This is a genomic window from Acinetobacter sp. YH12134 (genome assembly GCF_013418555.1).
In the GTDB taxonomy this organism is placed as follows: Bacteria; Pseudomonadota; Gammaproteobacteria; order Pseudomonadales; family Moraxellaceae; genus Acinetobacter; species Acinetobacter indicus.
The window spans coordinates 1-57,671 of record NZ_VPBT01000016.1 but is presented as its reverse complement, the minus strand read 5'-3'; the positions used below and the strand labels follow the sequence as shown (position 1 = coordinate 57,671).

The following is a 57,671-nucleotide window of genomic DNA, read 5'->3' as shown; positions in this document are numbered from 1 at the left end:
TAAGGTTTTTAAATCTTCCAGTACCTGCTCGGCATGTCCTGCAGCCTTGACTTTACGGTATTCCTTGACCAGCTGGCCATTATGGAAAATAAAGGTAGAGCGCTCAATCCCCATGACTTTTTTGCCATACATATTTTTTTCTTTAATCACATCAAAATGCTGGCACAGCACTTCCTCCTTATCACTGATCAGATCAATCGTCAGGTTCTGTTTGGCAGTAAAGTTCTGATGCGCTTTCACCGAATCACGCGACACGCCAAGAATGGTCGCACCCAATGCCTCAAACTGATCTTTCAGGCCAGAAAAATCTACCGCCTGCGTGGTACAGCCTGGAGTGGAATCCTTTGGATAAAAATACACAATTAACCATTCCGCCTGTAGTTCAGCCAGATTGATTTCCGCCGTGGTGGTCGGAAAGGTCTGATTTGGTAAGTTCAAGTCGCTCATGACATCGTCCTTTTACATTGTGTCAGTTTTTAAATTGCCTCTATCATACCGAATTTCCTGCGTTTTCTCACAAATTACCGGTAGAGAAAAGTGAACGCAGCAAACTGGGCAAAAAAAAGCCTGCAATGGATGCAGGCCTCTGGAGGAACTATATGATTATTTCTTTTGCTGCGCTTGCGCGGCTTTCATGGCTTCTTCAGTTAAGGTTTTTAATTTACCGGTTAACTGAGGACCAAAACATGCCTGTAAGTCTTTGTTTTGTTTTTGGACAAAAGCAAGGGTACTTGGGCTTTTCTTCTGGTTAATGGTACTTTGGATTTCCCATTTTTGTGCATTGGTCAGCTTGCCATCGGCTTCAACCGCACAGGTACAGTATTTGCTGACTTCAGCAGCGCTTAACTTTTTACCTTTTGCAGTTTCTTCTTTACAAACATTAATCAGCGCCGATTTTACATTGGTGCTTTTATATGCCTGTTGCAATTTGTCTGTGTTGGCCTGAGCAGATGTTGCGAATACGGCTACAGTAGACACAATCGCAGAAAGGATAATGTTTGATTTTAAATTCTTCATAGATTCTACCTTGTCATTACGGTATATAACGTGTCGGATCAGCCACACCTGCGTCTAGGAAACCCTGTTTACGTAAACGACAGCTATCGCATTTTCCACAAGCACGTCCTTGGTCATCTGCCTGGTAGCAAGACACCGTTTGACTATAGTCTACGCCATGATCAAGACCTAAGCGAATGATATTTGCTTTGGATAAATGTAACAAAGGTGTTTCAAATTTGAGTGGTTTTCCTTCTACGCCCACTTTGGTCGCCAAACGCGCCATATTGGCAAAAGCCTCAATAAACTCAGGACGACAGTCCGGATAGCCGGAATAATCCACCGCGTTAATACCAATAACAATGGCTTCTGCATCAAATACTTCCGCTGCTGCCAGCGCATAAGACAGGAAGATGGTGTTACGTGCTGGCACATAAGTCACCGGAATACCATCCTGTTCCTGCTCGGGTACCTCAATATTATGATCGGTCAGGGCAGAGCCACCTAAGTTACCTAAATCAATATTAATGACACGATGTTCTACACCTGCACGCTGGGTTAAGGCTTTGGCAGCGTCCAGTTCAGTGGTTGAACGCTGGCCATAACGAAAACTGAGGGCGATACATTCATAACGCGCTTGCGCCCACGCTAAACAGGTTGTTGAGTCTAAACCACCAGATAACAATACAATGGCACGAGGGCGCATCAGAATCTCCAAAATAATAAAAAGCAATTTGAGCTGTGTATAAAGCTTTGCGTTTCGCAGCTTAATTTTGCAAACAGAGCAATTATACAGCAGCCTGATTAACGACCAGTTTCATCATTCCACAGCAGTTTGTGTAACTGTAGCTGAAAACGAACAGGGAGATGGTCTTCTAAAATCCATTGGGCCAAATCACGGGCCAGTTGCGGCATGCGTGCGGCACCATTTTCAACTTCAAAGGCAGGGGAAAACCAGACGGTGCTGACTTTTTTATGCAGTTGATACAACTCCAGCTGCTGCTTCGACCATTCATAATCTTCACGGTTACAAATTACGAACTTGATTTGATCATGCGCAGTTAAATAGTCCAGATTTGAAAGCAAATTCCGTGCAACTTCCCCCGAGGTTGGGGTTTTTAAATCTAAAACTTTGGAAACACGCGGGTCTACCTTAGATACATCTAAAGCACCGCTGGTTTCCAGAGACACTTCACAGCCTAAATCTGCTAATCGCTGCATTAGAGGCAGGGCATTCGGCTGTGCCAGCGGTTCACCGCCCGTCACGCAGACATACGGTGTGTTAAAGTCCAGCGTGGTCTGAATAATTGCTTCAAGCGACTGACGCTCGCCACCTTCAAAAGAATAGGTAGTATCGCAATAAGTACAGCGCAGCGGACAACCGGTTAAACGGATAAATACAGTTGGCAGCCCTGAGGTATTGGCTTCGCCTTGTAATGAATAGAAGATCTCCGTAATGCGTAAACCCGCAGACGGATCAGAAACAGGAATAGCGGAAGATCGAAGCGTACTCATAACAAATTAACCACCAGGTAGAAAAACAAAAATCTCTACGATCATTGCTAACCGTAGAGATGAGGAGCGATAGCTCCGCTTAAACTAAAGAAAAATTAGTCTTCGCGTAATAAATCGTTCAGGCTGGTTTTCGCACGTGTTTGCGCGTCAACTTTTTTCACGATAATGGCAGCATATAAGCTGTATGTGCCGCATTTAGATGGCAGGCTGCCAGAAACAACTACAGAACCGGCAGGAACACGGCCGTAGTGGATTTCGTCAGTTTCACGGTCATAAATCTTGGTAGATTGACCAATGTAAACGCCCATTGAAATCACAGAACCTTCTTCAACAATCACGCCTTCCACGATTTCAGAACGTGCGCCGATGAAGCAGTTATCTTCAATAATAGTTGGATTGGCTTGTAGCGGCTCAAGTACACCACCAATACCGACACCACCAGACAAGTGTACATTTTTACCAATTTGTGCACATGAACCGACAGTGGCCCAAGTGTCTACCATAGTGCCTTCATCTACATATGCACCAATGTTGACATAAGATGGCATCAGCACCACATTTTTTGCCTGGAACGAACCTTTACGTGCAACTGCAGGAGGTACTACGCGTACGCCAGCCGCTTTAAACTGTTCTTCAGTCCAGCCTTTGAATTTGGTGTCGACTTTGTCATAGAAACGAAGATCACATGACTCAATTGGTTTGTTGTCGTTCAGTTTAAAAGATAACAAAACGGCTTTTTTCAACCATTGGTGTACAACCCATTCACCGTCAATTTTTTCCGCTACACGCAGTGTACCGTTATCTAAGCCAGCAATAGCTTCCTCTACTGCCTGACGGATTTCAGCCGGGCAGTCTGCCGCGGTGAAATTAGCACGATCTTCAAACGCTTGTTCAATAATCGTTGAAAGCTGAGACATGATCTTCCTTCCAAAAAAATTTTCAAGATTTTACACTAAATTGAACATGGGTTAGATGAAAATTGGCACTAAGATCGAAATTAATAATAAAGAAAAATGTTTTCGCTCAATAGAAGAAACATCTGCTTAAACTTTCGCCTCAAAAAAGAGTTATCTTTCAAAAAGAAACATAGATTTGTATCAAAAAATAACAAAAAATGAGCAAAATGTGCATAAAAACTGTGCGGGAACTTCTTTATATTGTGCTTATCAACAATAGTATTAAACATGAAAAATAAGTTTTTATTTTGAGGAGCACATTACATGAAATCTTTACATAAAATTTTAGCCATTTCCGTGCTTGCAACAGCAGCAGGTTCAGCAATGGCGGCAGATCAGACAGTCGTGACAGATGAAGGTGTTTCAACTTTCTCTTTCTTTAAACCCGCTGCAGTTCGTGCTGAAGTTGGTACAACAGGTTATGGTGGTGCGATTTCTTGGAGTGCAAACCCATACGTAGGTGTAACTTTAGGTTATAACGGCGGCGATATTTCCTGGTCAGATGACTTATCTATCAATGGCTCCAAATATGATCTAGATATGGATAATAACCTGACATATTTAAATGCTGAAATTCGTCCATGGGCGAACTGGTTCTATATGGCAGCTGGTGTAGCTTATATTGATAATGACTATGAAGTTGATCGCCGTATCCGTGATGGTGAAACTTTTAGAGTCAATGATGTAGAATTCCGTGCAGAAGGCGATGCTCGTATTAACGGTAAAATGTCTTACAAAAATAATATTGCCCCTTATGTAGGGATTGGTTTCTCTCCAGCAATTACTAACCGTTGGGGTGTATTTGGTGAGATCGGTGCCTACTATAATGGTAACCCAACAGTTGAATTAACTCCTTCAGGTACTGCTGTAAGTACGGATGGCGTTATTGCAGATTTTGGTGATCAAGTTGAGCGTGAAGAGCGAAATATTCGTAATGACAATGAATACGAGTGGTTACCAGTGGCGAAACTGGGTGTAAGCTTCCGCTTCTAAGCCATTTCTATAAAAAAACGAGCTTCGGCTCGTTTTTTTTATGCCCTTAGAAATGATGGCCAAATCTTAGTCCATATACCCAGGCATAATTGTCCCGATTGACCGAGGCTAGACTGGAAATTTGAGTACCAGCAAAATTACTGGGTTGAATATGTGGTTGTTTAAACTTTAAATAATAGGCTCCTGCAGCAATAAAACTGTCAGGTCGAAAATAAAAGAGCTGGCCTAAGCCGAGGCTATAGTGCCCATCTGCCGGATTTAGGGTCGAGGCCGGATTACCAATCCCGGAGTCCCAGCCCAGTTCTAACTGACTGATCCAGCGTGCATTCCAGCGATGTAAGCCGCCCAGTTTGGCCGACCATTGATCTTTCTGATAATGAATTAATTTAAAGTCTTTAATTTCAGGAATGAATTTTGCGTAAGCATCAATCACGGCGCCAAATTGAGTCGGTTGTATATAAAAATCTTTCCAGTTAACCCAGCGTATACCTGCATAGAGCAGGTTATTGGCACTGATGCCGGTGTGCAAATCCAGATTCAGCGATTCGGGTGTGCGAACCGCGGTACTCTGGTCCGCCACAATCTGCAATTGGCCTTGTGGGGACTGTTCCTGTACCGCTAGCTGATGATGAATGGCCGAACGATAAGTGAACGCCGCACTCATGGCATATTCAGGAATCTGGTAGCGTACCCCGGCCAGCCAACCCCAGGCATCATCTTCAGGGAAATAGGCCTGATAGCCATGAAAAAAATAATAGTTTTGTCCCCAAAGCTCTAGGTTTCCCTGAAAAGACTGATGACTGAGTCCTGCATAAAAAGTCCAGTGCGTATCCGGATGATACCCGATAAGTGCGCTAATATTTTCTGTTTTAAAGCGAATGTCGGCAGCTTCGACGTCTAATGGTTGACCATAAAAATCCGGGTTGTAGTTATAGTTGACCTTAACACCAAAGGGCTGATCATAAAGCAGGGCAAAGGAAAACTCTGGATTCAGCTGCAGTTTAAAACCACCAAGCACAAAACGCTGCTCGGGTGCCAGGTTGCCGGTGGAATAATCATGAATCCCTAACTCGGCCAGTGCAGCCTGATTTTCGACTTGTCCTGCGACATCGGCCTCTAAATGCACCAGGGAGATTTCGGCATAATGATCGGGCTGGAAAAAAATATGCATGGATTGTCCGGACTGCTCCAGCGCTGCTGCAGAAACAGCTTGAACCGGTAAAAGCAGGCTCATCGACACCCAGAAAAAATAGACCTTCATTGGCCGTCCTTTAATTTTTGGTTAAATTATAAATTTATAAAGTATTGATATTAAAAAATTATCTAGCTATTAAAACTGAATTTGATGAAAAAATAAACAGGTTTAAGTGATCTTTATCCCATTTTTTAGGGGTGCTGTAATGTAGTGCAAAATGAGCGTTAGCATAAAATTTAAGAAGTGCGGATTGGGTTCATCTGCTTAGTAGATCAACTGGAGTGATATAAAAAAGAGGATGCTGATGCCATCCTCTCCATTTCCATTTTTTGTGGGTGTTTAATCTTCTGGATACGCGACTTTTTTCAGGGCTTTAATGTCGGCTTCAGGTGAGCACAGGGAAATAAACTCATAGCCATAACCACGTAGTAAATGTCCTTTACGCACCGCCAGCCAGGTGGTATTCAGGCCAAAAATATCGGTTTCTATCTGCTTTAAACGATAATCACGTTCCTGGTCATAGGCTACATTGTTGACTACACCCACGCCCATGCCTAATTCGACATAGGTTTTAATGACGTCGGCGTCCAGGGCAGACATCACGATATCAACATCAATGCCGGCATCTTCAAAGGCTTTGTCAATTTTAGAACGGCCGGTAAAACCGCCGTGGTAGGTAATAATCGGATATTCCGCCAAATCCTGAATGCTGATCTCGGCTTTATGGGCCAGCGGATGGTTTTGCGGGGTAATAATACTGTGCTGCCAAGTATAGTAAGGCACACTGGCCAGATTGCTTTCTGTGGTTAAGGATTCTGTTGCAATACCAATATCGGCTTCGCCTTGTAGCAGCATCTCGGTAATTTCAACCGGACTGGCCTGTTGCAGAATCAGATGGACCTTGGGAAATTCTTTTTTAAACTGGTTCACAATCGGCGGGAGTACATAACGTGCCTGAGTGTGGGTGGTGGCAATGGTTAGGGTGCCTTCATCCACTTTATTAAAATCATCGGCCAGACGTTTAATATTATCGGCATCTACCAACATGCGCTCAACAATACCGAGTAGGGCCTGACCAGGTTCAGTCAAACCGAGCAGGCGTTTGCCTTTACGGATAAACAGTTGCACACCCAGTTCATCTTCCAGGTCTTTAATATGCTTGCTCACTCCGGACTGGGAGGTGTACAGCGCCGCAGAGGCTTCGGTTAAATTGAAGTTCTGGCGCACAGTTTCTCGAATAATTCTGAGCTGTTGGAAGTTCATGTCCTTTTTTCCCTCAAAAAAGGATGGGGCTTGAAATGCCCCATCGGTGCGCGGTTAAGCGACTTGATTTTCAAATAAATGTAATTGACTTGCTGTCAGCCAGACGGTCTGGTTTGGACGGAACTGATGCAAGCGTGCTTCTTCTGGGGTGAGGGAAATTTCAATTAAGTTCCCTTGACGGTCGTTCAGTTCTGCCAGTACTTTTCCGGCAATCCAGACTTCACGTAAGAAGGTGGCTTGAATGGCATTGTCCTGTGGCTGGGCATGAATGGTCAGCTCATCCGGGCGGGCAAAGGCAATGATCTCGCCCTGAGGCCCCTGTTGTGCGCTGGCCAGCTGAATACGGTCTTCACCCAGCTGAATCAGGCCATTGCTGTTCTGGCCTTCAAAGCGGTTGGCCTGACCCAGAAAGTCAAACACAAACGGCGTTGCCGGTTTTTCATAAACTTCACGAGGTGAGCCAATCTGCTCGATGTTACCTTTGTTCATCACCACGATCTGGTCCGCCACTTCTAAAGCTTCTTCCTGATCATGTGTCACAAAAATTGAAGTGATATGCAATTCATCATGCAGGGTACGTAACCAGCGGCGTAGTTCTTTACGCACTTTGGCATCCAGCGCACCAAACGGTTCATCCAGCAGCAGGACACGTGGTTCAACGGCTAAGGCACGCGCCAGGGCAATACGCTGACGCTGACCGCCAGACAATTGTGCTGGATAACGGTCGGCCAGAAAGCCGAGTTGCACCAGATCAAGCAGGCGGGTCACGCGTTTTTTAATTTCAGCTTCCGATGGACGAGTGGCACGCGGACGTACACGTAAACCAAAGGCAATGTTGTCAAAAACGGTCATGTGACGGAACAGCGCATAATGCTGGAAGACGAAACCGACCTGACGCTCACGCACGTGGACATCGGTGGCATCCTGACCTTCCAGAATCACCTGACCGCCATCGGCAGATTCCAAACCGGCAATAATCCGCAGCAGGGTGGTTTTACCACAGCCCGATGGACCTAGGAGAGCCACCAGCTGGCCATCTGGAAAATCGAGGGAGATATTGTTCAGTGCATGGAATGCACCAAAGTGTTTTTCAATATTTTTAACTTGAATACTCATGAGGTCATTCCTTAAGAAACTGTTGAATCTTCATTACGTTTGTCCTGCTTTTCCTGACGGATTTCGACCCAGGTTTTCAGGATCAAGGTCACAATCGCCAGCAGGGCCAGCAGGGATGACACCGCAAACGCAGCACTGAAGGTATATTCGTTATAGAGAATCTCAACGTGTAAGGGCAAAGTATTGGTTTCACCGCGAATGTGTCCAGACACGACTGATACCGCACCAAACTCACCCATCGCCCGGGCATTACACAGAATGACACCGTAAATCAGGCCCCATTTAATATTCGGCAAGGTAACTTTCCAGAAGGTTTGCCAGCCAGAGGCACCCAGTACAATGGCCGCTTCTTCTTCTTCGGTGCCTTGTGCTTCCATAAGTGGAATCAGTTCACGTGCCACAAACGGTACGGTAATAAAGATGGTGGCAATGACAATCGCTGGCACGGCATACAAAATCTTGATGTCGTTGTCCATTAACCAGTTGCCCATCCAGCCCTGGGTACCAAAAATCAGTACCAGCATCATCCCGGCAATGACCGGAGAGACCGAGAACGGCAAATCAATGATGGTGGTCAGAATTGATTTACCCGGGAAGTTAAACTTGGCCACCGACCAGGCTGCGGCTACACCAAACACCACGTTGAGTGGAACGGCAATGGCCGCGGTGAGTAAAGTCAGTTTGACCGCAGATAAGGTATCTGGATGTACCAGCGCCTGGGTATACACGCCCACGCCTTGTTTAAAGGCTTCAACGAACACCAGAATTAACGGCAGAATCAGGCAGCTCAGGAAGAAAATCAGGGCAATGGCCAGTAAGGTGTAGCGAACCCAGGTCGGTTCACGGGTGGCATCACGCGATTGCAGCTTGTCGGCCAAAGCATTGCTGTTGGTATTTAAACTCATCGGGCTGTTCTCCCTGTACGACGGCTGGCCCATGCTTGTAACAAGTTAATTAGGAACAGCATCACAAATGAAATCAGCAGCATTACCACCGCAATAGTGGTTGCACCGGCATAATCATATTCTTCTAAACGGGAGATAATCATCAGCGGGGCAATTTCAGTTTCAAAAGGCTGGTTCCCGGCAATGAAGATTACCGAACCATATTCACCCACGCCACGGGCAAAGGCCAGGGCAAAACCAGTAATTAACGCCGGCAGTAAAATCGGGAAAATCACTTTGGTAACAATCTGCAGACGGTTTGCGCCCAAGGCAGATGCAGCTTCTTCCAGCTCGGTTTCCAAATCGCTGAGTACCGGCTGTACGGTACGCACCACAAATGGAATACCAATGAAGATCAGGGCCAGGGTAATCCCGATAGGGGTATAGGCCACCTGAATGCCTAAAGGCTCCAGATACTGACCAATCCAGCCGGTAGGTGCATATAAAGAGGTCAGGGCAATACCGGCCACGGCGGTCGGTAAGGCAAAAGGTAAATCGACCAGCGCATCAATCAGGCGTTTGCCCGGAAAGCGGTAACGCACCAGACACCAGGCCAGCAATAAACCAAAAACGACGTTCACCAGCGCTGCGATCAGCGCAGCACTAAAACTTAACTGCAAAGATTTTAAGATACGTTCAGAACTTAAAATTTCCCATAAACCTTCCCAGCCAATGTCCAGCGATTTTAAAAATACGGCAGACAAAGGAATCAGAACGATTAATGATAAATACGCTAGGGTAAAGCCTAGAGAAAGACCAAATCCTGGCAGCACTCGGGACCGCTGCGACATGATTACTCCTCAAAGAGAGAATGCGGGCTGAAATCAGCCAGCGAAAAATAAATAAATTTCGGCACAAGCATAATTTGCGAGGGTTAAATTGCAAATTTAAATAAATACTTGCTGTCATCAGTAATACTGATATGCTGCATAGCCTTTTCTGAAATCAGGTAGTTCCAGAGTTCAGGAAAAGGACCAAAACCAGAGGCGACATTAATATGCCCGACATGGCCCAAGCTTACCGGTTCTAATTGCCAGGACTGCGCCAGTTCCAGTGCATGTTCGGCATTTAACCAGGGATCATTTTCACTGATTAGCATGCTGGCCGGAACCTGAACTTGCAGCTGATGAAAATAGTCCTGATAGTCATGCTGGCTGTCACGGGCAAAACCGGCTTCACCAAAACGGCCCGGGTTGGCCGGCGCCACCAGTACCAGATTCTTGACCTTGCGTTGCAGCGCCGGGTATTGCGCCAGAGCGGCTACGGTAGTCAGGCAGCCAAAGCTATGCGCCACAATTTGCAGCGGTGCATCAATAGCCGCCACGGTGCTTCGGAACTGTTCTACCCAAGTTTTGAGTACCGGGGCATTCCAGTCCTGCTGCTCGACGCGGGAGCAGGACATGAGCTGTCGTTGTAACCAGGATTGCCAGTGGCCATATTCACTGCCACCCACGCCCGGAACAATTACGGTATGAATCATGTCGATGCTCCTTTGCTTACCCTACAGTTGCTGATGCTACAGCTGAATTATTTCGCGCTATTGGCTTTTACAATTTGGTCGAAAATGCCGCCATTTTCAAAATGTGCAGACTGGACTTTGGCCCAGCCCCCAAATTCCTGATCTACCGTGACCAGCTTTAAGGGCCTGAACACCTGGCTGTATTTCTTTAATGCTGCTTCGCTACGAGGACGATAATAATGTTTGCCGGCTAAATCCTGTCCGAGTGGGGAATACAGGAAGTTTAAATAGCCTTGGGCCAAATATTTGTTGCCATGTTTTTCCGCATTTTTATCAACAATGGCCACCGGTGGTTCTGCCAGTACCGACAGGCTTGGGGTAATAATTTCAAATTTACCCGGCTGCTCACGAATGGCGAGATGCGCTTCATTTTCCCAGGCCAGCAGCACATCACCAATGCCACGCTCGGCAAAGGTGGTGGTTGAACCGCGGGCGCCTGAATCCAGAACTTTGGTGTTTTTATAAATTTTACGTACAAATTCCTGTGCAGTTTGATCATTGCCACCCGGCTGATGTTTAGCCCAAGCCCAGGCGGCCAGATAGTTCCAGCGTGCACCGCCTGAGGTTTTCGGGTTCGGGGTAATAATGCCCACACCCGGCTTGACCAGATCGCCCCAGTCCTGAATGCCTTTCGGGTTGCCTTTACGCACTAAAAATACAATGGTCGAGGTATAAGGTGTCGAGTTATGTGGTAATTTCTTTTGCCAGTCTGCCGGAAACAGTTTGGCTTTTTCCGCAATTACATCAATATCGGCGGCCAAAGCCAGTGTCACCACATCGGCACTCAGGCCATCAATTACGGCACGGGCCTGCTTGCCTGAACCGCCATGCGACTGTTTAAAATTAATTTTTTGTCCGGTCCGGCTTTCCCAGTATTTGCCGAACTGTTTATTCACATCATCATATAATTCACGGGTCGGGTCATACGACACGTTCAGAAAATCTTTTGCAGCAACACCAAAGGAGGATGCCGAAATTAATGCGGCCAGTACCCCAATTTTTAATTTTGTAAAACTCATGACTAACCTCAAATTTTTCGCTGCTTTGTAACATGAGGCAAGAATAGCGCTGGTCTTATTCCTAAAAAAATAATAAAAAATGAATTTTATATGAATAAAAAAGAAATATAAATAGATCTTCCATTCTTACACTAAAGCCAGCTCAAATGGATACTTGTTGTATGCAATGTTTTAAGAATGCTGAGGAAATATCGGCCGTTTCAGTGCTGGACCGTGCCTTTCATTATGGCGATGGCTGCTTTAGTACCGCGCGCATCCGCAATGGCCAGATTGAACTGGAGGCCTTACATCTGCTCCGGTTACAACGCGGCTGTGAGCGTTTGTATTTAAATGCCAATCTGGCGTTTATCCAGCAGTCGATTCAACAGCTGCAGCAGCATTATCCGCAGGTTAATGGCACCTTAAAAATCATCATCAGTCGGGGAGATGGACAGCGCGGTTATAGCCTGCCCGCACAAGATGCTGATGTCTGGGTCTTTTTTTATCCTAAAGCAGTGGATGATTTCCACTATGAAAAAATCGCCAGTGGTGTGTTGAAACAAGCGATGGGACTGAGTATGCCGCAGCTGGTCGGTATTAAAAGCCTGAACCGTTTAGAACAGGTGATACTGAAAAAAGAAGCCGATGCGCAGGGCTGGCCAGAAGCCTTGGTGACTGATGTGCAAGGCTCGGTTGTTGAAGGGGTGAGCAGTAATTGTTTCATTCTTATAAACAATGAATGGATTACGCCGGAACTTCGCTATAATGGCGTCCACGGCGTGATGCGGGCTGAAATTCTGGCCCGTATGCAGCAGCACGGCATTTCCTGTCGCCAGCGTTATGTCGATATGGAAGAAATTGCGCAGTTCCAGAGTCTGTTTTTCTGTAATGCGCTCAGTCCGATGAAAATCGTGACCCAGCTCGATGCACGCCTTTTAGATGTTCAAGCCTGTATTGAACTGTTTAATCGTCTTCAATTGAATCAGATGCATTAATATGTCTTCATCCCGCTCTAAAACGAAAAAGAAAAACAAGCCTCGCTCCCCATTACCGATTAAAGGTATTTTAACCCTGTTATTGGGCGTACTCCTCATTGTCGTGGTGATGCTCTGGTCCAGCCTGTTTAAAGACTATCCGGTAAAAGGCCAGAAAGAATTACTGGCCATTGGCGATGGCGATACCTATTCCGGTTTTATTGATCGTCTGGAAAAAAATGATCAGGTCAGTTTCCCGATTATTTTGAAGCTGTATCAGAAAATCATGATTCATGATTCGATGAAAGCCGGGGTTTATGAAATCCAGCAGGGCATGAGCATCCGTGAAGTCATGGAAATGATCTCCAATGCGGAAAATGCGCAGATGAACCGGATTCTGGTCATTGAAGGCACCACTTTTAAACAGCTGGTACAGCGTCTGCAAAAGGATGAACTGGTGACTAAAGAAGTCAGCCATCTTCCGACCGATCAATTATTAAAAGCGCTGAATATTCCGTTTGAGCATCCAGAAGGCCTGTTTGCGCCAGATACCTATTTCTTTGCCAAGGGCGAATCGGACCGTAAAATTCTGACCGATTTATATCAGCGTCAGATGAAAGCACTGGATGAAGCCTGGGCCAACCGTGCACCAGATTTACCGTACAAGAATAAATATGAAGCGCTGGTGATGGCGTCGATTATTGAAAAAGAAACCCATGTCGATAGCGAACTGCGTCAGGTCTCTGGCGTATTTGTGCGCCGTTTAAAGATAGGCATGCGTTTACAAACTGACCCAACCGTCATTTACGGGATGGGCGACAAATATCAGGGCAATATTACCCGTAAGGATTTACGCACCCCAACCCCGTACAATACCTATACCATCTATGGTTTGCCGCCAACACCAATTGCACTGCCAAGCAAACGCGCGATTGAAGCAGCAATGCATCCGGATGATTCCGACAATCTTTATTTTGTCGCCACCGGTGATGGCGGACATAAATTCAGTACCAATCTGCAAGATCATAACCGCGCAGTTCAGGAATATCTGGCGGTCATTCGTGCGAAGAACAAGGAGTGAGCATGTTTATTAGCTTTGAAGGCACCGAAGGGGTAGGTAAAACCACGCTCATCCGTCGTATTTATGAACATTTGCAGGCCCAAGGCAGTGAAGTAGTGCTGACCCGTGAACCGGGTGGCACCCCGATGGCCGAGCAGATTCGCAGTCTGCTGCTTTCAGTCAATCATGACGAGCAGATGTGTAATGATACTGAATTACTGCTGGTGTACGCAGCACGCGCCCAGCATCTGGCGCAGGTGATTCTGCCTGCACTGGCAGCTGGCAAAACGGTACTCTGTGACCGCTTTACTGATGCCAGCTTTGCCTATCAGTGTGCTGGGCGTGGCCTAAGCCGGGAAAAGTTGCAATTGCTGAACCAGAATTTTGTTTCGCACATGCCGGCTCTGACTTTCTGGCTGGATGCACCGATTGAACTGGGCATGTCCCGTGCGCGTGAACGTGGTGCGCTGGACCGTTTTGAACAGGAAAAAGTCACCTTTTTTGAAAAGGTGCGTGCTGGTTATCAGGAGTTGTGGCAGGCAGAACCAGAACGGATTAAACGTTTAGATGCCACCCAAAGTCCGGATCTGGTCTTTGCCGAGGCGCTCAAATATTTACAGACAGTTGCTGCTTAAATTTGGGTCAAGACTAAAAATCTTCTATAGTAGCGTGATGATAGAGGATTTTTTGATCACAATGAAAAGTAACCGTGCTGAAATTATTGAATTTTTACAACAAGAATTTCCCCAGAGCCTGGAAAAATGCGAGATTGATGCGGTCACGCCCATGGGTGCCTGCTTGACCTATCGGGTTGGGGAAAGTGAATTACGTCCGGGCGGCATGATCTCTGGTCCGACCATGATGACAGCCGCGGATCTGGCTTTATATGTGGCGATTCTGGGCCAGATTGGGATTGTCGGGTTGGCGGTTACCACCAACCTGAATATCAATTTTTTACGCAAACCGGCCGGTGGACAAAACCTGCGGGCGGAATGCCGGCTCATGAAACTGGGTAAAAGTCTGGCCGTGGGTGAAGTCTGGATTTATTCAGTCGGGCAGGAGGAACCGGTGGCGCATGTGACCGGAACCTATTCAATTCCACCCCAAGTGGCTTGATTCTCAGGCCACTTGTTCTTTTGATCTGGCTCGCCTTATTTTGCTTGCTTCAGTTTCTTCGCCAATCTGATGCTTCCAGCTTTTTATTTTTTGAAGCCTATTTAATTCGCCGAAAAGCACCCTCCGAATTATTTAAAACTTATCCTTATATTTCAGCAAAATCGCTTTATTGATTTACATGATGTTACTTATTAATTACTCAAAGTTACATATCTTAAATCTTACTCCAATCAGATGGTTAATTTTTAACCTTAAATATTTCATTCTTTGTCTAAGGTGTTGTTCCCTCAAAAATTGCACTAGGCTCTAGGCCTGTTGAAAAATGATCAAATGAGGGGGGAAATGCTTAAATTTAAAAATAAAATGATCCAGGGCGCAATTTTCGATATGGATGGCACAATGTTTGATACTGAGCGTTTACGGTTTCAAACCTTGAAACAGGCATCTCGGGAATTGATTGGAGTGGAGTTCAGCGATGACTATTTAATGGGGTGTCTGGGCCTGAGTGCGCGCAGTGCCAAACAGCTGGCACAGGCTGAATATGGTGAAGATATTCCCTATACTGAAATTCGCCAGCGTGCCGATGAGCTGGAACTGGAAAGTGTGCGTCAGTTTGGTGTGCCGATTAAAACTGGTTTGCTACAGGTGCTGGAGCGCTTGCGTAAATCCGGGCTGCGCATGGCAGTGGCGACGTCCAGTCGCCGTGCCATTGCCGAAGAATATTTAATTAATGCCAATGTCTATAAATTTTTTGATGTACTGGTGTGCGGAGATGAAGTCCAACGTGGCAAACCGCATCCGGAAATTTTCCTGACCGCTGCGCAAAAGTTGAATCTCTCCGCCAGTGACTGTTTCATGTTTGAAGATTCAGACAATGGTGTGACCTCGGCCTATGAGGCGCAGGGCATTACCGTGCTGCTGCGGGACATTAAAGCACCGAATGAACAGATGCTGTCCAAGGCGCATTACTACTATGAAAGCATGGAAGATTATCTGGAAGATTTAAACCTGTATATTCCGGCCTTGGGGATGCCCAGCCTGCAGGAAGCTTTTCCACAAACCTTGAGCCAGCTAACCGTCGGAATCCATGGCTTTGGTGCGATTGGCGGCGGTTATCTGGCACAGGTGTTATCGCATTGGGATGGTTATACCCGTCCGAAACGGATTTATGCCTCTACCCGTAACCAGCTGTATCGCTCTGCGGTGAATGCTTTTGGCACCTATTGCATTCGTTATGGACAAATGTCCTATGATGAGCGTATTGAAAACATGAGCATTATTGATGCAGATAACCTGCAGCATATGCAGGAAATGTATATCGAATCCAGCTTGATTGCCTTGTGTCTGCCAGAAAAAGCGCTGAGCAGTGAAGCTGAGGTGATTGCGCAAGGCCTGTATGCACGTTATCTGGCCCATCAGGACCAGCCGGCTGCGCCTTTAACCGTGCTGATTATTTTAAATAAAGTTGGTGCCAAGCAGTTATTGCTGGAGCATATCCGTAAAGCCCTGGTGGCCTTAAGTGATGTGCAGACCGCACAAGCCATTTTAGCGCAGCATTATTTCTGCGATACCGTGGTCAACCGTATGGTATCCAAACTGACTGACCAGAACCTGTACCGTCAGCTGCGAATTAAATACAACATCTTCAAGCAGTCGCAGACAGAAGATGAAGCCGAGCCGGTTGAAATTGAGGATAACACCCGTTTGCAGCCGGAGCAGGAACGTCAGGCCAGCCTGTATGTGGAAGATTTGCGCCGTAATTTCCAGCCGAGTCATATTCTACAGACCATGGATCTTATTCTGTTTAATGCAGAAATTGACATGCCGATTTATGTGGAAAATGCCAGTCCATTACTGCAAAAAATGCGGCAGATGATTCTGATCGAAGACATCAGTGAAATCCAGCTGATTAAAAACCGGCTCTGGAACGGGGTGCATGCCATGCTTGCCTGGTATGCCAGCCTGCGTGGTCATCAAACCATTGGTGTGGCTCTGGCCGACCCGCAGATTGAACAGTTCATGCAGCAGTTGTTACAGCAGGTTCAGCAGGGACTGGCGGTGGTGTTACCACACCGACAGAAAGATCTACATGCACTGGCACAAAGTTTTGCAAACTCCTGTGTCCATGCCTATAAAGACCCATGTGCACGGGTGGCGCGTGATCCGCTACGCAAGCTCAGTGCGTCCGAACGGGTGTTAGGTTCAATTGCCAGCAATGCTCAGGCCGGGTTGCCGTATCAGTTTTTGGCACAAGGTGCTTTATTGGGCTATGTCTATGCGGTGCAAACCCATCAGCTGACCGAGGCGCAGGCTTTGGCACATTTACAGACACAATTGCAGCAGCCACATTTCTCGGCACAAGTGGCACTGACTTTACGTAATTATGTGCAGACCTATCTGCCGCAATTGCTGTCCGGAGTGCTAGAACCTGAGCAGTTGCCATTATTAAAGCCAACCTCGAGTGCAGCGCAATATGCTTCAACTTGAGGAACCATCCGGCTGAAACCATTTTTGGCTGATCCCAATAAAAAACCGAATCACATCCTGCGATTCGGTTTTTTATCTTTCAGAACTGAAGATGTAAAAGCATTTTAAGCCGGCACATCCTCATTGACCAATGGCGTTTCTACCTGGAAGTTTGGCGGCGTGAGGACAGTTTTACGCAGCTCATCTGCCAGTTCTGGATAATCCAGGGTGTAATGCAGGCCACGCGATTCTTTACGCTGCATGGCACAGCGCACAATCATTTCTGAAACCAGCACCAGATTACGCAGTTCAATCAGGTTTTTACTGACTTTGTAGTCCTGATAATACTCGGTAATTTCACGTTTCAGCATTTCAATACGGTGCAGGGCACGTTGCAAACGCTTCGTGGTGCGGACAATTCCGACGTAGTTCCACATGGTGGCGCGCAGTTCATCCCAGTTTTGTAGAATCACCACATCTTCATCGGGATGGGTCACTTGAGAATCATCCCAGGCCGGCACATTTGGTGATTGATAATCGGGCTTGAATTCAGCCTGAATATGTTCAGCAGCACTCATGCCATATACAAAACATTCTAAAAGTGAGTTACTGGCCATACGGTTAGCACCATGCAGGCCGGTATAAGACGTTTCACCAATGGCATACAGGCCGGCAATATCGGTCTGGCTGTGTTCATCAACCACTACACCGCCACAGGTATAATGCGCTGCCGGGACCACCGGAATCATATCTTTGGTGATGTCGATGCCCAATTCCAGTAAACGCGCATACAGGGTCGGGAAGTGTTCTTTAACAAACTCGGCCGGTTTATGGGTGATGTCTAGCCAGACATGACGAATCCCCAGACGCTTGATTTCAAAGTCAATCGCACGTGCCACAATATCACGTGGCGCCAGTTCGGCACGCTCATCGAAACGTAGCATAAAGCGTTCCCCATCTGGCAGGCGTAAATAGGCGCCTTCGCCACGCATGGCTTCGGTAATCAAGAAGGAACGGGCTTGCGGATGGTATAAGCAGGTCGGATGGAACTGGTTAAATTCCATATTGGCGACGCGGCAACCGGCGCGGTAGGCCATGGCAATCCCGTCACCGGTGGCAATATCCGGGTTAGAGGTGTACAGATAGGCTTTCATGGCACCGCCGCAGGCTAGGGCGGTAAAGGGCGCCAGGAAGGTATCAATCTGGTCGGTGTTTTCATCCAGGGCATACAGGCCCAATGCACGATTGTCACCGGTTTGACCGAGTTTCTGTGTGGTAATCAGGTCAATGGCAACAAAGTTTTCAAAAATCTGGATATTCTGTTTTTCTCTGGCCCGCTGGACCAGTGTCGTTGAAATGGCACGTCCCGTGGCATCTGCCGCGTGAATGATCCGGCGCTGGGAGTGGCCGCCTTCACGGGTTAAATGCAGTTGTTCCTGTTCATCGAGGGTAAATTGAACGCCATGTTCAAGCAGGAAATCGACCGAAGGTTTACCGCCCTCTACAGTTTGCTGCACGGCATTCAGTTCACATAAATGCGCGCCTGCAATCATTGTGTCATCTATATGCTGTTGAATAGAGTCGGTTTCATCCAGTACGGCTGCGACCCCACCTTGGGCATAAAAGGTGCTGGCATCAGTCAGGGCCGACTTGGCCAGCACGGCAATTTTAAAATGAGCTGGTAATGACAGTGCCAGACTTAAACCTGCGCCGCCACTACCCACAATGATCACATCAAAATGATGAGTTGCATGTAAATTAGACATGTCCATCAGCTAATTTGAAAAAAGTCTGGTAATGACAACGCTTTTTAAAACAAAAGGCAAGGGTCAAGATGCTTATTAATGATGAGAAAAAGCAATAAAACTCCATTTTATAAAAAATGGCATAAGCACTTGTATCCTGTTGAGGAATTGAACATATTATTACGAAATCTTAAAAAGCGTTATGTTAAAAACAGAACATCACATTTTTATAAACAAATTGAGTGAATGCTATATATGAATAATCGCTACTTACAGAAGGGTCTCTATGCAGCTGTGTTCACTATGGCATCTGTTCAAGCACAGGCCTCTACTTCAGTAGATTTTTCCAACCTGGTTGAACAGGTCAGCCCCGGTGTTGTCAGTGTCAATGTGGTCAAACGTTTAAGCCAGGAAGAGCTGTTACAACAACAGGTTCCGGAACTGTTACGCCGTTTCTTTGGCGATGGGGTGGTGATTCCGCAGCGTCAGGCACCACAAGAAAAAACCGGTTATGGCAGTGCCTTCTTTATTAGCAAAGATGGCTACCTGCTCACTAACCACCATGTGATTGAAAATGCCTCCAAAGTCACCATTGTCCTGAATGATCGCCGTGAAATTGATGCCACTGTAGTCGGCAGTGATGAGCGGACCGATGTGGCCTTGCTGAAAGTATCTGGCAGCAATTTCCCTGAACTGCGTACCGGTAATGTTGATCGCCTGAAAGTTGGTGAGCCGGTGCTGGCGATTGGTTCACCATTCGGTTTTGACTATTCCGCCTCTGCCGGTATTGTCAGCGCCAAAATGCGTAACATGATGGGGGAAACCTCGGTACCGTTTATTCAGACTGACGTTGCCTTAAACCCGGGTAACTCGGGTGGACCGCTATTTAACCAGCGCGGTGAAGTGGTTGGGGTCAACTCGCGTATCTTTAGTGGAACGGGCGGCTATATGGGCCTGTCTTTCTCGATTCCAATTGATGTCGCCATGGAAGTGGCAGACCAGTTAAAACAGCATGGTAAAGTCACCCGTTCCTATTTAGGTGTGAGCCTGCAGGATATTGACCGGACGCTGGCAGAATCGTATCGACTGGATAAACCGGAAGGGTCCTTAATTACCCAGGTGGCACCGGATTCTCCAGCCTCCAAAGCCGGCTTGCGTGCCGGTGATGTGATCTTAAAATACAACGGTACCCCAATTTCGCGCACCAGCGAATTACTCAATTATCTGAACCGTACTGCACCTAAACAGACCATCCAGCTGGAAGTTTTACGCGATGACCGTCGCCGGAATATCTCGGCTACTTTAAGTACTGCACCGGATGACACCCCGGCCAAGAGCAATGTTACGCCAAGCCAGAATAAAGGCCCGGTACTTGGGGTCGCAATCCGGAACCTGTCAGCAGCAGAAATGCGTCAGCTGGAAATTAAAGGCGGCGTGCTGATTCAGGAAGTCCGTCCGGGCAGTATTGCAGCGCAGTCGCGCATTTTACCGGGTGATGTCATCGTACAGCTGAACAATAGCCCAGTCACCGACAGCAACAGCTTTGTTCAGGCGGTTTCGCAGCTGAAAAAGGGCAGCGTGGCGCGTGTGACCTTAATCCGTCAGGGACAACGTGCTATTGTCGGCATGCGAATTTCCTGATCTGAGCCAGTCGAAAACCACAGCCTGCTGTGGTTTTTTTTATTTTTCAATTTATCTGGGGCCAATTTTCAGTAGACTAGGGGCCTCAATAGCCGATGCAGCAGTACAGTAACAGAGCATGAGCAGTACATTTTTTGATTTAAAACTTCAGGTTCAACCCGAGCATATCGACAGTCTGGGCCATGTCAACAACGTGGTTTATGTACAGTGGATGCAGGATGTGGCCAGCGCCCATATTGAAACCTTAGGCCTGGGCATGGCGCAGTTTCTGGAAATGAAACATGCCATGGTGGCGGTGGAGCATCATGTGCAGTATCGCAAGCCTGCATTTGCCGGTGAAGAGCTGATTTTAAGAACCTGGCTCAGTGAAATTAATGCGCTGTACCTGTTTCGCCAATATGTGTTTTATCGTCCGCAGGATCAGAGCGTATTATTTGTCGCGCAGACCAAATGGGCTTGTGTGGAAATTGACAGCGGCCGTCCAAAACGCATGTCGCCAAGTTTTTCCCAGGCGTATCAGCCTATTCCAGCCGATCTGAATCCGATGGATTTTAACCAGTATCCGCCACAGCCGGCATAAGCATCGTCACTGGCCGGTTTGTATCGGATGATCTAAAACCGGCCGGGCCGAAAAGCTTTGCATTATTTTGGATACTTTAAAAAATCCATCTGCTATAATCCTTCGCAATTTCTATTCGGCTTTTGCTGTGCACTGAATCTGGTTTGCATAGCGCGTTATTTTTTAAGGTAGCCCATGGCGCAAGCTAAAAAATCTGTTGATATTAAAAACATTCGTAACTTCTCGATCATTGCACATATCGATCATGGCAAGTCGACCCTTGCGGATCGTTTCATTCAGACCTGTGGCGGTTTGCAGGATCGCGAAATGCAGGCGCAAGTACTGGACTCAATGGAACTTGAGCGTGAACGTGGGATTACCATTAAAGCGACTTCGGTGACCTTGTACTATACCCATCCGAATGGTCAGGAATACCAGTTAAACTTCATTGACACTCCGGGACACGTTGACTTTTCTTATGAAGTTTCACGTTCACTGGCAGCGTGTGAAGGCGCACTACTGGTGGTTGATGCTGCCCAGGGCGTAGAAGCACAATCGGTCGCCAACTGCTATACCGCGATTGAGCAGGGTCTGGAAGTGCTGCCAATTCTGAACAAGATTGACCTGCCGCAAGCAGAGCCTGAACGCGTGATTCAGGAAATTGAAGATATTATTGGTATTGAAGCAACCGATGCGCCGACCTGTTCAGCCAAAACTGGTCTGGGCATTGCAGGTGTTTTAGAGCGTCTGGTCGATGTCATTCCAGCACCAACCGGCGACCGTGATGCGCCATTACAAGCTTTAATTGTCGACTCATGGTTTGATAACTACCTGGGTGTTGTGTCTCTGGTGCGTGTGAAGCAGGGCCGTGTGCGTAAAGGCGACAAGATGTTGATGAAGTCAACCGGTCAAACGCACATCATTACCTCTGTGGGTATTTTCAATCCGAAACATACTGAAACCGATATTCTGGAAGCGGGCGAAGTCGGCTTCGTGATTGCCGGCATTAAAGACATTTTTGGTGCACCAGTCGGCGATACCATCACTTTGGCAACCACGCCAGAAGTGGAAGTGTTACCGGGCTTCAAGAAAGTAAAACCGCAGGTCTATGCCGGTTTGTTCCCGATTGATGCCAGCGATTTTGAACCGTTCCGTGAAGCACTGCAAAAGCTGCAAATCAATGACTCGGCGCTGTTCTTTGAACCAGAAAGTTCGGATGCGCTCGGTTTTGGTTTCCGCTGTGGCTTCCTTGGTATGCTGCACATGGAAATCGTTCAGGAACGTTTAGAACGTGAATACGATCTGGACCTGATTTCTTCTGCGCCTACGGTTATTTATGAAGCCGTAATGAAAAATGGCCAGACCGTGTACATCGACAGTCCATCGAAAATGCCAGACGGTTCCACTGTTGAAGACTTACGTGAACCGATTGCCGAATGTCACATTCTGGTGCCGCAAGAATACTTGGGTAACGTCATGACCTTGTGTATCGAGCGTCGTGGTGTGCAAAAAGACATGAAATTCATGAGTAATCAGGTATCCATTACCTTTGAAATTCCAATGGCCGAAGTGGTGATGGATTTCTTTGATAAATTGAAATCCTGCTCACGTGGTTTTGCATCACTAGATTACAACTTCGTGCGTTTTGAAAGTTCATCGCTGGTAAAAGTCGATGTCTTGATTAACGGTGAAAAAGTCGATGCGCTGGCGATGATCTGTCACCGTCAGGATGCCCGTCACCGTGGTATTGCGCTGGTTGAAAAAATGAAAGACCTGATTCCACGTCAGATGTTTGATGTCGCAATTCAGGCGGCCATTGGGGCGCAAATCATTGCCCGTTCAACGGTAAAAGCCATGCGTAAGAACGTATTGGCCAAATGTTATGGCGGTGACGTTTCGCGTAAGAAGAAACTGCTGGCCAAGCAGAAAGAAGGTAAGAAACGTATGAAGCAAGTGGGTAGCGTTGAAATCCCACAAGAAGCGTTCTTAGCTGTATTAAAAGTCGAACGCTAATAAGATTAGAAGGATAAACGCCCATGGATTTTGATTTTAATTTGATCCTCGTTCCTGCCACGCTGTTTTTTATTGCTGTGTGGTTGCTGGATAAATTTGTCTTCAAGCAAAGACAGACCAAAGGGCGGGGCAATGAAAATTTCATTATCACATGGGCGTATGACTTCTGGCCGGTACTGGCCGTTGTGCTGGTGCTGCGTTCGTTTTTATATGAGCCGTTTAATATCCCGTCAGATTCAATGGTGCCAACCCTGGAGACCGGGGATTTTATTCTGGTAAATAAATTTGACTATGGCGTGCGTTTGCCAATCGTCAACAGCAAAATTATTGATACCGGTTCGCCAGAACGCGGTGATGTGGCGGTGTTCCGTTATCCGCCACAACCAAGTATTAGCTACATTAAGCGTATTGTGGGTTTGCCCGGCGATCATATTGTTTATGATCATGGTCAATTCACCATTAACGGTGAAAAGGTGCAGAAAGTTGCGCTGGACTTTAGCCGTGAAAAAGACAGCCTCGATACACCAAACTCGATTTACCATCAGGAAACTTTAGGCAAGCATACTTTTACCATGCGTGAACTGGAAGGCGTAAACGTGGCGCGTCAGGCACCCTTTATTAATTATGTCGAAAATGGTAAATATGCTTCTACAAATGGTTTATATTGGGAAGTCAAAGTTCCAGAAGGTCATTACTTCGCGTTAGGGGATAACCGCGATCAGAGTGCTGACAGCCGTTTCTGGGGTTTTGTACCTGAAGAAAACCTGACCGGCCGTGCCGTCTATATCTGGATGCACAAAGAGCCTGGTTTTAAATTGCCGTCTTTTAGCCGAAATGGCAGCATAGATTAAAATCATCCATTAGGAAAATAACAAAATGCGTCATCAACAAGGGGCATCGTATATTGCAATTCTGGTTGCAATTATTGGTTTTGCTTTTATGGCAAAAATTGCAGTTGCGGTTTGGGGACCGTATTTCGATGATCGAATGCTGGATAACCAGATTAAAGAGCAGTTGATTCATGGACCCAAAAACCTGAGTCCGCAAAAATTCATTGGGGAAATGGATAAGCGTTTAAGTATGAACAATATTCGTGATATTAAATTTGCGGATGTTGCCCAGGTCACCAATGTAGATGGTCTACAGGTGAAGAAAGACTATGAGATAAGAAAACCGTTCTTATTGAATATTGATATTGTCATGAAATTCGAGAAAAGTTTTGATCAAAGCTCAGTCCAAGCTCAATGAAACGCGTTTGGCCAGCCGCATCGGATACCAGTTTAAACAGCCGGATCTGCTCAAGCTGGCGCTGACGCATCGTTCGGTCAGTCACAAACACAACTATGAACGCCTAGAATTTCTAGGCGATTCACTTTTAGGGATGATTATTGCCAACTATCTCTACACCGCCTATCCGCAGGAAAACGAAGGGCGGCTGACCCGTATGCGCGCAACGCTGGTGCGTCAGGAAGCGCTGGGTAAAATCGCCAATGATTTAAAACTCAGTCAAAATTTAATTCTCAGTACCGGTGAATTGAAATCAGGCGGTCATCATCGCGAGTCTATACTTGCAGATGCAGTCGAGGCGATTATTGGTGCGATTTATATCGACTGTGGGGATTTAAACCTGCTACAGACGATTGTGTTAAAATGGTACGTGCCTTATCTGGATCATATTGAGCCGACCGATCAGCTCAAAGATCCAAAATCACGCCTGCAAGAGTATTTACAAGCACGTAAAAAACCTCTCCCAGTTTACGAGGTTGTAGATATTCAGGGTGATGCCCCGAACCAGCATTTCAAGGTGGAATGCCGGGTCGATGCTTTACCGGTAATGAAAGGTGAAGGTTCTAGCCGCCGCTTTGCCGAGCAGGCAGTTGCCGCGGAAATTTTAAAACTCTTGGAGCAAACGTCTCAATGACAATCCATTCCGATCACAACGATGCTGATCACGAGTCGCAAAGCGACAGCCACGATTTAATCAATCAATTCTTCAGTTCACAAGGTCAGGAAATTCCATCGGATTACCGTAGCGGATTTGTGGCCATTGTGGGCCGGCCAAACGTGGGTAAATCTACCCTGATGAACCACCTGTTGGGTCAAAAACTGTCTATTACCTCGCGTAAGCCACAAACCACCCGTCATAAAATTGTCGGGATTGATTCGCGTGAAAAATCTCAGGCAGTGTATGTTGATACTCCGGGGATGCACAAAAAAGAAGTGCGTGCCATCAACAAAATGATGAACCGTGCCGCGCACTCGGCGCTGCGAGATGTGAATCTGGTATTATTCGTCGTCGATGCACAAAAATGGACCCAGAACGATGAACTCGTACTGGAGAAATTGAAAAATGCAGAGATGCCGGTCATTCTGGTGATCAATAAACTGGATACCTTCGAGAATAAAAATCAGGCGCTGCCGCTGATTCAGGAGCGTGCCAAGCTGATGAACTTTGCAGAAATTGTGCCAGTATCCGCGCTGCGTGGTGCCAATCTGGAACATCTGCGTGACACCATCGAGCAGTATCTGCCATTCCAGCCACCGTTATATTCATTTGATCAGGTCACCGACCGTTCCGAGCGCTTCCTGGCCTCTGAAATTATTCGTGAAAAAATCATGCGTCAGCTCGGTGAAGAGTTGCCATATGATTTAACCGTACAGATTGAATCATTTAAAACCGAAGAGCCGGCTTTAAATGAAAAAACCGGTCGTATGAAACCGGCCTGTACTTATATTGATGCCACCATCTTCGTAGACCGTCCGGGCCAAAAAGCCATTGTGATTGGTGAAAAAGGTGCTAAGCTGAAAAAAATCGGGATGGATGCCCGTGTCGATATGGAAAAAATGTTCGAACAGAAAATCATGCTCACGCTTTGGGTGAAAGTCAAAGGTGGCTGGTCAGATGATGAACGTGCATTAAAAAGCTTGGGATATAGCGATATCTAAGCCATGAAACGAGGAACTGTAATGACCAAAATTGCTGTGATTTTAGCCTGCATGTTCATGCTGCAGGGCTGTATTCATAAGGTGGTTACAGTTCCGGTTAAAGTGGCCTATAAAACCACCAAAGGCGTGGTCAAAGGCACGGCCGCTGTGGTCGGTGCAGTCATTCCCGATGGGGATGAAGAAGATGAAAGCAAAAAGAAAGATGATTAGGCTGATATCCTGCCCGCATGCGTAATGAAGTCTTGCATGGCTACCTGATCCATCATCGTAAATACCGCGAGCGTAGTCATATTGTGCATCTGTTTACCCAGGAATATGGGCGGATTGATGGTATTTTAAGACAAACCCCGCCACCACAATATCAACCGATTAGCCTGCAGGCCTCGGGTAAATCTGAACTGAAAAATTTTACCAAACTGGAAATTATCAACCAGCCCGTATTTTTCTTTGGCGATGCCTTTTTCTCCGGTTTTTATCTGAATGAAATTTTGCTGCGTCTGTGTCCGCTCGAAGTCGAGATGCCCGAGACTTTTCTGCAATATGCCACGACTTTGCAGCAATTGCAGCAGCTGTCGAGCCATCCGCAGCCGAACAGCTTTTTAAGACAGATTCTGCGCCAGTTTGAGCATGTGTTGCTGCAAGAACTGGGTTATGCCATCGACTTTGAAGTGGATGCCAACCAGCAGCCGATTGGTGCAACGCAGCAGTACCAGTTTTTATTAAATGAAGGCTTTATGCCAACGGCGCAGGCTTCCCGTTCTGGTTTAAGTGGCGCGCAGATTTTGAGTATGCGTGACCATGAAAAGGGTAGGGATTTTAATCCAAAACAGTTACAATTACTGTCTAAATTATATCGGCAGATGATCAGCTCCCTGCTGGGAGATCGGCCGTTAAAAAGTCGTCAATTGTGGATACAGAACTCCCAAACACAATCGTAATTAGGAAAAGAGTATGGCTGCATTACTTGGTGTAAATATTGACCATGTTGCAACATTGCGACAAGCACGTGGCACCACTTACCCAGATCCGGTCAATGCCGCACTGATTTGTGAACAGGCTGGTGCAGAGGGTATTACCTTGCATCTGCGTGAAGATCGTCGTCATATTCAGGATGATGATGTGCGTCGTATGCGTCCATTGCTGAAAACCCGCATGAATCTGGAAATGGCGGTGACTGATGAAATGGTCGAGTTCGCCAAAGAAATCAAACCGCATCATGTTTGCTTTGTCCCGGAAAAACGCCAGGAAGTCACCACTGAAGGTGGACTGGATGTGGTCGGTAATTTTGCGGCGGTAAAAGCGGCAACGCAGGCTCTCTCTGTTCTGGGTTGTGATGTCTCCCTGTTTATTGATGCTGACTTTGCCCAGATTGATGCCGCAGTTGCTTGTGGTGCACCAACCATTGAAATTCATACCGGTGCCTACGCCGATGCTGAAACCGCAGAGGCGCAGCAGGCTGAGCTGGAACGTATTGTGAAAGGTGCCGAATATGCCGCAGCCAAAGGTCTGGTGGTGAATGCCGGCCATGGCCTGAATTTAGATAACGTGACGCCGATTGCCGCAATTCCGCAAATTCACGAACTGAATATTGGTCACTCGCTCATTGCCGATGCGGTGTTTGTGGGTCTGGCCCAAGCTGTACAGCAAATGAAAGCAGCGATTAAAGCTGCACGATAATCCTGAAGTTTTTGTATGTCGACAATCAATTATGATGAACTCATGAAGCCGGTGATCGGCTTCCTGGGCTGTGAAACCCCGCAAGCCTGGCTGGACGAAGCACTGAATAATCTGGAAATCCTGATGCAGGATCATGCCAACTGCGAGAAAAAAGCCGCCGGTACAGCCATGAACCTGATGTTCCGCTACAGCTTCTTTACCGATTTGCAGGTAAAGCTGGCGCAACTGGTTCGTGAAGAAATGCTGCACTATGAACAGGTGCTGGAATTCATGAACAAACGCGGACAGGAGTGGAAAGGCTTAAGCGCAGGTCGTTATGCTGGCGGCTTACGCAAAGAAATCCGTACCTATGAACCAGAAGCGTTAATTGATGTACTGGTGATTGGTGCCTTTGTAGAAGCGCGTTCCTGTGAGCGTTTTTATGCCTTGGCACCGCATGTTGATGAAGAGCTGGGGCGTTACTACCGCTATTTGCTGAAATCTGAATCGCGTCATTATGAAGATTATCTGGCACTAGCATTGGACGTTGCCAAAACTGCCAAGCTAAAAAATCCGGAAGAAGATATTCAGGGCCGGATTCAGCATATTCGTGAAGTGGAAAAAAATCTGATTTTAAGCCCGGATGATACTTTCCGTTTCCATAGCGGTGTGCCGGCGCAGGCAGCTTGAAACAGTCAATATTTTTTGAGAGAAAACGGGACTTCGGTTCCGTTTTTTTATGGCTGTGAGAAGGGGAATCAGGGCTGATTTACCTGTTTTTGAAGATAGATGCTCTGCTGATCTGGCGATTGACGTCTCGCCATTAGATCGCTCGGGAAGATCCTAATCTTCTTTTTTTATAACCTTCAGATGTGAATCGCTGTAGGAATTAAAAAGATTGAAAGCTATAAATTTTGGCAATAAAAAAGCCCAAGTCTTAAATGCTTGGGCTTTCTTGAATTTGGCTCTCCCACCTGGGCTCGAACCAGGGACCTGCGGATTAACAGTCCGTCGCTCTACCGACTGAGCTATGGGAGAATCTGAATGCGATTATAGAGGGATTTTGGCAGGGGTCAAGCGAAAACTGTCATCTTTTTTACATTTAAAGTTTATATGCTTTTTATTTGTGCAAAATAAAATAAAACACGAAAAAATCTTGCAAAGCAAAAAATCTGTTGTTAGATTAAATTCAGAAAGTCGTTTGACCAAATGGTTAAACAGTGTGGATTTAAACCAACTTGCCAGCACAAAAATGGCTAAATCGGAGACAGCGAATGAATACGCTCAGCATCCCTGAAATTTTTGCAAATCTCAATTTTTACAAAGACAACTACCTTTCTCTTATCAGCAATCCAGCAGATTATTATACGCCTGTTGCTTCGGCCTATATCAACATATGGCCAGTCGGGCATGTCGATCTGTATCTGGGCGATTTGCTGCAGCTGTGGTTTAGTGAAAAATGGCTGATCAATGGGCCATGTTTCCAGCTTTCAGAGCATCCGGATCATGCAACCCGCACGCCATTACAGCGCAGCCAGGATTTATACCTGTATCAGCTTGCCGGCAGTGCCTTGTCGGGTAGTAACCGCTGCCGGGTCTGGTCGGCTTCTGAACAAAAAAAACTGCGGGTGAGTCTGGATAGTGCCTTTAAATATTACTGTATTTATAAGGGTACAGACCGTCCTGACATCTCACGCAGTCAGCTCATTCAGGCGCTGAAAAAGGCCATCTAACCGTTATCTATGGTCCGCTGAATTGAGCGTTTAGAGTTAAATCAGGCCATAAAAAAACCGCGAACAGGTCGCGGTTTTTTTATTGCTCAGAAGAGATTATTGAGCAGCTTTTTCAGCTTCGATCGACGCAATCGCTTCATCAACGCCTTCGATTGAATCCGCCGCTTTCTTGATACGCGCTAACGCATCTACCAGCACTTCATCAGCCGTTGCATAAGAGATACGCATGAAACCGCCTAAACCGAATGCATCACCTGGAACCACGGCAACGCCCGTTTCTTCCAGTAACCATGCAGAGAATTCTGTGCAAGATTTTAAGCCTTTAGCACGAATCAGTGGTTTGATGTTGGCGTAAGCATAGAACGCACCATCTGCAGGTAAGCAAGAAATACCTTTGATGTCGTTCAGGCCGTTTACCACCAGGTCATGACGGCGTTTAAACGCTTCAATCATTGGTTGTAGAACGTCTTGAGGACCATTTAATGCAGCTTCTGCAGCTACTTGTGAAATAGACGTCGGGTTAGACGTAGACTGAGACTGGATTTTTTTCATCGCGCCGATCAGTTTAGCAGGGCCCGCTGCATAGCCGATACGCCAGCCAGTCATGGCATAGGCTTTAGACACACCGTTTAACACGATAGTGCGGTCATACAGGTCTGGTGCAACAGTAGCGATGTTGTAGAACTCGTCATCCCAGCGGATTGGTTCGTACATGTCGTCAGATGCGATATACACTTCTGGGTATTTACGCAGTACTTCAGCCAGAGCTTCCAGTTCAGCTTTGGTGTAGATCATACCTGTCGGGTTAGACGGGCTGTTCAGTACCACTAAACGGGTTTTGTCTGTGATGGCTGCTTCTAACTGAGCAGGAGTGATTTTGAAGCGTTGTTCTTCACCACATTTCACAATCACTGGCACGCCTTCAGCGATGATGACCATATCTGGATAGCTTACCCAGAATGGTGCAGGGATGATCACTTCATCACCTTTGTTTAACAGTGCAAGTGCCAAGTTAAAGAATGATTGTTTACCACCGCAAGACACCAGAATCTGGTTGGCTTGGTAGTCAAGGTTATTGTCACGTTTTAGTTTCGCAATAATGGCTTTTTTCAGGCCTGGCGTACCGTCAACAGCGGTATATTTGGTAAAACCGTTGTTAATCGCTGCAATTGCTGCATCTTTGATGTGTTGTGGTGTATCGAAATCCGGTTCGCCTGCACCCAAGCCAATTACGTTATGACCAGCAGCTTTCAATTCAGCAGCTTTGTTTGTCACAGCAAGCGTTGGGGACGGTTTGATGGCATTTACACGATCAGAGAGACGTACGTCCACGGCAGTATTCCTTCTTATAGGGATTAAAAAATAAAAAGCACACTATCTTAGCTCAAAAATAGTCACTTCGTCGTTTAAAATCTCAACAAATTAATAAAAAATCACGAAATTTGTGCTTCTGCGCCTCAAAATAAGGCATTTTTGAGAATAAAAAGCCGGAGGCTCGCTTCTGACTGCAAAAAACCTTAAAATAGCGCTAATTTGATTTGAGTTATCGTCATGAGTAAGCAGCAGCCTACTTCAAAAAAACCTGTGGTAAAACTCCCATTCCCAATGCCATCTGCGGAAGAAAAAGCCCAGATGGATGCCTTGCATAATCAGGTTCGTCCTAAAGACGAAGGTTATGCCGACAAGCTGTTTCCACCACCACGTGGGACCCGTAAATCTATGGGTAAACGCTAAGAAAAATGCCACGTTCTGTGGCATTTTTTATGGGCGCTTGATGGGTTTAATCCTGGGTTTCACGCCGGTCAAACTGGACATAATAGGCGCGTTTTTGGGTGTACATGGCCTGATCGGCGCGTTTTAGCATCTCTTCAATACTTTCCTGTGGTAGTGTGGTCGCAGACCCAATCGACAGATTCAGCATCTGATTACCATGAAACTGACTGTCAATTAACAGCAGTTCCTGCAAGCCTGCCAAACAGTTGTGCAGGGCAATCTCATCGGCACCCGGCAGCAAAATCACAAATTCATCACCACCAATGCGGCAGGCACTGTACTGGGTATTCTGGACAAGCTGATTCAGCAGTTCACCGGTGCGTCTGAGCAGATCATCAACGCTATCATGGCCAAAGGCATCATTCACAACTTTTAAGCCATTCATATCAATATAGATACTGGACACAGGCCGCAGACTGCTGCGCTCTAAACGATTCACTTCTTCAGTATAATGCGAGCGATTCAAAAGCTTGGTCAGCACATCATGCTTGCCCAGATATTCCAGATAATTTTCGGCTTTTTTTACGCGCGGTAATATCGGTCAAGGCCACCTGAACCGTGCTCCAGTCCTCTTCATAGCCGGGAAATACGGTAAATTGCAGCAATACATGGCGGATGCTGCCATCCAGCGCATAATTGATGGCTTCACGCTGATGGTGAATATTGCCGTTCCAGAGCTCGATCAGCTGTTCCCTGAACGTATGCTGCATTTCACCGGCAAAAATTTTATGAATATTTTGCAGCAGGGTGTTTTTGTCCGGGGCGCCAAATAAATCCAGCGTGGCCTGATTGACATCAATAATCAGTACATCGCGGATACATTGCTGGATAAAATCCGGATGCACATCTAAAAAGGTATTGAAATCATCTATGCCCAAATGGCGCAGCTGATCGAGCCGGCTTTTAATCCGGCTAAAATCTTCCACCCACAAGGAGGTGGGAGAATAGACAAAGCGCGATTCAGCCAGTAAACGCTGCTGATCTGCCTGCCGGCGCGCTGCGGTATAAGGGGTAATGTTTTCGGTACTGACCAGCACCAAAGACAGGTCATGCTCATGTGAAGGGACTACGGTGACGCGTAACTGGATATCCAGCCGTTTACCGTTCAGGCTGTAATTGACCGCCTGACTGGAAAATTCGGTTTGACCTTCCCACAAGCTGATCAGCTCATCAATATGGGTACTGGCCATATCACCTTTAAAAATCTGCTCCAGGTTGCTAATTAAATGCTGCAGATCTTGGGCTTCATACAGTTCCAGGGTTTTCTGGTTTACGCTCACAATTTTAATTTTACGGGCACATTCAATGACACGGCTTGGATCTTCCAGTAAATAGCCACGTAAATCCTGAATGCCTTATGCGCGCCACAGCTCAAACTGTTTTTTAATTTCACTAAAGTCTTCCAGCCACAGGGCAATCGGCGCAAGGGTAAAAACAGGCGTGTCCAGTATTGTCATAGTCTGAAGCTCGATTATTCTAGTGAATGAAAAATAGAATTATAATCAAGTTTTTTATTATGTGATAAGAATTGTTTTTATTTTTATAAATGTGATTTGCATCACTGAATTAAAAAGCAGCCGGCTCAGTGGCCGGCTGCTCTGGTATTAAAAAGAGGGATTATTTTTTGGCCCGATGCGCCGGACGCGGTGGGGTAATTTCACGTTGACCATGCCAGACTTCGGCAAAATCCTGTTCATTAATACTATACAGTTCCAGTAAGGCTAGAATCACCCCGCCAAACAGCATGGAACCTTCAGAGTTGCTTTGCCATTCGAAGACCTTGTCTTTCAGGCCATATAAAATATCTTCAATTTCAAAAATCCGGTCACGGCCATTGCTGTCGGTCGGGTACATCTGGGTATTCAGCAAAATTTTAGCCAGACTTTTTTCATTGTCATTTAAAGCCAGTACTTCAATCAGCTCATCCGGATTGCTGGCAAAAATCACCGGATCACGAAAAATGGTATGCAGAAAATGCTGGTTCAGTTTCGGTAAAGATTTCTCGACAAAAGGCCGGAAGGAGGCCGGGAAAATCACATTGTGGGAAATGCCTTTAAACATCGGGGCGATTTCCTCGACTTTATAACCGGCAATACCACAGCCAATTGAAGTCAGAAAATACTTCATTTTCGGATGATTTTTGGTATAGGTTTTAAAGTCATCTATATAGTGCTGAATTTGCGACAGCGGCATTTGCTGCAAATGCTCGTTCATGGTTGGAATGGCAAAGCTTTGTCCGGCCCAGCCACGCCCTACGCCGCGCACGGCGCCAAAGTGTTGCAGGGCAGTGCGCGCTGCACCGCCGGCATGATCACCCGCCAGATTACTGCCAAAGACAAAAATCGTATCTTCAGGCAAGCTTTTAATAATACTTTCATCATGATATCGGTAAGTCATTGTCATTAAATCTATGTGATCCCTTGTGTTCATGTTGCCCGTGAAGCGGGGCAGAATCAAGTGAAAAAGCACAAGACGAGGGTGTTTTTCTGTTTCACATGAAGATTTTGCTTTGATCTGGGTATGTCTGGTGAGAGTGTGCCAAACAGCAGCGGGTGAAGGTCTTTATTTCAGTTGCACTGCGGACTAAAAACAGAACCTTGCCGATGCTGCCGGTGACAAGAAAGTGTACAAAAATTACAATCTGAAGCCAGATAATAGGCTGAATCTGTTAGACTATTTTTTTCGATCTGTATGAGTACGCTATCCGTGAGTGATCATCAACCTTTTGAATTGGTTACCCATTATCAACCTGCTGGAGATCAGCCGCAGGCCATTGAAAAGCTGGTGCGGGGAATTCAAAAGGGCATGCATGATCAGTTGCTGCTGGGGGTAACCGGTTCCGGCAAGACCTATACCATGGCCAACGTGATTGCCCAGTTACAGCGGCCAACTATTGTGATGGCGCATAACAAGACTCTGGCGGCCCAGCTCTACGGCGAATTTAAAGCCTTTTTCCCGCATAACTCGGTTGAATATTTTGTCAGTTATTATGACTACTATCAGCCGGAAGCCTATGTGCCATCTTCCGATACCTTTATTGAAAAAGATGCTGCCATTAATGATCACATTGACCAGATGCGACTGTCGGCGACGCGGGCATTACTGGAACGTCGTGACTCGATTATTGTGGCATCGGTATCGGCTATTTACGGTCTGGGTGATCCGAATGCCTATATGAGCATGTTGCTGCATGTGGTGCAGGGCGACCGGATTCAACGTGAAGACATCATCCGCCGGCTGGTAGAAATGCAATATAGCCGCAATGAACTAGAGTTTTTGCGCGGGACCTACCGGATTCGCGGTGAAATTATTGATATTTTCCCGGCAGAATCAGAGCAGAATGCCATCCGGATTGAACTATTTGATGATGAAGTCGATTCGATCCGCTGGTTTGATCCGCTGACCGGCAAAATGATCCGCAAAGTGCCACGCGTCACCATCTACCCGAAAAGCCACTATGTCACGCCTAAAGACCATCTGCAGCGCGCCATTGAAACCATTCGTGAAGAACTGAAAGAGCGTTTAGGCTTTTTCCGTGCACATGACAAGCTGCTGGAAGCACAGCGTATTGAGCAGCGTACCCGTTATGATCTGGAAATGATGCAGCAGCTCGGCTATACCAATGGCATTGAAAACTATTCCCGTCATTTATCCGGTCGTCCGGCCGGTGAAGCGCCACCGACCCTGTTTGACTATGTGCCGGATGATGCCTTGCTGATTATTGATGAGTCGCATGTTACCGTGCCGCAAATTGGTGCCATGTATAAAGGGGACCGTTCGCGTAAGGAAAACCTGGTCAATTATGGTTTCCGTTTACCAAGCGCGCTGGATAACCGGCCAATGAAATTTGAAGAATGGGAACGGATTATTCCAAGCACCATTTATGTCAGTGCCACACCGGCGCAGTATGAACTGGAAAAAGCCGAGCAGATTGTCGAGCAGGTGGTGCGTCCAACCGGTTTGATTGATCCGGAAATTGAAATCCGCCCAGTGCTGACCCAGGTCGATGATGTCCTGTCGGAAATTAACCTGCGTAAAGATAAAAACGAACGGGTTCTGGTCACGACCTTAACCAAGCGCATGGCCGAAGATTTAAGTTCCTATTTAAAAGAATACGGCATTAAAGTGGCCTATCTGCATTCCGATATTGATACGGTCGAGCGGGTCAAGATTATTCATGAGCTGCGTACCGGAATTTATGATGTGCTTGTGGGGATTAACCTGCTGCGTGAAGGTCTGGATATGCCAGAAGTCTCGCTGGTGGCGATTCTGGATGCCGACAAGGAAGGCTTCCTGCGTTCCGAACGTTCGCTGATTCAGACCATTGGCCGGGCCGCGCGGAACATTGCCGGTAAGGCAATTTTATATGCTGACCGGATAACCGATTCCATGCAAAAAGCCATTGATGAAACTGAACGTCGCCGTGCCAAGCAAATTGAATTTAACCAGCTACATGGTATTACTCCGCGCAGTGCTGTGCGTCAGGTCATTAAAGAAATTGATACCGGCGAGGTGCTGGAAGAAGACGTAATTGATGAGCAGATGGCAGCCCAAACCTTGGCCTTAACCGCGGATGAGCGGCATATCGTGTCGGACCCGAAACTGTTTGCCAAGCATGTGGCCAAGCTGGAAAAAGAGATGCTCAAAGCCTCAAAAGAATTGCAGTTTGAGCAGGCCGCACGTCTGCGTGATGAAATTATTCGTTTGAAGGCACAAATGCTGCAGTAAAGAAAAGTGTGGGAACTGTTAAAAAACTCCTTACATAACACAACAGTAAATACCTGAATTTACCGTTAATTTAGCCAAGTATGCTGAGAACTCCAGAACAATATTGAAGCTATAAGGTGACCTGATGAAAACGAATAATCTCCCTAAAGCGAGTTATAAATTGGCAAAAATTGCCGTAGGCGGGGCAGTGCTGGTCGGTTTAGGGCTGGCCACCATGGCTTATGCCCAGAAAGAACCGTTGCCGACTGTTGAAAAAGTAGAATTGGACCGCTACCTAGGGGTCTGGTATGAGGTGGCACGTAAACCGATGTCCTTTCAGAATAAATGTGATCGGGATGTCACGGCGACCTATACCTTAAATGAAAATGGCAACATCAAGGTCGATAACCGCTGCATCACCAAAAATGGTGAACAAACCGTTTCTATTGGTGAAGCCTTTGTACAAAATGCGCCGTTTAATACCAAACTGAAAGTCAGTTTCCTGCCAGAATTTATCCGCTGGATGCCAATTGGTCGCGGTGATTACTGGGTGCTAAAACTGGATGAAGATTATCAGACCGTGCTGGTCGGTGAGCCACATCGCAAATATATGTGGGTGTTGTCGCGTACCCCGCAGGCCAATCCCGAAGTGATCAATGAATATCTCGAATATGCCAAATCTTTAGGCTATAACTTGGATGATATTATTCACACCAAACAGACAGCCCGTTAAAGCAATCTCCTACTAAAAATACACCATGCTCCGGCATGGTTTTTTATTTTTCGGTCAATAATTCATGCACGAACAGAGTTTTCCGGAGATGAACTGAGTATAATCAGCGCTCGGCAAAGATCAGGAGTGAAAGATGTATAAAGGCGTTGCTTTGTCTGTATTGGCATCCGTCACTTTTGGTGTGCTGTATTTCTATACCCAGTTTCTGCAACCTTTAGACAGTGAAGAAACTTTTGCCTGGCGCATGCTGTCCACCTTGCCTTTTATCACCCTGTTTATGTGGTGGAGTGGTGATTTAAAGCATGTGGCCGAGATTTTCAGGCGGGTGCTACAACAGCCGCTTTTATTGCTGTGGCTGCTGATCAGTTCGTTCTTATGTACCACGCAACTGTGGCTGTTTTTATGGGGGCCAATTAACGGCCGTGGTCTGGAAGTGTCGCTCGGTTATTTCCTGTTGCCACTGGTGATGGTGCTGGTTGGCTGTGTGCTGTATAAGGAAAAACTGTCCAGCTGGCAAATGCTGGCGGTGGCGCTAGCCGTACTGGGCGTCGGACATGAAATCTGGCGCATTGGCAGTGTGGCCTGGGAAACTGTGTATGTGGCGCTGGCTTATCCTTTGTATTTCTTTTTACGCCGTCAGTTTAAAACCGATAACCTGGGCGGTTTCTGGTGGGATCTGTTCCTGATTTTACCAGTCGCGTTTTATCTGGGCTTTGTTTATAGCGACAGCATGGCATTGCTGTTGAATTACTCGCATCTGATCTGGGCTGTGCTGGGACTGGGCTTTTTAAGTGCCTTAGGTTTGGGCAGTTATATTCTGGCCAGCCGTTATTTGCCTTTTGTGATTTTTGGTTTGCTTAGCTATCTGGAACCGGTGTTGCTGGCTTTCGCCTCAATGATGCTGGGCGAGCGTGTTGAAGCCGATGAATGGCTGACCTATATTCCAATCTGGCTGGCGGTATTGCTGCTGGTGATTGAAGGTGTACTGCATGTACTGAAACAGAAACGGCAGGAACGGGCCTTGCAAAAAAATATCGAGAACTATCAGGACCGGCTGGAATAGCAAAAAATATTGTTATCAGTCGGTAAAATTTGTCTGATAAAGCAACAAACAGATAACTTGCTATTTTTTATATGAAAAATAGCGGTTTTTAAAGATTTAGGTGCGAAATCATAAAAATAATTACAACTATTTTGCAAATTTATACTGAATATATAGAAAAATAGAGCGGTCTTAGACAGCTTTTGATTCAATCTTGCCGCCAATTCCATTACAATTGTCGGGTTTTGAATTTTATGCCTAGATATACAATTAATTAGAGGACGTATCTGTGAGCAAAGAGACTATCATCGCCCTACACGCAGAGCACCAAGGTCGCTGGAAAAACCGTGAAGAAATCGCGGAAAAAATGATCGCTTTGATCGGTAAGCTGTACCGTGAGAAAAATATTGTTGTTTCAGTATTTGGACGTTCTTTAGTTAACCGTTCAGTGATTCAGATTTTAAAAGCACACCGTTTCACGCGTATGATGGACGTTGAGCTTTCAGTTGTACACACTTTCCCGATTCTTGAAGCATTAGCAAAAGTTGAAAACATTGGTACTGCTGAAATCGACCTGGGTAAACTTGCGGTTGCCTTTAAAGAGCAAGGCGGCGATGCAGATGCATTTGTAGCAGCTGCAGTCAAAGCGGTTGAAGGTCGTCCAACTTCTGTAGAAGGCCGTGATGTTGTACTTTACGGTTTCGGTCGTATTGGTCGTATCCTGGCACGTTTAATGATTGGTCAGTCTGGTCTGGGCCGTGGCTTGAACTTAAAAGCCATCGTAGTGCGTAAATCTGCAGATGGTGATCTGGAAAAACGCGCGTCTTTATTACGTCGTGACTCGATCCATGGTCCATTCTCTGGCACCATTTCTGTTGATGAAGAAAACGAAGCAATCATTGCGAATGGTCAGTTCATTAAAGTGATCTATGCTTCTAACCCGTCTGAAGTAGATTACACTGCATACGGTATTAACAATGCACTGGTAATCGACAACACCGGTAAATGGCGTGATGCTGACGGTCTGGCTCAGCACCTGCAATGCCCAGGCGCAGCACGTGTCATTCTGACTGCACCTGGTAAAGGTGACATGAAGAACGTTGTTTATGGTGTAAACCAGGGCGACATTCTGGATGAAGATGCCATCATCTCTGCAGCAAGCTGTACTACAAACGCAATCACGCCAACCTTGAAAGTGTTAGACGACAAATACAAGGTGCTTAACGGTCACGTTGAAACAGTTCACTCGTTCACTAACGACCAGAACCTGATCGACAACTACCACAAAGCTGACCGTCGTGGCCGTGCTGCGACATTGAACATGGTAATTACTGAAACTGGCGCAGCGAAAGCAGTGGCGAAAGCACTTCCAGCGCTGAAAGGCAAGTTAACCGGTAACTCTGTACGTGTTCCAACACCAAACGTATCACTGGCAATTCTGAACCTGACGCTGGAGAAAGAAGTTGAGCGTGACGAAGTGAACGAATACATCCGTCAAATCTCAATCAGCTCGAACCTGCAAGGTCAGATCGGTTATACCAACTCGACTGAAGTGGTATCTTCTGACTTCATCGGTTCACGTACTGCAGGTGTATTCGACGCGCAAGCAACCATCACTTCAGGTAACCGTTTAACGGCTTATGTATGGTACGACAACGAAGTTGGCTATAGCTGCCAGGTACTGCGTATCGCAGAACAGATGGGTGGCGTAAGCTATCCAAAAGTTCCTGCTGAAACAAATGCTTAATTTGTAGTGCAGATCAGAAAGAGCCTCATTTGAGGCTCTTTTTTTATCTTCCATTAAAATAATAAGCAAAGATGCTATACAAAAATTGCAAACCGTATCACGGTTTTTGGGCACAATTTCTGTCGAGAAAAACAAAAATGACAGATAGGATAAACCGTTGCCAAACAGATTGATGCTCCGCGGCATAATCTTGATGGTGCTGGCAGCCATGGTAGGTGTAGCAATTGCCTTATGGATTTTTCGGCATTTTCAGATTTATATTCCGCTCGAAAACCAGCAGGTCAATATTGATTTGCAGGAACCACTCCAAGCTGAAGTTAAAATTCATGATGCACTGGATGTCGATGTCAGTGGCCGGGTCAATGCGGTTATTCCCATTCAGGAAAATCTGGATATTCCGCTGACCCAAACCTTAAATCCACGGGTGTATTTTGATACGCATGTCCCAATTCGTACCACCATTCCGGTGCGGGAAACTTTAAAGATTAACCAGCCCTTGGCGGTTGATACCCAGGTCAAAGTCAGGTTGATGGGCAAAGACATCAGTTTGCCGCTCAAAGGCACCATTCCCATTGCGCTGGATGTGCCCATTCATATGGATGTGCCACTCGCGCAAAAAGTCCATTTGAAATTTAATGCGCCGGTAAAAACCGTATTAAAAGAAAATCTGAATATTCCATTAAAGACCACACTGAATACCCAGATTCCGGTACAAGGTCATTTAAATGTGCCAATTCAAACTGCGCTGAAGGCCTCGGTGGATGTAAAAAATACCTTACCAATTAAAATTGAGCAGGGTGAGCTGAATATTCCTTTAAATAGTATTCGTCTGGCAACATCCGAAACGGCGCAGCCAGCGACCACTGTGCAAATGGTCGAGTAGAGGAGTGTGCAGATGTTTTCTTCACTTCGCCATCAGCTTGTAGTGGGCTTGATTGTGGCTACGCTGGTCGCACTTCTGTTCTGGCTGTATTTAAATATTCAGGCCTCGATGTATGTCAATGCCCAAAAATCACGGCTGTTGTTACCGGAAGATTTACCCACTCATATTGAGGTCGGCAATTATTTACAGGCGCATACCCAAGGCCATTTAGATACTGAAATTCAGCTGGATCAGCAGGTGCAATTGCCGTTAGAAGGCAAATATCCGGCCAATCTGCAATTTGTGGTCACCACACCGATTGATGTAAAAGTGGACTATAAAACCCATATTCAAATTGATCAGCTGATGCCATTACAGACCAGCACCGATTTAATCTATCAGAATCCGTTATTGCCCAAACTGCCGTTACAGCTGGATATTCCAATTAAAATGAGTGTGCCGTTTCATTTGCAGCGCACCTATCGGCTGCCAGTGAAGATTTTATTTAATGGCCCGGTCGGTCTGGAATTTCATGAGCTGTTAAAGGTCCGTTTGCTGCATCAATTTGCGCCGCAATTAAATCTGAATGATCCAATGACCTTGCAGAAAGTTTCCGGTTTTAATGCCACGATGCGTAATGTTGAGCGACGCACACATGCCAATCTGGATATGAAAATGGATCTGAAACTGAGCCAGATCCATCCATAAACTGAAGCTGACTTTAGATCAGTTTCTGCAAAATACTTGTGATACTTGCGGTTGGACGTCCCAGTAATGTTTGCAAATCCTGGCTTTGGCTATACATGACGCCATCTTGGGTTTGAGCATCGACATCCGCCAAGAAACTGGCAAAACCCTTGTCTAAGCCCACCTGTAGCAACAGTTGCTCAAAGGCTTCAGGGCTTAAGTTATTGTACTGCACTGGTTGTTGACTCACCTCGGAGATGGCTTGAGCAAGATCAGCCTTAGTAAAGCTTTGGCTTGATGCCAACTCATAGGTTTTATTCAGATGGGTATCCGTGAGTAATACACGTGCACTTGCTTCAGCATATTCGTCACGAGACGCGGCACTAATTTGACCATCCCCACTTGCACCATATATTGCGCCATGTTGGATCTCTTGGGTTAACGCACCCAAATAGTTCTCGATATACCAGTTGTTACGAAGCAGGGTATAGCTCAATCCACTTTCTTGAATCAATTTTTCAGTTTCACGATGTTCCTGCGCCAAGCCTAAACTGGAGTGATCTGCATTTAACAAACTGGTATAGGCAATATGAACCTGACTCGCCTGGGCGGCTTCAATTACAGCCTGGTGTTGTGCCGTACGACGACCAATTTCGTTGGCTGAAATTAAAAGTAACTTATCTACGCCCAATAACGCAATACTTAAACTGTCAGCTTTGTCGTAGTCGAAGTGGCGGATTTCGATGCCTTTCGGTAATTGTGCCTGGGCTTTTTCAATATTACGGACTAATGCAATAAGGTGATGTTCTGAACTTAAATTGAAAAGATGGTGGATCACCAATTGACCCAACTGACCGGTTGCACCTGTAATCGCAATATTCATATCTCACTCCTACATTGTTTGAAAAATAATCTTGATGGTTAAATACTAATCTGATAACTTACTAAATGTAAGTACGTACCAAAAAGTAAGTCTATTACTCACAGGAAAGATTTTTATGTCAGCTTATGAAACCAGTAAATTACTTGGTCAGGTTTTATCCACAGATTGTCCATCGCGTGAAATTTTGGAACACTTAACCAATAAATGGTCGGTATTGGTTCTGCGCTGTTTAAGTGATGGTGTACATCGTTTTAGCGAGTTAAAGCAGCGTATTGAAGGGGTGAGCGAGAAAATGTTAGCGCAGACTTTAAAAATGCTGGAACAAGATGGTTTTATATTAAGAACGGTTTATCCCGTTGTGCCACCAAAAGTAGAATATCAGCTGACGATTTTGGGTTCGCAAGCGTCTGAAAAGTTAAATTACTTGATTGGATGGGTAGAGCATAGTTTGCCTGAGATTTTAGAGAATAAAGCGCGCGTTTCAAAATAGACATTAAGTTGCGGGTGGGGAAGCAATAATGAAACCCTCTGAACATCTGGCCGCGTCACTTTTAGTGGTCTATGCCATTATTTTGACTTTTATTTCATAGCCGAATTCCATAACTTAAGCACAAACATGTTGGGCTCATTTTCAATTTCTGGAAGACACGACTGGAGATCAAAGCTTAAAGGAGAGGATTAAGCAATTTAATCATAAAAGCTTAGGATTATATTCAAGCTATTCGCGGAGGTTAACGTCGAAAAATATCGAGTTTATTGATTATCGAGTATCTAGGCTTGGAAAAGACATAGATCATATTTTTATCGAGCTACGGCAGGAGTTAATGCGCTATGCAATTGATCAAAAATAATAAAAAGAAATAATATTTTTATAAGCCATTTTAAACTTCTCATTTTGCATCAAATTCCCTCATCCTAGCCTTCTCCCAAAGGGAGAAGGAACTTGCAGGATTTATCTTATGAATGAGTCATGAGCAGTGATGAATCAAAATATTTTAAGCCTGTTTCATCTTTTTAAAATCAAAACGGTCAATCACTAAAATACCAAGCGCAAAGACTAGTCCAAGTGCCACACAGCCAATCCATTCAAAATGTTCCCAGGCATACACCGCACCGAGTGAACCAATGGCTGCCCCTGAAAAGTAAATGGTCATATATACCGCATTAATTCTTGAACGCGCTTTAATATCAATCCGATAGACCAGGTTCTGGTTTAATACGTGAAATGCGGTCAGGCCAAAATAGCTCATCAGTACCCCAATCGCGTAGACCACAATATTCTGCTGGGCAAAAAACAGCGGAATACAGGACAACAGCATCAGGGAAATACATAGCGTTGCAACCAGATTTTCCTTGCCTTGTCCCACGGTTTTCCCCGACCAGCTGGCCGAATAAATCCCGATCACGCCAAGTAAGCCAAACAGGCCAATTTCAAAATCACTAAAATGATAAGGCGCGCTGCCCAAGACAAAGGTCATTGAGGTAAAGACCATCGACAAAATACCGAAGCCCAAGGCACCGGCACAGGCGCGGCGAATTAAATGCGGATGATGCTGCGCCAGTTTAAATAAGGAACGGTAAATTCCCATCACCGTTAAACCGGATTGTGGCTCGGTATTCGGCAGTTTGTGCCACATCAGCAGGGCAAAGCCCAAGGTCAGTATTCCGCTAGATAAATACACACCTTCCCATGACCAGTAAGTCGATACAAAACCGGCAAAGGTGCGCGACAGAATAATCCCCATTACCAGACCACTCATCAGTTTACCGACAATGGCAGCACTCGATTCCGGCGGACTAATGGTCGAGGCAAACGGAATTAACACCTGCGCGGAAATCGCACCAAAAGTGGCACATAAGGTAAAGAAATATAGTCCAGACAGGCTGCTGCTCAAAGACAGCAGGATTTGTGAAATTGCTGCGAAGACCATCAGACTAACAATTAGCTTGCGTTTATTGAGTAAATCACCCAGTGGCACCAATAGCATAAGTCCTAAACCATAACCAATTTGCGCGACTACTACAGCAAAGCCGGCTTGACTGGTGCTAATGCCCAGACTTTTTTCAATTGAATAAATGAGTGGCTGGTTAAAATAGGCAGAACCGGCACAGAGGCCACAGGCCAGCGCCATCAGTAATACAAATTGAGGGGACAGCACTGGCGTGGCGGTTGGGGAGGACATAACAATTTCTCAAGTCAGCGAGTAGCACACTATAGGTGTTGTGGACTGAAAATAGAAATAAGAAAAAACAATCATTTGATTGCTGAATATCATGCTTGGAAAAAAATAAGCGCTGTCCGGTTTTAGCTAGATTGCGCTTTTTAGATGGCGACACACAAATTGTAAAAAGAATTGTGAGCACAATAGATTTGCTGCATAAATTATTCGAGAAATCCTTTAAAATATGGCAGAATAGGCGGTTTTAAAGTTTTTAGAGGATTGGCAAGATGCGCTTTGTTGATGAAGCAGTCATTACCGTAGAGGCTGGCGACGGTGGCAATGGCGTAGCCAGTTTTCGCCGTGAAAAATTCGTACCATTTGGTGGTCCAGATGGTGGTGATGGTGGTCGTGGCGGCAGTATTTATATTCAGGCCGATGACGACACCAGTACACTCGTAGATTATCGTTATACCCGTAAATTCCGTGCTGAGCGCGGTAAAAATGGTGCAGGCGCAAACTGTGCTGGCCGTGGTGGTGAATCTGTGGTGCTGAAAGTACCGGTAGGCACCACGATTGTAGATACAGATTCTGGTGACATTATTGCTGACCTGGTCGAAGACGGTCAGAAAGTACTGGTTGCCCAGGGCGGTGATGGTGGCTTGGGGAATACTCACTTCAAATCATCGACTAACCGTACCCCGCGTAAATTTACCACAGGTGTGAAAGGTGAATTCCGCGAAATCCGTTTAGAGCTGAAAGTGCTGGCAGATGTTGGCTTACTGGGTATGCCAAACGCCGGTAAATCAACCTTTATTCGTGCAGTATCGGCAGCAAAACCAAAAGTTGCAGACTATCCGTTTACCACCATGGTGCCAAACCTGGGTGTGGTCGATGCCGATCGTCATCGTTCTTTTGTGATGGCCGATATTCCAGGTCTGATTGAAGGTGCGGCAGAAGGGGCTGGTTTAGGGATTCGCTTCCTGAAACACCTGGCGCGTACCCGTATTCTGCTTCACATTGTCGATGTACAGCCAATTGATGGTTCAGATCCGGCACACAATGCCCGTGCCATTTTGAACGAGCTGGAAAAATTCTCGCCAACGCTGGCCAAACTGCCCGTAGTCTTGGTGCTGAACAAGCTCGACCAATTACAGGAAGATTCACGCGAAGAATGGTGTAAACATATTCTGGAAGAACTGCAATGGGATGGTCCGGTATTCCAGACCTCGGGCCTAATGTCTGAAGGTACCAAAGAAGTGGTGTACTACCTGATGGATCAGATTGAACAGCAACGCGAACGCGAAGTTGAAGATCCAGACTATGCAGCAGAAATGAAAGCCTTCCGTGACCAGCTTGAAGCTGAAACACGCGAGCAAACCATCGCCGCTAAAGAAGCTTATCGTGAAATGCGTCGTCAGCAACGTCTGGCGGGTCAGGGCGATGACTTCGATGATGACGATGAAGATGATGGCGAAATGGAAGTATATTACGTACGTTAAGCTCTTGATGAAGAGTAACTGAGGACAAGATGATAGAAGTGGTAGATGGGCAACGTCAGCTCCAGGGTTGTAAACGAATCGTTGTTAAAATCGGATCATCTTTACTCACAGCAAACGGGAAAGGCTTAGATCTGGATGCAATTTCGCATTGGGCGAATCAGATTGCAGATCTGCATAATGCAGGACACGAGATTATTCTGGTGTCCTCCGGTGCTGTGGCTGAAGGCATGGTTCGAATGAAACTAGAGAATCGACCCACTGATCTACCCAGTCTTCAGGCTTGTGCGGCCATTGGTCAAATGGGGCTGGTACAAACCTGGTCCAGCGTGCTGGAAAAACACGACATTAAAACTGCGCAAGTGTTATTAACTCATGATGACCTGGCAGATCGTCGCCGTTATCTCAATTCATGTGATGCCTTGCAGCACCTGATTGACTGGCGCGTGATTCCGGTGATTAATGAAAATGACACGGTTTCCACTGACGAAATCCGTTTTGGTGATAACGATACCCTGGCAGCTATGGTGGCCGGACAGGTACATGCGGATCTGTTGATTATCCTGACCGATCAGCAAGGCATGTTTGATTCTGATCCGCGCTCTAATCCGGATGCCAAACTGTTCCATACCGTACGTGCTTTAGATGAAAGCCTGTTCGATATGGCCGGTGGTGGTGGCAAGTTTGGCCGTGGCGGTATGCTGACCAAAGTCCGTGCAGCGCGTTTAGCAGCCAAATCGGGTTGTCCAACCTTAATTGCCAGCGGTGAAAGTGATAATGTACTGGCCCGTCTGATGGATGGCGAAATGCTCGGTACGCTGTTTATTACCGACAATGATCGTATCACCGCACATCAGCAATGGCTAGCGGCGCATCTGCAAACCGCAGGCCGTCTGGTATTGGATGAAGGTGCGGTAAAAGCCATCAAGGAAAATCATCGTAGCCTGTTACCGGTGGGTGTACGCGCCGTGGAAGGGCATTTCGAGCGTGGTGATGTGGTGGAATGTGTCGATCGTCAAGGCCATCGGGTGGCTGTCGGGCGGGTGAACTTTAGCTCGCGTTCAGCAGACATTATTAAAGGTCTGGCCTCGGACAAAGTGCATCAGGTATTGGGTGAAGCGCGTTCGCTGGAGATGATTCATCGCAATCATATGGCGATTTACTAAGCCATACAGATTCAACTTAAGAAATACAAAAATCCCGCTTCCGAGCGGGATTTTTTATTTTGGAAATAGAGGTAACGAGCAATTTACTTAAACTGAATCGTCCCGTTGGCATTCACCGTCATCTTCGATTCACCGGCAGCCATATCCGGTGCAGGTGCTGCTTCAGCCACTGCAAACTTGGCGGTATTGGCGCGCATTGCAATCGGGCGCGGGGTATAGTTATTGGTATTCATGTTCAGATTGACCAGTTGATAGCCTGATTTATTCCAGGCCTGGGTCAATAACTGTGCGCGTTGCTGGAAGTTTTTCGAAGCTTCAACTAGTAGCTCATTTTCGACTTTCTTACGCTGGCTATCTGACACACTAAAATGTACTGATTGAGTTTGCAGGCGCTGCTGCAGCTCGCCAATGAGCTGGCTGGCGGCTTTAAAGTCGGTACTTTCCAGATGAATTTCGGCACGACCGCGCCATTCTTTCAGTTTCTGACTGTCATTGTCATAAACCGGATAAGTCGACTGTGAACCACTTTCTACTTTAACCGTCGAATATTTTCGCGCTGTGGCCATCGCCTGATTCATAATTTGGGTGATCTGATTGGCTAGTTCAGAAGGCTGTTTATGACTGCGCTCGATATACAGCACCGCATTCATCTGGTCATTGGATACCTGACGGCTGGCTTCTGCCTGAACATTGATCAGGTTATAGTTCAGTTTTTCGGTGGTCTGCGCCAAGGCACTACCTGAAACTGTGGCGGCCAATAAGCAACTGGAGAGAGTAATAAAACGCATGATTTTGTCCTGTTTTATAGGTATTTATCTATCAAAACATATTAGCCAAGCAATATGGCTAATTTTTGCAGAGTTTGTGGTGGGATTGTAAAAAAAATAATAAAATCTGCTGACTGCAAATGGCTTAATTATTTATTTAAAAACAGTATGTTATATTTAATATTGGGTTTAATTCTGCAGGCAACTTACATAGGGTTAAAAAAAATATCAAGAATGCGGTTTTCTTTCTGCTGTCACATTGTAAGATGATAATTCAATCTAATGGTTAGACCGATAGAACTTTTCGATAAAATTAGCTCGATAAAATGCCAAAAGCGGTTTATTTTCCTGAAAAATTAGGTATCATCGCGCTCCTAGTTATTGAATATTATCTAGATCATCTAACTAGATTTTTATAAAGCACCGAGTCAAAGGACCACAAGTCACCCGACTTATTTCTTCAACCCATATCAGAGATGGTAATTCGATATGAGCGTTACTTCTGTAAACCCTGCCACCAATTCCACAAACGAATACTACTTGACTCGCCAAAGTCAGATGGAATCGAATGTGCGTAGTTATCCTCGTAAATTACCGTTAGCGATAGCGAAGGCACAAGGTTGCTGGGTTACCGATGTTGAGGGTACGACGTACCTGGATTGTTTAGCTGGGGCAGGTACATTGGCTTTGGGCCATAATCATCCTGCGGTGATTCAAAGTATTCAAGACACCATCGCGAGTGGTCTTCCTTTACATACTTTAGATTTAACTACACCTTTAAAAGATGCATTTACTGAAGCGCTTCTTGCTTACCTGCCAGGTGGCAAAGAAGAGTATTGCTTGCAGTTCTGTGGTCCATCTGGTGCAGATGCAACAGAAGCAGCAATCAAGCTTGCAAAAACATTTACCGGCCGTAGCTCTGTAATCAGCTTCTCAGGTGGCTACCACGGTATGACTCACGGTTCGCTGGCAATGACAGGTAACCTGTCTGCCAAGAATGCCGTAAACGGTTTAATGCCAGGCGTACAATTTATGCCGTATCCACATGAATACCGTTGCCCGTTGGGTCTTGGCGGTGAAGCAGGTGTGGATGCACTGACTTACTATTTCGAAAACTTCATTGAAGATGTGGAAAGCGGTGTTACTAAACCGGCTGCTGTAATTCTTGAAGCAATTCAGGGTGAAGGCGGTGTGGTTACTGCGCCTACCAAATGGCTGAAAAAAATCCGTGAAGTGACTGAAAAACACAACATCGTGTTGATTCTTGACGAAGTTCAAGCAGGCTTTGCGCGTTCAGGCAAAATGTTTGCTTATGAACATGCTGGTATTGAGCCAGACGTAGTGGTTATGTCGAAAGCGGTTGGTGGTAGCTTGCCACTGGCGGTGTTAGGGATTAAACGTAAGTTTGATGCTTGGCAACCAGCAGGCCATACCGGTACTTTCCGTGGTAACCAGCTGGCAATGGGTACTGGTCTGGCGACAATCAACACCATTAAAGAACAAAACCTGGCGCAAAATGCGCAAGAGCGTGGCGACTTCCTGCAAGCTGAACTGAAAAAACTGGCAGTTGAATTCCCATGTATCGGTAACGTACGTGGCCGCGGTTTAATGATTGGTGTTGAAATTGTAGATGAGCGTCAGGAAAAAGACCGTTTAGGTGCTTATCCTGCAGATTCACAACTGGCTGCTGCAATTCAGGCTGCATGTTTTGACAACAAACTGTTGTTAGAAAAAGGTGGTCGTGGCGGTACGGTAATCCGTTTACTTTGCCCGCTGATCATTAATCAGGAAGAGTGTGTAGAAGTGATTGCCCGCTTCAAGAAAGCTGTGGCTGAAGCACTGAAAGCAGTACGAGGCGCATAATACATGGTAGATTTTGCAGAACATCGTAAAGCCTTACTCTGCAATGATGCTCAATCTATTGCTGACTATGAGTCAGCAATGGACCAAGCGACAAAAGCTGTCGCAGCATGGTTGCAAAACGATAAAATGTACACCGGTGGTAGCATTAAAGAGCTACGCAGTGCCATTTCATTCAATCCATCGAAAGAAGGTCTGGGTGTACAGAAATCTTTAGAGCGCATGGTCGAGCTGTTCCTGAACAAGAGCTTGAAAGTTCACCATCCGCATTCACTGGCGCATTTGCACTGTCCAACCATGGTGGCCAGCCAGATCGCAGAAGTGTTAATTAACGCCACTAACCAGTCCATGGACTCATGGGATCAAAGCCCGGCCGGTTCATTAATGGAAGTGCAGTTAATCGACTGGTTACGCCAAAAAGTCGGTTACGGTTCAGGTCAGGCCGGTGTATTCACTTCAGGTGGTACGCAGTCTAACCTGATGGGTGTACTGCTGGCGCGTGATGCCTGCATCGCGAAAAACTGGAAAGATGAAAACGGCAAGCCGTGGTCAGTGCAGCGTGATGGTGTACCGGCGGATGCAATGCGTAATGTCAAAGTTATCTGTTCTGAAAACGCACACTTCTCTGTGCAAAAGAACATGGCGATGATGGGCATGGGCTTCCAGTCTGTGGTGACCGTTCCTGTGAATGACAATGCACAGATGGATGTGGTTGCACTTGAGAAAACCATGGCACACCTTCAGTCTGAAGGCAAAATTGTGGCATGTGTGGTGGCAACTGCAGGTACAACCGATGCGGGCGCGATTGATCCATTAAAAGAAATTCGTGAAATCACCAACAAATATGGCGCGTGGATGCACATTGACGCGGCGTGGGGTGGTGCACTGATTTTGTCGAATGACTATCGTTCTATGCTCGATGGCATCGAATTGTCGGATTCTGTGACGCTTGATTTCCACAAGCATTATTTCCAGACCATTTCATGTGGTGCGTTCTTGTTAAAAGACGAAGCCAACTACCGTTTCATGCATTATGAAGCTGAGTATCTGAACTCTGCTTATGATGAAGAACATAGCGTACCAAACCTGGTATCGAAGTCACTGCAAACCACGCGTCGTTTTGATGCCTTGAAATTGTGGATGACAGTTGAAGCCTTGGGCGAAGAGCTTTATGGTTCAATGATCGATCATGGTGTGGATTTAACCCGTGATGTTGCTGCTTATATTAAAGCAACAGATGGTCTTGAGCTGCTGGTAGAGCCGCAATTTGCATCGGTATTGTTCCGTGTGGTGCCTGAAGGCTATCCGGCTGAATTTGTCGATGCCTTGAACCAGAACGTCGCAGATGAACTGTTTGCGCGTGGTGAAGCGAATATTGGTGTAACCAAAGTGGGTCAGGTTCAGTCATTGAAAATGACCACGTTAAGCCCGGTTGCAACATTAGACAACGTGAAAAACCTGCTGGCACTTGTGCTGGCAGAAGCAGAGCGTATTAAAGCTTCAATTGCAGATGGTACTTACACACCACCAATCGCTTAATCGCATGCTGCAAAGAAAGAGAGGCCTACAAGGCCTCTTTTTTTATCTCGGGTCATTGAATTGAAAAAAATGAAGATGAATGTCATGTATCTGTTAACAAGCCAAACGGGCCAAAAGAAGGGGATAGAAGTGAATAAAGTGGCTGAGTACAGTGAAGTGATCAATTGGCTGAGAGCGTGTGTTTCAGGCAACAGATGAATATATTAAGTTTAAGAAAAACAATCAATTTCGCTTTTTATAGAATATCGGGTGATTGTCATCAACCAGAGAGAATTATGACAATTGTAAGAAAGTGAACCGGTGCTGGATTGGCATTTTGTCATATTTTTACAGCGCTTTCATATTTTTTTAGACATCTTTCGAAATTTTAATAAGGTAGTTAAATGTTATTAAAATCATTATCTTAAGTTAATATTTTGGTATAAAGCAGGCTTCTAGAAATTATAAAAACAAGCTGCAAAATAAAACATCATTAAAGTGTCATAAAGGTGTAACTTTATTGTCATATTTTAAACTCACAATGCACATAACGAAATAAGTACAAAACTTAATAAAAAGTGGCGTACTCCGAATTTGCATAAATTGAGAGAGAACAGAATGCGCTTTACCAATATCGCACTTGCATTAGCACTATCTGGGGCAGCTGTAGCAACAACTGCGAACGCAGCTCGTGACACCATCCAAATCGCTGGTTCTTCTACAGTATTGCCATACGCAAGTATTGTAGCAGAAGAGTTCGGTAACACATTCCCACAATTCAAAGCGCCTGTTGTTGGTTCTGGCGGTTCTTCAGGTGGTTTGAAACAATTCTGTAACGGTGTGGGCGATAACACAATTGATATCGCAAACTCATCTCGTCAAATTAAAGATTCAGAAATCGCTGCATGTAAAAAAGCAGGCGTGAACCAGATCTTAGAAGTTAAAATTGGTTATGACGGTATCGTATTCGCGTCAAACTCAAACAAAGCTGCTTATAAATTAAAACCTTACCATGTATTTGCTGCTTTGGCTGCTGAGCTTCCATCGAAAGGTAAAATGGTTGCTAACCCATATACACGTTGGAACCAGATTGACAAATCACTTCCAAATGAACCAATTACTCTGGTAATTCCAGCATCTAACCACGGTACACGTGAAGTGTTCCAGGAGAAAATGGTTGATGCAGGTTGTGAAGCTTACGCAGCAATCAAAGCATTAGACAAAGATGCGAAGAAAAAAGCATGTACAACTTTCCGTAAAGATGGCCGTGTGATTGAAATCGCTGGTGACTACACTGAAACACTGGCACGTTTAAGAACTTCTCCAAGTGCAGTGGGTGTATTCGGTCTAGGTTTCTATGACCAAAACCGTGACAAGCTACGTGTTGCAACTGTAAACAACGTTGCGCCATCTGAGCAAACAATCCTGAACGGTTCTTACCCTGTTTCACGTCCATTGTTCTTCTACGTGAAAGGTGAGCACCTGAAATCAATCAAAGGCTTACAAAAGTACACAGAATTCTTCTTAAGCAAGAAAGTATCTGGTAAAGGTTCTAAGTTAGACAAAGCAGGTCTGATCTCTTTATCTGACAAAGAACGTGCGCAAATCCTGGCGAACTTCAAAGCAGGTAAAGCTGTTAAATAATTGTGGTTAAAACAGCTGATGGCAGGGTTTCCTGCCATCAGCTTTTTGCGAAGAGAAATGTTTTTTCAAATAATGAAAATTGAAAAAACGGTGGAGAATACATGAATCTGCTACTCATAGGTGTGTTACTGGCAATTATTGCCATAGCCTATCAAATCGGGTTAAGCAAAAGCCGTAACCTAGCAGGTAAGGGAAATAATTCTGCAATGTTGCACTCACGCCCTGGTTATTATGGTGCGTTGGTGGCGTTGTGGTGTGCGATCCCTGCTTTTTTAATTTTGATTGTTTGGAATCTGGTTGAGCCAACCATTTTGGAACAGGTAGTACTGAGTCATGTACCGGCAGATGTTGCTGCCAACCTGAATGCAGCCAGCACCAGCGTTCTGGTAGACCGTGTGCAAGCACTGGCTTCTGGCTTTGGTGTCACTGATACACCAGCCGCCTATGAACTGGCAGCTGCTGAACAATTAGCAAAATTTGAAACCATTGGTTCTTATATCAAACTGGCCGTTGTGATTTGTGCAGCGTTAATTGGTTTGCTATGGGCGAAAAAACGTGTCTCTCAACAGTACCGTGCCCGTAACCAGGTTGAAAAGATCATTAACATTTCTTTAGCCCTCTGTTCTGGTGTGGCCATTCTGACCACCGTTGGTATCGTGATGTCGATGTTCGGGGAAGCCATGCGCTTCTTTAGCTTCGTCAGCCCAATAGACTTCTTCTTTGGTACCCAGTGGAACCCAGGTTTTAGTACCACCGGTAGTGCCGATGGTGAATATGGCCTGTTACCGCTGTTATGGGGAACCTTGCTGGTCAGTGCGATTGCATTACTGGTTGCAGTACCTATTGGTCTGATGATTGCCATTTACCTGGCAGAGTATGCATCTCCGAAATTCCGTTCTTGGGCAAAACCAACCATTGAAGTGTTGGCCGGTATTCCGACCATTGTATATGGTGTATTTGCCTTAATGATTATTGGTCCATTCCTGAAAAGTGCCGGTGCACTGCTGGGTATTGATATCAATGCTACCAGTGCTTTAACTGCCGGTCTGGTAATGGGCATCATGATCATTCCATTTGTATCGTCTTTATCTGATGACATCATTACCCAGGTACCACGTGCTCTACGTGATGGTTCGTTGGGTCTGGGTGCGACTAAGTCGGAAACCATTCGTAAAGTGGTGATGCCGGCTGCCTTGCCAGGGATTATCGGTGCCTTCTTGCTGGCTGCATCTCGTGCAATTGGTGAAACCATGATTGTGGTCCTGGCCGCAGGTAACAGTCCGTTGTTACATGCCAACCCGCTAGAAGCGGTTGCAACCGTGACCATGACGATTGTTAACCAGTTAACCGGTGATACCGACTTCGCAAGTCCGCAGGCATTGGTGGCGTTCGCATTAGGTTTAACCCTGTTTGTTATTACCCTGTGTTTGAACATTGTGGCACTTTACATCGTGCGTAAATATCGTGAGCAATACGACTAATGAGTACTTCAAATACTACTTCAATGGATCAACAACCGCTTGATCCACGGGCGGCCGCTGAATTACGCGCACAACGTAAACAGAAAATTGAAAGCTCGTTAGCAAAACGCCATCGTAAAGAAAGCACTTTCCGCATGTTTGGTCTGGCCTCGGTACTGGCAGGTTTATTCTTTGTCGTGTTACTGTTCGGCAGTATTCTGGCCAAAGGTTTACCGGCATTCTGGCAAAGCAGTATGGCAGTGCCAGTCTACTTTGACCCAAGCATTATTAATGTGGGCGCCCAGCCAAAACAGCAGGCAGGTGAATCTCCGGCACAATTTAATGACCGTATGATTGCCTGGCAGACTGAAATGGGTATGGTCGATTGGGATGCGCTTATCGTTAATGGTATCGTCGCTAAAGATGCGGCGCTTGAAGCCAAGCGTGATGATTTAGGCTACATGTACACCAGTTCTGAAACCTATCGCTTACGTGATATGGTACTGGCAGATCCATCGCTGATTGGTCAAACCAAAGAAGTGAAAATTCTGGCCGATGCCAATGTAGATGTATGGCTTGCGGGCAATATTGACCGTGACCTACCGGCAGAACAGCAGCAGCTAAGCCCGGAAATCCGTCAGCTGGCAGATGATCTGAAAGCCCAAGGTATTATAGAAAATACTTTCAATACCAACATCTTTGTCAGCCCGGACTCGCGTAGTTCGCCTGCAACTTCTGGTTTGGCTGGTGCCTTCATGGGTTCATTGTTCATGATGCTGATCGTGATCTTTATCTCGATTCCAATTGGTGTGGCATCTGCAATTTACCTGGAAGAATTTGCACCAAAAAATGTCATTACTGATATTATTGAAGTGAACATTAACAACCTGGCCGCAGTTCCATCGATTGTATTTGGTCTGTTGGGCGCTGCCATCTTCATTGGCTGGATGCATTTACCGTTATCTGCGCCACTGGTGGGTGGTCTAGTTCTAAGTTTAATGACTTTACCGACCGTAATTATTACCACACGTGCTTCACTAAAAGCGGTGCCGCCATCTATTCGTCAGGCTGCATTGGGCTTGGGTGCATCACGTCTACAAACCGTATTCCATCATGTATTGCCACTGGCATTACCAGGGATTTTAACCGGTGCGATTATTGGTGTTGCACAAGCATTGGGTGAAACCGCACCACTTCTATTAATTGGTATGAGTGCCTTCGTTGCGAGCGTACCGGCATCTCCATTTGATCAATCTACCGCATTACCGGTACAAATTTTCCTATGGCAGGGCAATGAATTGCGTAACTTCTTTGAAGGACGTACCGCTGCCGCCATTATCGTACTTCTTGCACTCATGATCGGCCTGAACAGTCTGGCGATCTGGTTACGTAAGAAATTTGAAGTACGTTGGTAATTGAGGGCAAAATATGACTACTGTATTAAGCACAGACAAACCGAATTCCTTAGAACAGGATAAAGCAGTGAATCCAGAGCAAACACAATTTACGTCAACCGAAGGTGAAGAACACAAACAGCCTGCAACTTCGTTTGTGTCCCAGTTTGATACCCAGGCGGCGAGCAAAAAAGAAGCCAAATCGAACAATGTCAAACTCAGCACCTCCGATGTTCATGTGTACTATGGTGAATCTGAAGCAATTAAAGGCATTGACCTGAATATTTATGAAAATGAAGTCATTGCCTTCATTGGTCCATCAGGTTGTGGTAAATCGACTTTCCTTCGTACCTTAAACCGTATGAATGACACCATTGATTCATGCCGCGTTACCGGTAAAGTCATGCTGGATAATCAGGACATCTATGATCCGAACCTGGACGTGGTGTTGCTACGTGCTCAGGTGGGTATGGTGTTCCAGAAGCCAAACCCGTTCCCGAAATCAATTTTTGAAAACGTGGCTTACGGCCCGAAACTGCACGGTTTGGCGCGTGACAAATACGATCTTGAAGAAATTGTTGAAAACAGCCTGCGTAAAGCTGGTCTGTGGGATGAAGTTAAAGACCGTTTAAGCCAGCCAGGTACTGGTCTGTCAGGTGGTCAGCAGCAACGTTTATGTATCGCGCGTACCATTGCGGTTTCACCAGAAGTCATTCTGATGGATGAACCATGTTCCGCACTGGACCCGATTGCAACTGCAAAAGTTGAAGAACTGATTTCTGAGCTGTCTACCCAGTACACCATTGCGATTGTTACGCACTCGATGCAACAGGCAGCGCGTGTATCAGACCGTACCGCATACTTCCACCTGGGTGATCTGATTGAAGTGAACTCGACTGAAAAAGTCTTTACTCAACCAGACCATCAATTAACGGAAGCGTACATTACAGGTCGTTTTGGTTAATTGCCAACCGCTGTATATCAAAAAACCGCAAATCAATATTTGCGGTTTTTTTATGGCTCTGGTTGAGGGGTAGGGGGAGGGTCATAGCGGATCTGGTGGATTATCCATCTATCAACACGCTTAAAACAAAGCTCAAAATAGATTTCAGTTTGAAGGGCTGAATCCGGAGCAGATCATTCCATCTGCTATCCAGTTGGTGGTTTTAATGTTGAGCTTTCCCAGCTTTTAAAAATCCCGTCCTGTTCAACAGGGCTGTATTTTTTAGTTGTTGCAAAAATGACACTACGGTTAACACGGAAGTAGATTAAATTAAGCAAATAAATGCGCTAATATTGAATTCTCAATATCCGCCCTCATCTAAAGCTTAGCCAAAATAAAATTGAGAACAGATTTTTATATGTTATTTCATTCCCCAAAACTACCTGCCGAAATTCGTATCCGTCATTTAAATGCGCGTATTAACGAACAACGAAAAAAAATAGCGCAGACTACGGCCTCCAAACTGGAGCTGTTGCAATTTAGCCAGCAATTGTCCAAAGAGGCACGCCTGCGTAAAAAGAATAACCAGAAAATTTATGTACTCGATTTTAAAGGGGATATGGCCGCCTCTGCGGTAGAAAATCTGCGTGAAGAAATTACCTTAATTCTGGCCACAGCCAAAGCTGGACGTGACCGCGTGGTGGTACGTTTGGAAAGTCCGGGCGGGATGGTACATGGTTATGGTTTAGCCGCTGCACAACTGGTACGTCTGCGTGATGCTGGTTTTCATCTGACCATCTGTGTTGATAAGGTCGCAGCCAGCGGTGGCTATATGATGGCTTGTATCGCCAATGAAATTATCTCTGCACCGTTTGCCATTGTCGGTTCAATTGGCGTGGTGGCACAGGTGCCAAACTTTAACCGTCTGCTAAAACAGCATAATATAGATTTTGAACTGTATACGGCTGGTCAATACAAACGCACCGTGACCATGTTTGGTGAAAATACCGAAGAAGGCAAGGCCAAGTTTGAAGAAGAGTTGCAACAAACTCACAGCCTGTTCAAGCACTTTGTTGAAAAGTACCGTCCGCAGCTCAATGTAGAAAAAGTTGCTACAGGTGAACACTGGTATGGTCAGGATGCTTCCGATCTGAACCTGGTCGATAAACTGCAAACCTCAGATGAATACCTGTTAGGGTTATTGCCACAGCATGATGTTTATGTCATTGAAACCCGTCGCAAGCCAACCTTGGGTGAAAAACTCGGCCTACAAGCCGCACAGGTGGCAGATTCTCTGGTACCTGCGGTCATGAATAAAGTCATGGATACTTTAAGCAAAGCCAGTGCCAACCTGGTGCAAATGCGCGATCCTAAGCTCTAATCCAATTTTGCTCATGAAACATGAAAAAGCACTCAATCGAGT

General features: G+C 45.9%; 53 protein-coding genes, 1 tRNA gene and 1 pseudogene (1 of these 55 running past the window's edge). 35 read left to right on the top strand and 20 right to left on the bottom strand.

Annotated features, from left to right (window positions below; translation table 11 throughout):
* The 5 genes from FTU69_RS10290 to dapD all read right to left on the bottom strand — a co-directional run.
* Positions 1–447, bottom strand: the 5' portion of a protein-coding gene (locus FTU69_RS10290; protein WP_005176635.1) for a peroxiredoxin. It extends 15 nt beyond the left edge of the window; 447 of the gene's 462 nt are visible here — the first part of the coding sequence; its start codon is at positions 445–447; its stop codon lies beyond the left edge, outside the window.
* 156 nt (positions 448–603) lie between these two features.
* Positions 604–1,017 carry a hypothetical protein gene (locus FTU69_RS10285; RefSeq protein WP_005176638.1) on the bottom strand — a complete coding sequence of 138 codons (414 nt, stop codon included), beginning with the start codon at positions 1,015–1,017 and terminating at the stop codon, positions 604–606.
* 16 nt (positions 1,018–1,033) lie between these two features.
* A complete protein-coding gene (queC, locus tag FTU69_RS10280) occupies positions 1,034–1,702 on the bottom strand; it encodes a 7-cyano-7-deazaguanine synthase QueC (protein ID WP_005176642.1) in 669 nt (222 codons plus the stop codon).
* Positions 1,703–1,800: 98 nt separating this feature from the next.
* A complete protein-coding gene (gene queE, locus FTU69_RS10275) occupies positions 1,801–2,511 on the bottom strand; it encodes a 7-carboxy-7-deazaguanine synthase QueE (protein WP_005176644.1) in 711 nt (236 codons plus the stop codon).
* A gap of 95 nt (positions 2,512–2,606) precedes the next feature.
* Positions 2,607–3,428, bottom strand: a complete 822-nt coding sequence (gene dapD, locus FTU69_RS10270; RefSeq protein ID WP_180103841.1) for a 2,3,4,5-tetrahydropyridine-2,6-dicarboxylate N-succinyltransferase — start codon at positions 3,426–3,428, stop codon at positions 2,607–2,609.
* A 303-nt stretch (positions 3,429–3,731) separates the two neighbouring features.
* Between dapD and carO the strand changes: the two genes are divergently transcribed.
* Complete coding sequence (carO, locus tag FTU69_RS10265) at positions 3,732–4,460, top strand: ornithine uptake porin CarO (protein WP_075174740.1); 729 nt, start codon at positions 3,732–3,734, stop codon at positions 4,458–4,460.
* Between the two features lie 46 nt (positions 4,461–4,506).
* Here carO and FTU69_RS10260 read toward each other — a convergent pair whose 3' ends face one another.
* From FTU69_RS10260 to FTU69_RS10230, 7 genes are all read right to left on the bottom strand, one after another.
* Positions 4,507–5,721: an OmpP1/FadL family transporter gene (locus FTU69_RS10260; RefSeq protein WP_180103840.1), complete on the bottom strand. Its 1,215-nt coding sequence runs from the start codon at positions 5,719–5,721 to the stop codon at positions 4,507–4,509.
* 273 nt (positions 5,722–5,994) lie between these two features.
* On the bottom strand, positions 5,995–6,918 hold the full coding sequence (locus tag FTU69_RS10255; protein ID WP_075167787.1) for a CysB family HTH-type transcriptional regulator: 924 nt from the start codon (positions 6,916–6,918) through the stop codon (positions 5,995–5,997).
* A gap of 54 nt (positions 6,919–6,972) precedes the next feature.
* Positions 6,973–8,034 carry a sulfate/molybdate ABC transporter ATP-binding protein gene (locus tag FTU69_RS10250; RefSeq protein ID WP_005176652.1) on the bottom strand — a complete coding sequence of 354 codons (1,062 nt, stop codon included), beginning with the start codon at positions 8,032–8,034 and terminating at the stop codon, positions 6,973–6,975.
* Between the two features lie 11 nt (positions 8,035–8,045).
* Entirely contained in the window at positions 8,046–8,939 is an 894-nt protein-coding gene (gene cysW, locus FTU69_RS10245) for a sulfate ABC transporter permease subunit CysW (RefSeq protein ID WP_075167788.1), read from the bottom strand.
* On the bottom strand, positions 8,936–9,769 hold the full coding sequence (gene cysT / locus FTU69_RS10240) for a sulfate ABC transporter permease subunit CysT (RefSeq protein ID WP_005176654.1): 834 nt from the start codon (positions 9,767–9,769) through the stop codon (positions 8,936–8,938). Before cysT ends, cysW begins: the two co-directional genes overlap by 4 nt.
* Before the next feature lie 83 nt (positions 9,770–9,852).
* Positions 9,853–10,458 carry an alpha/beta hydrolase gene (locus tag FTU69_RS10235; protein WP_104472953.1) on the bottom strand — a complete coding sequence of 202 codons (606 nt, stop codon included), beginning with the start codon at positions 10,456–10,458 and terminating at the stop codon, positions 9,853–9,855.
* Positions 10,459–10,505: 47 nt separating this feature from the next.
* Complete coding sequence (locus FTU69_RS10230; RefSeq protein ID WP_180103839.1) at positions 10,506–11,516, bottom strand: sulfate ABC transporter substrate-binding protein; 1,011 nt, start codon at positions 11,514–11,516, stop codon at positions 10,506–10,508.
* 161 nt (positions 11,517–11,677) lie between these two features.
* On the opposite strand from FTU69_RS10230, the gene pabC reads away from it, so the two are divergent.
* From pabC to mtlD, 5 genes are all read left to right on the top strand, one after another.
* Positions 11,678–12,490 (top strand): aminodeoxychorismate lyase, encoded by an 813-nt coding sequence (gene pabC / locus FTU69_RS10225; protein WP_152342235.1) that lies wholly within the window; start codon positions 11,678–11,680, stop codon positions 12,488–12,490.
* A 1-nt stretch (position 12,491) separates the two neighbouring features.
* Positions 12,492–13,550: an endolytic transglycosylase MltG gene (gene mltG, locus FTU69_RS10220; RefSeq protein ID WP_168381670.1), complete on the top strand. Its 1,059-nt coding sequence runs from the start codon at positions 12,492–12,494 to the stop codon at positions 13,548–13,550.
* A gap of 2 nt (positions 13,551–13,552) precedes the next feature.
* A complete protein-coding gene (gene tmk / locus FTU69_RS10215; protein WP_160232527.1) occupies positions 13,553–14,164 on the top strand; it encodes a dTMP kinase in 612 nt (203 codons plus the stop codon).
* A 61-nt stretch (positions 14,165–14,225) separates the two neighbouring features.
* A complete protein-coding gene (locus tag FTU69_RS10210; protein ID WP_180103838.1) occupies positions 14,226–14,645 on the top strand; it encodes a PaaI family thioesterase in 420 nt (139 codons plus the stop codon).
* 342 nt (positions 14,646–14,987) lie between these two features.
* Positions 14,988–17,132 (top strand): bifunctional mannitol-1-phosphate dehydrogenase/phosphatase, encoded by a 2,145-nt coding sequence (gene mtlD / locus FTU69_RS10205; protein WP_180103837.1) that lies wholly within the window; start codon positions 14,988–14,990, stop codon positions 17,130–17,132.
* A 104-nt stretch (positions 17,133–17,236) separates the two neighbouring features.
* Here the strand turns inward: mtlD and nadB are convergent, their stop codons facing one another.
* Positions 17,237–18,883 (bottom strand): L-aspartate oxidase, encoded by a 1,647-nt coding sequence (nadB, locus tag FTU69_RS10200; RefSeq protein WP_005176669.1) that lies wholly within the window; start codon positions 18,881–18,883, stop codon positions 17,237–17,239.
* A 228-nt stretch (positions 18,884–19,111) separates the two neighbouring features.
* Between nadB and FTU69_RS10195 the strand changes: the two genes are divergently transcribed.
* The 11 genes from FTU69_RS10195 (at position 19,112) to FTU69_RS10145 (ending at position 28,361) form a co-directional block, all read left to right on the top strand.
* Positions 19,112–20,497, top strand: a complete 1,386-nt coding sequence (locus tag FTU69_RS10195; RefSeq protein WP_104469870.1) for a Do family serine endopeptidase — start codon at positions 19,112–19,114, stop codon at positions 20,495–20,497.
* Positions 20,498–20,615: 118 nt separating this feature from the next.
* On the top strand, positions 20,616–21,077 hold the full coding sequence (locus FTU69_RS10190; RefSeq protein WP_163145962.1) for a thioesterase family protein: 462 nt from the start codon (positions 20,616–20,618) through the stop codon (positions 21,075–21,077).
* Between the two features lie 174 nt (positions 21,078–21,251).
* Entirely contained in the window at positions 21,252–23,069 is a 1,818-nt protein-coding gene (gene lepA / locus FTU69_RS10185; protein ID WP_005176673.1) for a translation elongation factor 4, read from the top strand.
* A 23-nt stretch (positions 23,070–23,092) separates the two neighbouring features.
* Positions 23,093–23,920 (top strand): signal peptidase I, encoded by an 828-nt coding sequence (lepB, locus tag FTU69_RS10180; RefSeq protein WP_016660031.1) that lies wholly within the window; start codon positions 23,093–23,095, stop codon positions 23,918–23,920.
* A gap of 25 nt (positions 23,921–23,945) precedes the next feature.
* Complete coding sequence (locus tag FTU69_RS10175) at positions 23,946–24,317, top strand: DUF4845 domain-containing protein (RefSeq protein WP_005176678.1); 372 nt, start codon at positions 23,946–23,948, stop codon at positions 24,315–24,317.
* Positions 24,289–24,990 carry a ribonuclease III gene (gene rnc, locus FTU69_RS10170; protein ID WP_005176685.1) on the top strand — a complete coding sequence of 234 codons (702 nt, stop codon included), beginning with the start codon at positions 24,289–24,291 and terminating at the stop codon, positions 24,988–24,990. Before FTU69_RS10175 ends, rnc begins: the two co-directional genes overlap by 29 nt.
* Entirely contained in the window at positions 24,987–26,015 is a 1,029-nt protein-coding gene (gene era, locus FTU69_RS10165) for a GTPase Era (RefSeq protein WP_005176687.1), read from the top strand. Before rnc ends, era begins: the two co-directional genes overlap by 4 nt.
* Before the next feature lie 21 nt (positions 26,016–26,036).
* Complete coding sequence (locus FTU69_RS10160; RefSeq protein ID WP_005176688.1) at positions 26,037–26,225, top strand: NF038104 family lipoprotein; 189 nt, start codon at positions 26,037–26,039, stop codon at positions 26,223–26,225.
* Between the two features lie 17 nt (positions 26,226–26,242).
* Positions 26,243–26,953 (top strand): DNA repair protein RecO, encoded by a 711-nt coding sequence (locus FTU69_RS10155; protein WP_005176690.1) that lies wholly within the window; start codon positions 26,243–26,245, stop codon positions 26,951–26,953.
* 13 nt (positions 26,954–26,966) lie between these two features.
* Positions 26,967–27,692, top strand: coding sequence for a pyridoxine 5'-phosphate synthase (gene pdxJ / locus FTU69_RS10150; protein WP_016660036.1), 726 nt, complete (start codon positions 26,967–26,969; stop codon positions 27,690–27,692).
* 15 nt (positions 27,693–27,707) lie between these two features.
* On the top strand, positions 27,708–28,361 hold the full coding sequence (locus tag FTU69_RS10145; RefSeq protein WP_005176696.1) for a tRNA-(ms[2]io[6]A)-hydroxylase: 654 nt from the start codon (positions 27,708–27,710) through the stop codon (positions 28,359–28,361).
* Positions 28,362–28,633: 272 nt separating this feature from the next.
* On the opposite strand, the gene FTU69_RS10140 is transcribed toward FTU69_RS10145, so the two are convergent.
* Positions 28,634–28,709 (bottom strand) — tRNA-Asn (locus FTU69_RS10140).
* A 236-nt stretch (positions 28,710–28,945) separates the two neighbouring features.
* Here FTU69_RS10140 and FTU69_RS10135 point away from each other — a divergent pair.
* Positions 28,946–29,404 carry a hypothetical protein gene (locus tag FTU69_RS10135; RefSeq protein WP_180087914.1) on the top strand — a complete coding sequence of 153 codons (459 nt, stop codon included), beginning with the start codon at positions 28,946–28,948 and terminating at the stop codon, positions 29,402–29,404.
* 96 nt (positions 29,405–29,500) lie between these two features.
* Here FTU69_RS10135 and FTU69_RS10130 read toward each other — a convergent pair whose 3' ends face one another.
* The gene (locus FTU69_RS10130) at positions 29,501–30,736 is read right to left on the bottom strand and encodes a pyridoxal phosphate-dependent aminotransferase (protein WP_005176698.1); all 1,236 of its coding nucleotides are present in this window, start codon (positions 30,734–30,736) and stop codon (positions 29,501–29,503) included.
* A gap of 219 nt (positions 30,737–30,955) precedes the next feature.
* Between FTU69_RS10130 and FTU69_RS10125 the strand changes: the two genes are divergently transcribed.
* On the top strand, positions 30,956–31,138 hold the full coding sequence (locus FTU69_RS10125; RefSeq protein WP_005176699.1) for a hypothetical protein: 183 nt from the start codon (positions 30,956–30,958) through the stop codon (positions 31,136–31,138).
* A 46-nt stretch (positions 31,139–31,184) separates the two neighbouring features.
* Here FTU69_RS10125 and FTU69_RS10120 read toward each other — a convergent pair.
* Positions 31,185–32,634: pseudogene (locus FTU69_RS10120) on the bottom strand (diguanylate cyclase domain-containing protein).
* A 160-nt stretch (positions 32,635–32,794) separates the two neighbouring features.
* Positions 32,795–33,574, bottom strand: coding sequence for a hypothetical protein (locus FTU69_RS10115; RefSeq protein WP_045795109.1), 780 nt, complete (start codon positions 33,572–33,574; stop codon positions 32,795–32,797).
* Positions 33,575–33,883: 309 nt separating this feature from the next.
* On the opposite strand from FTU69_RS10115, the gene uvrB reads away from it, so the two are divergent.
* From uvrB to FTU69_RS10085, 6 genes are all read left to right on the top strand, one after another.
* Positions 33,884–35,905 carry an excinuclease ABC subunit UvrB gene (gene uvrB, locus FTU69_RS10110; protein WP_045795108.1) on the top strand — a complete coding sequence of 674 codons (2,022 nt, stop codon included), beginning with the start codon at positions 33,884–33,886 and terminating at the stop codon, positions 35,903–35,905.
* A gap of 124 nt (positions 35,906–36,029) precedes the next feature.
* Positions 36,030–36,617 carry a lipocalin family protein gene (locus FTU69_RS10105; protein WP_005176705.1) on the top strand — a complete coding sequence of 196 codons (588 nt, stop codon included), beginning with the start codon at positions 36,030–36,032 and terminating at the stop codon, positions 36,615–36,617.
* Between the two features lie 133 nt (positions 36,618–36,750).
* Positions 36,751–37,680: an EamA family transporter RarD gene (gene rarD, locus FTU69_RS10100; RefSeq protein ID WP_180103836.1), complete on the top strand. Its 930-nt coding sequence runs from the start codon at positions 36,751–36,753 to the stop codon at positions 37,678–37,680.
* A gap of 268 nt (positions 37,681–37,948) precedes the next feature.
* Positions 37,949–39,406 carry a glyceraldehyde-3-phosphate dehydrogenase gene (locus FTU69_RS10095; RefSeq protein ID WP_180103835.1) on the top strand — a complete coding sequence of 486 codons (1,458 nt, stop codon included), beginning with the start codon at positions 37,949–37,951 and terminating at the stop codon, positions 39,404–39,406.
* A gap of 172 nt (positions 39,407–39,578) precedes the next feature.
* Entirely contained in the window at positions 39,579–40,289 is a 711-nt protein-coding gene (locus FTU69_RS10090; RefSeq protein WP_373685095.1) for an MFS transporter, read from the top strand.
* 12 nt (positions 40,290–40,301) lie between these two features.
* The gene (locus FTU69_RS10085; RefSeq protein WP_180103833.1) at positions 40,302–40,976 is read left to right on the top strand and encodes a hypothetical protein; all 675 of its coding nucleotides are present in this window, start codon (positions 40,302–40,304) and stop codon (positions 40,974–40,976) included.
* A gap of 13 nt (positions 40,977–40,989) precedes the next feature.
* Here FTU69_RS10085 and FTU69_RS10080 read toward each other — a convergent pair whose 3' ends face one another.
* Entirely contained in the window at positions 40,990–41,838 is an 849-nt protein-coding gene (locus FTU69_RS10080; RefSeq protein ID WP_180103832.1) for an SDR family oxidoreductase, read from the bottom strand.
* A 115-nt stretch (positions 41,839–41,953) separates the two neighbouring features.
* Here FTU69_RS10080 and FTU69_RS10075 point away from each other — a divergent pair, with 115 nt between their 5' ends.
* Positions 41,954–42,328 (top strand): helix-turn-helix domain-containing protein, encoded by a 375-nt coding sequence (locus FTU69_RS10075; protein ID WP_180103831.1) that lies wholly within the window; start codon positions 41,954–41,956, stop codon positions 42,326–42,328.
* 505 nt (positions 42,329–42,833) lie between these two features.
* Here the strand turns inward: FTU69_RS10075 and FTU69_RS10070 are convergent.
* Positions 42,834–44,021 (bottom strand): MFS transporter, encoded by a 1,188-nt coding sequence (locus FTU69_RS10070; RefSeq protein WP_160241468.1) that lies wholly within the window; start codon positions 44,019–44,021, stop codon positions 42,834–42,836.
* Positions 44,022–44,287: 266 nt separating this feature from the next.
* On the opposite strand from FTU69_RS10070, the gene cgtA reads away from it, so the two are divergent.
* Together cgtA and proB are read left to right on the top strand one after the other, a co-directional pair.
* Positions 44,288–45,499: an Obg family GTPase CgtA gene (gene cgtA, locus FTU69_RS10065; protein ID WP_180103830.1), complete on the top strand. Its 1,212-nt coding sequence runs from the start codon at positions 44,288–44,290 to the stop codon at positions 45,497–45,499.
* A gap of 29 nt (positions 45,500–45,528) precedes the next feature.
* Positions 45,529–46,662 (top strand): glutamate 5-kinase, encoded by a 1,134-nt coding sequence (gene proB / locus FTU69_RS10060; protein ID WP_005176735.1) that lies wholly within the window; start codon positions 45,529–45,531, stop codon positions 46,660–46,662.
* A gap of 83 nt (positions 46,663–46,745) precedes the next feature.
* Here proB and FTU69_RS10055 read toward each other — a convergent pair whose 3' ends face one another.
* The gene (locus FTU69_RS10055) at positions 46,746–47,450 is read right to left on the bottom strand and encodes an SIMPL domain-containing protein (RefSeq protein WP_180046740.1); all 705 of its coding nucleotides are present in this window, start codon (positions 47,448–47,450) and stop codon (positions 46,746–46,748) included.
* 468 nt (positions 47,451–47,918) lie between these two features.
* Here FTU69_RS10055 and FTU69_RS10050 point away from each other — a divergent pair, with 468 nt between their 5' ends.
* From FTU69_RS10050 to sohB, 7 genes are all read left to right on the top strand, one after another.
* Complete coding sequence (locus FTU69_RS10050; RefSeq protein WP_005176742.1) at positions 47,919–49,292, top strand: diaminobutyrate--2-oxoglutarate transaminase; 1,374 nt, start codon at positions 47,919–47,921, stop codon at positions 49,290–49,292.
* 3 nt (positions 49,293–49,295) lie between these two features.
* The gene (locus tag FTU69_RS10045; RefSeq protein WP_180103829.1) at positions 49,296–50,828 is read left to right on the top strand and encodes an aspartate aminotransferase family protein; all 1,533 of its coding nucleotides are present in this window, start codon (positions 49,296–49,298) and stop codon (positions 50,826–50,828) included.
* A 597-nt stretch (positions 50,829–51,425) separates the two neighbouring features.
* A complete protein-coding gene (locus FTU69_RS10040; RefSeq protein ID WP_180103828.1) occupies positions 51,426–52,451 on the top strand; it encodes a substrate-binding domain-containing protein in 1,026 nt (341 codons plus the stop codon).
* A 101-nt stretch (positions 52,452–52,552) separates the two neighbouring features.
* A complete protein-coding gene (gene pstC / locus FTU69_RS10035; protein ID WP_180103827.1) occupies positions 52,553–53,932 on the top strand; it encodes a phosphate ABC transporter permease subunit PstC in 1,380 nt (459 codons plus the stop codon).
* Positions 53,932–55,326 carry a phosphate ABC transporter permease PstA gene (pstA, locus tag FTU69_RS10030; protein ID WP_160241466.1) on the top strand — a complete coding sequence of 465 codons (1,395 nt, stop codon included), beginning with the start codon at positions 53,932–53,934 and terminating at the stop codon, positions 55,324–55,326. Before pstC ends, pstA begins: the two co-directional genes overlap by 1 nt.
* 13 nt (positions 55,327–55,339) lie before the next feature.
* The gene (gene pstB / locus FTU69_RS10025; protein WP_005176754.1) at positions 55,340–56,269 is read left to right on the top strand and encodes a phosphate ABC transporter ATP-binding protein PstB; all 930 of its coding nucleotides are present in this window, start codon (positions 55,340–55,342) and stop codon (positions 56,267–56,269) included.
* A gap of 397 nt (positions 56,270–56,666) precedes the next feature.
* Positions 56,667–57,629 (top strand): protease SohB, encoded by a 963-nt coding sequence (sohB, locus tag FTU69_RS10020; RefSeq protein WP_075174762.1) that lies wholly within the window; start codon positions 56,667–56,669, stop codon positions 57,627–57,629.
* Positions 57,630–57,671: the final 42 nt, after the last annotated feature.

Coding starts and splice junctions, on each gene's coding strand:
- FTU69_RS10285 (WP_005176638.1), bottom strand. CDS start 1,017: ATGAAGAATTTAAAATCAAACATTATCCTTTCTGCGATTGTGTCTACT.
- queC (WP_005176642.1), bottom strand. CDS start 1,702: ATGCGCCCTCGTGCCATTGTATTGTTATCTGGTGGTTTAGACTCAACA.
- queE (WP_005176644.1), bottom strand. CDS start 2,511: ATGAGTACGCTTCGATCTTCCGCTATTCCTGTTTCTGATCCGTCTGCG.
- dapD (WP_180103841.1), bottom strand. CDS start 3,428: ATGTCTCAGCTTTCAACGATTATTGAACAAGCGTTTGAAGATCGTGCT.
- carO (WP_075174740.1), top strand. CDS start 3,732: ATGAAATCTTTACATAAAATTTTAGCCATTTCCGTGCTTGCAACAGCA.
- FTU69_RS10260 (WP_180103840.1), bottom strand. CDS start 5,721: ATGAAGGTCTATTTTTTCTGGGTGTCGATGAGCCTGCTTTTACCGGTT.
- FTU69_RS10255 (WP_075167787.1), bottom strand. CDS start 6,918: ATGAACTTCCAACAGCTCAGAATTATTCGAGAAACTGTGCGCCAGAAC.
- FTU69_RS10250 (WP_005176652.1), bottom strand. CDS start 8,034: ATGAGTATTCAAGTTAAAAATATTGAAAAACACTTTGGTGCATTCCAT.
- cysW (WP_075167788.1), bottom strand. CDS start 8,939: ATGAGTTTAAATACCAACAGCAATGCTTTGGCCGACAAGCTGCAATCG.
- cysT (WP_005176654.1), bottom strand. CDS start 9,769: ATGTCGCAGCGGTCCCGAGTGCTGCCAGGATTTGGTCTTTCTCTAGGC.
- FTU69_RS10235 (WP_104472953.1), bottom strand. CDS start 10,458: ATGATTCATACCGTAATTGTTCCGGGCGTGGGTGGCAGTGAATATGGC.
- FTU69_RS10230 (WP_180103839.1), bottom strand. CDS start 11,516: ATGAGTTTTACAAAATTAAAAATTGGGGTACTGGCCGCATTAATTTCG.
- pabC (WP_152342235.1), top strand. CDS start 11,678: ATGCAATGTTTTAAGAATGCTGAGGAAATATCGGCCGTTTCAGTGCTG.
- mltG (WP_168381670.1), top strand. CDS start 12,492: ATGTCTTCATCCCGCTCTAAAACGAAAAAGAAAAACAAGCCTCGCTCC.
- tmk (WP_160232527.1), top strand. CDS start 13,553: ATGTTTATTAGCTTTGAAGGCACCGAAGGGGTAGGTAAAACCACGCTC.
- FTU69_RS10210 (WP_180103838.1), top strand. CDS start 14,226: ATGAAAAGTAACCGTGCTGAAATTATTGAATTTTTACAACAAGAATTT.
- mtlD (WP_180103837.1), top strand. CDS start 14,988: ATGCTTAAATTTAAAAATAAAATGATCCAGGGCGCAATTTTCGATATG.
- nadB (WP_005176669.1), bottom strand. CDS start 18,883: ATGGACATGTCTAATTTACATGCAACTCATCATTTTGATGTGATCATT.
- FTU69_RS10195 (WP_104469870.1), top strand. CDS start 19,112: ATGAATAATCGCTACTTACAGAAGGGTCTCTATGCAGCTGTGTTCACT.
- FTU69_RS10190 (WP_163145962.1), top strand. CDS start 20,616: ATGAGCAGTACATTTTTTGATTTAAAACTTCAGGTTCAACCCGAGCAT.
- lepA (WP_005176673.1), top strand. CDS start 21,252: ATGGCGCAAGCTAAAAAATCTGTTGATATTAAAAACATTCGTAACTTC.
- lepB (WP_016660031.1), top strand. CDS start 23,093: ATGGATTTTGATTTTAATTTGATCCTCGTTCCTGCCACGCTGTTTTTT.
- FTU69_RS10175 (WP_005176678.1), top strand. CDS start 23,946: ATGCGTCATCAACAAGGGGCATCGTATATTGCAATTCTGGTTGCAATT.
- era (WP_005176687.1), top strand. CDS start 24,987: ATGACAATCCATTCCGATCACAACGATGCTGATCACGAGTCGCAAAGC.
- FTU69_RS10160 (WP_005176688.1), top strand. CDS start 26,037: ATGACCAAAATTGCTGTGATTTTAGCCTGCATGTTCATGCTGCAGGGC.
- FTU69_RS10155 (WP_005176690.1), top strand. CDS start 26,243: ATGCGTAATGAAGTCTTGCATGGCTACCTGATCCATCATCGTAAATAC.
- pdxJ (WP_016660036.1), top strand. CDS start 26,967: ATGGCTGCATTACTTGGTGTAAATATTGACCATGTTGCAACATTGCGA.
- FTU69_RS10145 (WP_005176696.1), top strand. CDS start 27,708: ATGTCGACAATCAATTATGATGAACTCATGAAGCCGGTGATCGGCTTC.
- FTU69_RS10135 (WP_180087914.1), top strand. CDS start 28,946: ATGAATACGCTCAGCATCCCTGAAATTTTTGCAAATCTCAATTTTTAC.
- FTU69_RS10125 (WP_005176699.1), top strand. CDS start 30,956: ATGAGTAAGCAGCAGCCTACTTCAAAAAAACCTGTGGTAAAACTCCCA.
- FTU69_RS10115 (WP_045795109.1), bottom strand. CDS start 33,574: ATGACTTACCGATATCATGATGAAAGTATTATTAAAAGCTTGCCTGAA.
- FTU69_RS10105 (WP_005176705.1), top strand. CDS start 36,030: ATGAAAACGAATAATCTCCCTAAAGCGAGTTATAAATTGGCAAAAATT.
- rarD (WP_180103836.1), top strand. CDS start 36,751: ATGTATAAAGGCGTTGCTTTGTCTGTATTGGCATCCGTCACTTTTGGT.
- FTU69_RS10090 (WP_373685095.1), top strand. CDS start 39,579: ATGCTCCGCGGCATAATCTTGATGGTGCTGGCAGCCATGGTAGGTGTA.
- FTU69_RS10085 (WP_180103833.1), top strand. CDS start 40,302: ATGTTTTCTTCACTTCGCCATCAGCTTGTAGTGGGCTTGATTGTGGCT.
- FTU69_RS10080 (WP_180103832.1), bottom strand. CDS start 41,838: ATGAATATTGCGATTACAGGTGCAACCGGTCAGTTGGGTCAATTGGTG.
- FTU69_RS10075 (WP_180103831.1), top strand. CDS start 41,954: ATGTCAGCTTATGAAACCAGTAAATTACTTGGTCAGGTTTTATCCACA.
- FTU69_RS10070 (WP_160241468.1), bottom strand. CDS start 44,021: ATGTCCTCCCCAACCGCCACGCCAGTGCTGTCCCCTCAATTTGTATTA.
- cgtA (WP_180103830.1), top strand. CDS start 44,288: ATGCGCTTTGTTGATGAAGCAGTCATTACCGTAGAGGCTGGCGACGGT.
- proB (WP_005176735.1), top strand. CDS start 45,529: ATGATAGAAGTGGTAGATGGGCAACGTCAGCTCCAGGGTTGTAAACGA.
- FTU69_RS10055 (WP_180046740.1), bottom strand. CDS start 47,450: ATGCGTTTTATTACTCTCTCCAGTTGCTTATTGGCCGCCACAGTTTCA.
- FTU69_RS10050 (WP_005176742.1), top strand. CDS start 47,919: ATGAGCGTTACTTCTGTAAACCCTGCCACCAATTCCACAAACGAATAC.
- FTU69_RS10045 (WP_180103829.1), top strand. CDS start 49,296: ATGGTAGATTTTGCAGAACATCGTAAAGCCTTACTCTGCAATGATGCT.
- FTU69_RS10040 (WP_180103828.1), top strand. CDS start 51,426: ATGCGCTTTACCAATATCGCACTTGCATTAGCACTATCTGGGGCAGCT.
- pstC (WP_180103827.1), top strand. CDS start 52,553: ATGAATCTGCTACTCATAGGTGTGTTACTGGCAATTATTGCCATAGCC.
- pstA (WP_160241466.1), top strand. CDS start 53,932: ATGAGTACTTCAAATACTACTTCAATGGATCAACAACCGCTTGATCCA.
- pstB (WP_005176754.1), top strand. CDS start 55,340: ATGACTACTGTATTAAGCACAGACAAACCGAATTCCTTAGAACAGGAT.
- sohB (WP_075174762.1), top strand. CDS start 56,667: ATGTTATTTCATTCCCCAAAACTACCTGCCGAAATTCGTATCCGTCAT.